The organism is Methylomonas sp. Kb3, assembly GCF_002834115.1.
Classification (GTDB): domain Bacteria; phylum Pseudomonadota; class Gammaproteobacteria; order Methylococcales; family Methylomonadaceae; genus Methylomonas; species Methylomonas defluvii.
In genome coordinates, this window is sequence record NZ_PIZT01000003.1 from 57672 (window position 1) to 115342 (window position 57671).

Genomic DNA, 57671 nt, shown 5'->3' on the forward strand with positions numbered 1-57671 from the left:
GGCAAGTTGTTGAATTGCCGCGTCGCGCCCGCCGGGTTTTCCCAATATCTCTTGGTCCAGCACGGCAACCTGATCGGAACCGATGATTAAATGATTAGGGTATATTTTGCCGACTTCTTCAGCCTTCGCCAGCGATAATCTGCGCACCAAAGCATAGGGCGATTCGCCGGCTTGCGGGCTCTCATCGACGTCACTGCTGCAACTTAAAAAAGCAAGACCCAGTTTTTCCAACAACTGGCAACGGTATTTCGAACTCGAAGCAAGGACTATGGCGGTCATCGGTTAGGTAGTGATTTGAGTCGGTGTGCGTTTGACGCAACAGTTAGTTATCTGTATCATTGTACAGTTATGTCAGACAAGTTTCCCGACCTTATCGATCCCTTATTATTCGCCGAAAGACGCGGCGCGTTTTCCGGGGATATAAAAATCGCTGCGCTCGAGCGCTTGTCTGGTAGCGTGATCGATCATGGTGGCAGTGTTAGCGCCAAGGTCGAATTTGGTAAGGAAGGTAAACGCATTGTCGTTGCCGGCCATATCGAGGGTGTTGTGGAATTGGCGTGTCAGTCTTGTTTACAAGCACTGGCTTGGCCGTTGGATATCGATTTTAAATTGGCTGTTGTTGCTTCGCTACAGGAAGCAAAGCAACTGGACGATTGCGAACCGCTATTGCTGGACGGCGACACCGTATCGTTGAACACGGTGATCGAAGACGAAATCCTGCTGGCTTTGCCCGACTACCCTCGGCATGAACACAATTGTCTCGCCCACAACCGTTCGGAAGATGCCGATTACAGCGCAACAGATAGTCAGACTAAGGCTAACAACCCTTTTTCTGTTTTAGCAAAACTTAAAAAAACTGGAGATTGAAATGGCAGTACAAAAGAGCAAAGTATCGCGTTCCAGACGCGGTCAACGTCGTTCACACGATGCATTAGTCGGTAAAACCCTGTCTCAGGATCCGTTGACCGGCGAAACCCATCTGCGTCACCACATGACGCCGGACGGTTTCTTCAAAGGCCGTCAAATCATTGCCGGCAACGACGAAGATTAATCGTTTTAAACTGCCATAGGCCGACTCGTAATTTATTCGCAAATCGAGTCGAGCAGCCCTTAGTCCAAGACGGGCCGCAAACATCGCGTTTTACCGCGCAATCGTCAGCATGACGGGCAGTAATATTTGATTTATTGATAGTCTCTGAGTAAGCCAACACGTCGCTGGACAGCTGTTGGCTCCTTTCAACTTCTGGAGTTAGTCCTAAGCGTGAGCTCAACTCTCTCAATTGATGCCATGGGCGGGGATTTCGGTCCTCAAGTTACCGTACCTGCTTCACTGGCCTGTTTACGAAAAAATCCGGACTTAAATCTGATCATGGTGGGCGATGAAGCGGTTCTTGGTAACCTGCTATCCCAAGCGCTGGTCGAGTTCAAAGGTCGGATCAGTATTCAACACGCCTCGCAAGTGGTCGAAATGGACGAAGCGCCGCAAAAAGCCTTGAAGAACAAAAAAGATTCTTCCATGCGCGTGGCGATTAATCTGGTCCAGGAAGGCAAGGCCGACGCCTGCGTCAGCGCCGGTAACACCGGAGCGCTGATGGCGACAGCCCGTTTCGTGCTGAAAATGATTCCCGGCATCGAACGCCCGGCGATTATTTCCACATTGCCGTCTACTTTCGGCCACACCCACATGCTCGATTTAGGCGCCAATGTCGATTCCAGCGCCGAACAACTCTACCAATTTGCCGTGATGGGCGAAGAAGTGGTCAAGGCCGTGGAAAAAATCGAGCGTCCGCGTATCGGCTTGTTAAACATCGGCGAAGAAGACATGAAAGGCAACGAACAAGTCAAAGCCGCCGCTAAATTGCTGGAAAGCTCCGGACTGAATTACATCGGTTACGTGGAAGGCAATTCGATTAACGCCGGCAGCGTCAAAGTCGATTTAATCGTCTCGGACGGTTTCGTCGGCAACATCGCCCTAAAATCTATCGAAGGCGCGGCGAAAATGATAGGCAGCAAACTGAAAGACAGTTTTTCGCAAAACTGGCTGACCAAATTAGCCGGATTGATCGCGTATCCTGTTCTGAAACGCTTCAAAGACAGTATAGACCCGCGCCTCTACAACGGCGCCAGTTTCATCGGCCTACGCGGCTTGGTGATCAAAAGCCACGGCGGCGCCGACGCTCTGGCTTTCGAAACCGCCATTCATCTGGCGGAAGTCGAAGTCGCACAGGGCCTTATTCGTAAAATCAGCGAAAAACTAGAACTCGCGCTGGCCCAAAAGGTTGATGAATGACACGCTGGACTCATGTTATCGGTACGGGCGGCTATCTGCCCGAAACCATCCGCACCAATGACGATATATCCGCCACGGTGGACACATCCGACAGCTGGATCTACGAAAGAACCGGCATCAAAAGCCGCCGCATAGCCGGTCCCGACGAAACCGCTTCCAGCATGGCGGAAATCGCCGCCAGACAAGCCATTGACGCAGCCGGAATTGCCGCTGACGAAATCGACATGATCATCGTCGCCACCGGCACACCGGATCGCGTCTATCCCAGTACGGCCTGCCTGTTGCAGGAGCGCCTGGGCATCAAGCAATGCGTCGGCTTCGATATTCAGGCCGCCTGCTCGGGTTCCGTTTACGGACTCAGCATCGCCGACCAATACCTGAAAACCGGTTTTGCCAAAAACGTACTGGTAGTAGGCACGGAGATTTGCTCACGCATCGTCGATTGGACCGACCGCGGCACCTGCATCCTGTTCGGCGACGGTGCCGGCGCGATTTTGCTGACCTCCAGCGATAAGCCTGGCATCTTGTCCACGCATATCCACTCCGATGGCGGCTACGAAGATTTATTGTATTGCCCCAATCCGCAAGTAGCGGCAGTCGCTAAGCAAAACGAGCCAGCTTACATCAGCATGCGCGGCAACGAAGTTTTCAAGGTGGCAGTCAACACCTTGGGCAGGATTGTCGATGAAACCCTGGAAGCCAACGGCTTACGGCAAAGCGACATCGATTGGCTGGTGCCGCATCAGGCCAATACGCGCATCATCGCCGCCACCGCCAAGAAGCTGGGCATGTCGATGGACCAAGTGATTCTAACCCTGGAAAACCAAGGTAACACGTCCTCCGCCTCCGTGTTATTGGCGTTTAACGAAGGCGTGCGCGACGGCCGTATTCAACGCGGACAAACCGTATTAATGGAAGCTTTTGGAGCCGGTTTTACCTGGGGTTCCGCATTAATCAGGTACTAATCATGACGACGATAGAACAAAGTTACAATCTGGCATTCGTATTTCCCGGACAAGGCTCGCAAGCCGTCGGTATGCTGGGCACCCTGGCCGCCGCCAACCCATTGGTCAAGCAAACTTTCGAACAAGCTTCAGACGTACTCGGTTTCGATCTGTGGAACATGGTCGCCAACGGCCCGGACACCGACTTGAACCAAACCCATAACACCCAGCCGGCGATGCTGGCGGCCGGCGTTGCGGTGTGGCGGGCCTGGTGCGAAAAAACCGACATCAAACCCGCCTGGATGGCCGGCCATAGCTTGGGTGAATACACCGCCCTGGTCTGTTCCGGTGCGCTGGGTTATGAAGACGCCATTCGCCTGGTCGCCGAGCGCGGCCGCCTGATGCAGGAAGCGGTACCGGCCGGAAAAGGCGCGATGGCGGCTATTCTGGGCCTGGAAGATCATCAAGTCGTTAACACCTGCGCTGAAGTCGCCAATGGCGAAATCGTCGCTGCCGCCAATTTCAATGCCCCAGGCCAAGTGGTGATTGCGGGCGAAACCGCCGCAGTGGAAAGAGCGATGGAAGCCTTAAAAGCGCTGGGCGCCAAACGTGCATTAAAACTACCGGTTAGCGTGCCGTCCCACTGCGCATTGATGGAAGCGGCTTCCGACAAATTAAACGAAATATTGCAAAGCCTTAACGTCGAGATGCCCAATAGCACGCTGATCCACAACGCCGACGTCAAATCGCACGGCTCGCCGGAAGTGATTCGCTATGCATTGAAAGAACAATTGTTCAAACCGGTGCGGTGGGTGGAAAGCGTCAAATTCATGCACGAACAAGGCGTCACCGCTTTTGTTGAATGCGGGCCCGGCAAAGTATTAGTCGGTTTAAACAAACGCATAGCGCCTGATGCAACGCATTACACCATTTACGACCCCGAAACCATTGACAACGTTGTGGAGCAACTCCGTGGATAAAAAACTCGCCATTGTTACCGGCGCCAGCCGCGGCATAGGCCGGGCCATTGCCGAAAAATTGGTCGCCGACGGCTTTTTTGTGGTCGGCACCGCCACCTCCGATAGCGGCGCTGAGGCGATTTCAGCTTATCTGGGCGACAACGGTAAAGGTTATAAACTCAATGTCGCCGATTCCGCTGACATCGACAGCTTTATCAAAGCCACCGGCGACGAATACGGCACACCGGCGGTTCTGGTCAATAACGCCGGCATCACCCGCGACAACCTGCTGATGCGAATGAAAGACGAGGAATGGGACGACATCATCAACACCAATCTGACCTCAATCTTCAGAATGAGCAAAGCCGTATTGCGCGGCATGATGAAAGTCCGTTACGGCCGCATCGTCAATATTTCCTCGGTGGTCGGTTCCACCGGCAACGCCGGCCAAACCAACTACGCAGCGGCCAAGGCCGGCATGGTCGGCTTTGCCAAATCCATGGCCAAAGAAGTGGGTTCACGCGGCATTACCGTTAATACGGTATCACCCGGCTTTATCGATACCGATATGACCAAGGAACTGTCGGAAGACATCAAAAATGCCCTGCTGGGCTCGATTGCTTTGGGCCGTTTGGGACAGCCGGAAGAAATCGCCCACGCTGTATCTTTCCTGGCCTCCGAGCAAGCCTCGTACATCACCGGCGAGACCTTGCATGTGAATGGTGGCATGTACATGCCGTAAAGCCGGCACATTGCTTCAAACAAAAAAGGCCGGCAACTCAATGGGTTGCCGGCCTTTTTTGTTGCTTGATCACCCCCGCTGCAACACCATCGCCACTGCCGCAGCCCGTGTCGACACACCGAGCTTTTCAAAGATATGCTCCAGATGTTTGTTCACGGTCCTGGGACTGGTGGTAAGGATGATGCCGATTTCCTTATTAGTCTTGCCGCGGGCAATCCACATTAAAATCTCGGCCTCACGAAAGGTCAGCTTCAGCTTGTCGCGCAGGGTTTCCGGCGTCCATTGCGCGTCTTCGCGCTGTAATAACAGCAGATATTCATCCGGATTCTGGCAGGCGCCGACCCGCAACGCAAAGCCTGGCGCCAGACGATGCGCTTCCGTTTCGGCTGCCACCTCGCTGCGCCCGCTTTGCCGCAACCAGCGTTGAAACCAGCCACGCATGCTTTCCGGCAACAGCTTATCCGCAGTCTGCTGCGCCCCTCCTTCTTGTAATTCGGCAAAATCGTCCAACCATTCGCGAGCCGCCGGCGTCAGCCAGACAATGCCGCCCGCCGCATCCACCGCCACGGCGGCGAAATCGTGATGATCTAGTAAACTCTCGGCCCGCCGTAAATTGCGCGATTGGGTCAGATGCACTTCAATTCGCGCCAGCACCTCGGCCGGCCGAATCGGCTTGACGATGTAATCCAACGCCCCCTCGCCGAAGCCGCGCAGCAAATCGTCCAATTCGCTAAGCCCAGTCATGAACAACACTGGAATCGGCGCGGTGGCCGGATCGGCTTTCAAACGGCTACAGGTCTCGAAACCATCTATGCCCGGCATCATCACGTCCAGCAAAATGATGTCGGGTTTGACATATTGAATCTGCTCGATGGCCGAACAACCGTCGGTCGCCACCAACACCCGATAATTGGCCTCGGAAAGCGTATCGGATAGCAGAGCCAGATTGCCGGGCGTATCGTCGACTATCAACACCGTGCCATTGCTGGCGGATACTTCCATCATCGGGACACCTCCTGTTTGTGCATCTGCAATAGTTTTCGGATTTCGCCTACCCTAAATTCATTTGCCAAGGCTGTCAGCTTGGCAAAAAAAGCGTTGTAACGCGGCTCGGCTTGCCTGAGCTGTTCCAACACTTTCTTCAATCCCAACAAGTCGCCGATCCGCACGCATTCCACACAGGCTTGCAATAATTCCGGCGGCGGCATCAGCATAGGCTCGGCCGCTTTTTCGGGAACCGTTTGCCCTGGGTCGTCCCGATAGATCCAGTGCAGCGATAAATATAACTTCAGCTTGCTCATCAACTGCGTTACCTGAATCGGCTTGGACAGAAAATCGTTACAGCCGGCATTCAACACTGCCAGCCGATCACCAGGATAGGCGTTGGCGCTCAGCACCAGAATCGGCATCTGCAAACCACGTTCGCGTAAACGCATCGCGGTTTCGATACCATCGATGCCGCTCATCGAAATATCCAGCAGAATCAGATCCGGCTGCTGTACCGCCACTTTGTCCAAACAAGCCTCGCCGGAATCGGCCTCCTCCAGATAAAACCCCAGCGGCTCCAGCAAAGACAACAGCAATTCGCGATGTTCGCGCTGGTCGTCCACCACCATGATCCGCCGGCGCGCGCCTTGATAGCCGATGATAGGTGCCAGAGGTTCGGCTTCATTTTCTACGCCCAAGCTCGGCAACAACAACCGCACACTAAACGTCGAGCCCTCGCCAACCTTGCTTTGCACCGTCAACTCGCCGCCCATCACCTCCGTGAGAATTTTGCAGATCGTCAATCCCAGGCCGCTACCTGACACCGCATTGCCTGTCGGGGTATCCAGCCGGGTGAAGGGTTGAAAGATGTTTTGCAATTGCTGTTCATCAATACCGCTGCCGGTATCGGACACCTGAAAGCTGGCTACACCGCTGCTGTAACCGATCCGAAACACCACACAGCCCTGGCTGGTAAATTTGATGGCATTGCCAAGCAGGTTCATCAAAATCTGCCCTACCCGCTTTTCGTCGCCGCGTATGCGCTGCGGCAGCACTGTGGTCAATTGGCAATTAAAACTCAAGCCCTTGTCTTCTGCTTGCGCTTTGAAAACATGTACCAAATGCTCGATAAACCCGGGGAAATCGATAGGCTGATACTTAAAATCGAATTTGCGCGCCTCGATACGGGCGATGTCTAAAATATCTTCGATCAACGCACTCAAATGCTCGCCGCTGCGCTTCAAGGTATCCACCGCCTGCCTACGGTTTTCGGGGATATTGGGGTCCTGGTGCAAAATGTGGGCATAGCCGACGATGCTGTTTAGCGGCGATCTAATCTCGTGGCTCATATTGCTCAAAAACCGACTCTTGGCCTGATTGGCGGCATCCGCCATACGCCGGGCCTGCTGCAACTTCAGATCGGTTTGTTTGTGTTGTTCGATTTCCTGCAACAGCAACTGGGTCTGCTTGGCGGTTTCCTCATGCGCCACCCGCCGGCTCTCGGCATTCAAAATCAGCCACCAGGTACACAACCCAATAAACACCAACAACGAGGCGTAAATCTTCAGGAAATTGTTGATCAACAAACCAAAAGCCGGCTGATTGTGCTGAACACTAATTAAATCCTGATAATAAATAATGCTGATAAAAATCCCGGTCAGGATGGTCAGAAACCCAAACAACAAACCAAAGCGCAACAACCGCAAACGCGCGGTAATCCCAATAAAATCCGGCATCAGGCGCTTGGCCAGGCTTTCCAGATAATCGTCGAAGCGAAATCCCGGCTTGCAGGCATCCAGGCAACGGGCGTCCAGTGTGCAGCACAGGGAACAGATACTGCCTGCGTAAGCAGGGCAATAGGCCATGTCGTCGTGTTCAAAGTCGTTCTCGCAGATCGAACACTTGGCATGCGAATGGCGATTATGCTGCTTGCGGTCGCGGGCGAGATAGTGCTTGCCCTTGCTCAAACAAGCGATAGTCGGCACCAGCAAAAACGCCAGACTCAGCGCGATAAACGCCGAAAAAGCCTTGGGCCATTCGCCGAACAGGCCGACATAGGCCAGAATCGACACCACCGACGCCACAAAAGTAGCAGCCATTCCCACCGGATTAAGATCGGACAAATACGCACGCTTGAATTCGATTTCCTTCGGGCTGAGCCCCAAAGGTTTATTAATCATCAACTCCGCCGCCACCGCGCTGATCCAGGCTATCGACATATTCGAGAACAAACCCAACACCTTTTCCAGCGCGCCGAATACGCCGAACTCCATCAGCAACAAGGCAATGAGGACGTTAAACAGCAACCACACCACCCGGCCCGGATGGCTATGCGTCAAGCGTGAAAAAAAGTTCGACCAAGCCAGCGAGCCGGCATAAGCATTGGTAACGTTGATCTTGATCTGACTCAACACCACGAACAAGGTCGTGGTCGCCAAGGCCCATTGCGGATTCTCGAATAGCTCGTTATAGGCTACCAGATACATTTGCGTCGGTTCGTGGGCATGCTGGGGACTGATGCCGTGGCGTATCGCCAAATGCGCCAGCAAGGCACCCGCTATTTGCCTAATCACCCCAAACACGACCCAGCCCGGCCCAGCCGCCAGCATCGCTGCCCACCACTTAAACCGGTTAGCCTTGGTTTTATCCGGCATAAAACGTAGAAAATCCACCTGCTCGCCGATTTGCGCCACCATCGAAAATGCCACGGTAGTCGCGGTGCCGAACAACAGCCAATCGAAGCCTTCCCCACTGCCGGCGATCCAGAAATACGCCTGCAAAGTCATCAGCGCTTCCGGCTCGGCATGCGCCACGGCGATATACGGCGCTATCAACAGCGCCAACCACACCGGCTGCGTCCATAACTGCATTCGGCTGATGGTGGTAATCCCAAACGTCACCAAGGGCACCACGATTACCGCGCTGACCACATGCGCAAGCGCGAGCGGAATCTGAAAATATAATTCAATCGCCAGCGACATGATCGAGGCCTCCAGCGCAAACAGCGTGAAGGTAAACGAGGCATAAATCAGGGAAGTGACGGTAGAGCCGATGTAGCCGAAGCCGGCGGCGCGGGTCAGTAAATCGATGTCGATATGGTAGCGGGCGGCGTAATAACTGATCGGCAGACTGGTGATAAAAATCACGATGCCGACGATCAAAATCGCCCAGCAGGCGTTGGTAAAGCCGTAGTTGATAGACAAAAACCCACCGATGGCTTCCAGCACCAGAAACGAGGTCGAGCCGAAGGCGGTGTTGGCGACCTGGAATTCGCTCCATTTCCGGAAGCTGCGCGGCGCGTACCTGAGCGCGTAGTCTTCCAGGGTTTCGTTGGCGACCAGGGCGTTGTAGTCGCGGCGGATTTTGGTGATGTTTTGGTGAATTGGCTTCATAGTTGTGTCGCTGCCGCGACGGGTGTTTTTAAAGTCGGGTCTCGGCCCGACGGCCGAGTGACTTTTCTTTGTTTGGCCAAAGAAAAGTCACCAAAAGAAAAGCCACCCGGATGCCGCTGATACCCTGCGCTCCGAAACTTTTGAACGGGGTTGCCGAAAGGGGCTTCCTGCCCCTTCGGCAACGCGATGCATCCCTGCATCGCCCCTACGGGCTATTCCGTTCAAAAGCTCCGGTGCTCGGCGCGGCATACGGGACAAAACCATCGCACTATCAAAAAGGATTGGGTCCAATCAAGGAAACCAATTCGTAGGCCAGAATAAGCCGCTAGGCGTTTCTGGCGTTCAACGTTTGCCGGAAACGCTAACGCTTATTCCGGCCTACATGGCTGAAATGGCTAAATGTACGGATTTCGTAGGGTGGGCACGGTTTATGTGCCCACGCGGACAAACCCTTCATTCCCCCGCAACCGTAATATCAACGCCATCACCCCAATCCATCGAATAAACACCCTCCTTAACATAACGATGAAACGTCGAATAAGGCCACTCGCTGACTTGCCGACAATATCCGTGTTTCACCGGGTTGAAATGGACGTAATCCATATGCCGGGCAAAATCGATTTCATCGCGAATTTGATGCTCCCAAAACCGGCGTTGCCATATCGTCGATTCCCGATGCTTTTGTTTCGACGTATTGATCCATTCGGCCCGCCGATACGCTTCGCCACAAGCCATGCTCACCTGCCGTTTGATCACGCTCCAACGGGTTGCATAATCCCCATCTTCAACCGGGCAATGTCCAAATGCAGTGCAAATGGTCCGGCAACAACACCCAGGCGTCTATGGTAAACGGCCGTTTGGCGCGGGTGATTGAAATCGCCTTGCGCAAAGCCTCCCGCACCGGTTCATCGCACAAAATCGCTTGCCGCCGATACGCCACCACCGTGAAAAAATACGTTGCACCGGGATTTTGCGGGCTGCGGTAACGGGACATTAATTTGAGGCGTTAATTTTTGGCGTTTAATTCGGGTTTGTGGTGTTCTCGCGTGGGCACGAAAAGCGTGTGCCCACCCTACGTTACTGCGTTCCTAAAACGATAGTTTCTAGCTCTTTAACTAAAATTAGTTTTTTATTGGATATTGATTCATTTTCTTGTTCCAAATGATTTAACTCATTTGAATAAGTCATTCTTATAGCCTCTGTAGTTATTCCTGACAATAACTGCTGATTTAGCCTCATTATTTTTTCTTTATTAAAATCATGTTTTGAATCATATTCAGCAATCAGTATTGTAATTGCCGTCAGGCGAACTGTTTTTTCTTGAGCAGATGCGGTTCTTTCAAATTCATATCTATTTTGTTGAATTTCTTGTCTCTGAAGCCTTAACTCTTCATTTTGCATTTGAATCGTTCTTAAAGTACCCGCGAAAGCCAATCCAGTAAAAAGAGCGGTAAGAGCACCAAAGCTATCTCCAAAAACTCCAGACTTACCAATTGACAACTCAGATATGGGCCATGTCAATAAAATTAAAACAGCCAGATACATTAAGAAAATTAAAAATACAATTAAAAATGAGTACTTTAAGAGTCTATCTTGCATATTCAGTCGCGATTGATGAAAACGTAAAGATTAAGTAATTTTTTTCCACCATCCTACATCACTACACACTATCAAACATACAAAATCATCCAATCACTCCCAATCCCGTTCCGGGTTTTCTCCCGTTATTCCGCCCCGAGCATCGCAGCTTTTGGCGAGAATAGCCCGCAGGGGAGCGGCAAGGATGCCGCTCGTTTTCGGAGGGCCAGGGATGGCCCTTCCGAAAACCCTCGCCAAAAGCGAGACGCGCAGGATTAAGGCGGAATTCCGGGTGGCCTTTTCTTTGGATACTTTCTTTTGGCCAAGCAAAAGAAAGTATCTCGGCTGTCGGGCCGAGACCCGACTTCAAATCAGCCGTCGCGCCAGCGACACCCTCTCACCCCCCAATCCTAACCTTCTCCTTTATGCCCTGTAGGTACTGAAGGAGAAGGAACCTACCCCGAATATCGCTTAGCAACTCCTTTAACACAAATGCCCCATCCACCATCCCTGGCTCCTGGATGCCCGCATCCCTGCGAGCATGACAATCCATCACTTCCTCTCATACCCAAACTGAAATATCACCGGCGTCCCCTGGTTATGAATAATAATCTCCTTCTTCGGCTCGTCACCGACAGCGGCAGGCTGCGCCACGCCGTTCGCATCAACAGCACCCGGCACCTCCCTAACCTCCACCCGCACATCCGGCATCCACTTCGGTTTGAATAACTCGGTTTTCACTCGACCAGCTTGCTTCGGCTGCGGTGCATGTTCCAACACATCCAAACAAGCCGTACCAATCTGATCGACCAGTTTATCGACGATGCGCGCCGGCAGAACATCCTTATCCAAAGCATGCGCGCTAAACGTCGTCGCGTTCCACCAACACCGCTTGATTGCCGGCATCGCGCAATGTGCAGGTAATCGGCAACACGTCGGCTTTTTGGAAATCGGTCGCGCGCGGGTCGGAATTGCCAGACGAAAACGAAAAACCCACCGGCGTTTCCCGGCGGGCTATCTTGCCGAGCTTGGCCTGCAAACTATGGCTGTAAGGGCCTTTGCCGGCGAGTGGAAATTCCCACTCGGTTAAATTGGCGCGGACACGTTCGGCGATTGCCGCAACGTCAATCGGCGTGGCGAACTGCTGCAAATTGTCTGGCGCCAATCCAAACTCAATAGCCTGCAGCGGTTTAACGGCGTCGGCCGTCGGCGCTGCCAGCGTCGGCTGGCATGGCACGAAACCCAATAGACCCAGCAGCAAAAAAAGACCTCTAGCGGATGTTATTTTCATCATCGTCAATCTCCCAAGTTAAGCTGCACTCTACGGAAACCCTTATTTGCCAGCCATACGTCAAATGACTGATGAGTCATTTACCCGATTGTGGCGCTGCCGGCAAAATTCAACAATCTCCCCGACGTTTTCAATCGCCATGGCCAGCGGCAATGGCTTGTTTAATCCAGATAGAGGGGAATGCAAATGACTGGTTTTAACCCACAAAAACTAAGCGGCCGGGCCATCGGCTTGCTAAGCGGGGCAGCCCTGGGCGCCATCGCCCTGGGACAGGCGCCCGAAGCGCAGGCAGGCGCGACGTTTAAAATCGACGACACCAAATGGGTCAGCGTCGGTGCCGGTTTAAGAACCAGCTTTCGCGCCCAAGAAGGCTCGTTCGGCGCGAACGCCGACAAATGGAGCAACGATTTCAATCTGGACAACATCCGTTTATACATCAACGGCCAGATTCATAAATATCTGAAAGTCGAGTTCAACACCGACTGCCAAACCTGCGGCAACGGCGGCGAAGTGCGGGTGCTGGACGCCATCGGCAAATTCGAAGTCACGCCCTACGCCAATTTATGGGTAGGCCGGATGCTGGTCCCTGCGGAACGCCGCGAGATGAACGGTCCATTCTACAGCGCGGTGTATAACATCTTCTCCGCCGGCACGCCGTTCGAGCCGTCCGACTATAACTTGGTCATCAAATCCGACGGCACATCCGCCGGCTCTTTTGGCCGCGACGACGGTGCCACCTTCTGGGGCGCGGTATTCGACGGCCGCTTCCAATATGCAGCCGGTTTCTTCCGCGGCCTGCGTGGCGGCGCCAACGTCGACGACAACATTCTGTATGCGCAACGCTTTGCCTACAACTTCTGGGACGTCGAGAAGAACCCCGGCTACTACACCTCCGGCACTTACTACGGCAAGGGCGGCGACATTCTGACTGTCGGCGTAGCCAACCAATACCAGGAAGACGGCGCCGGTGCGCTGGGTTCGCCCGGCAGCTTCCGCGGCACCACCGCCGACGTGTTGATGGAAAAAGTATTGCCGGGCGGCGGCGTGGTTACCCTCAACGGCGAGTACAAAAACTACGGCATCACCGGCCCGTATAGCCAAACTATCCGCGACGCGGAAGGCAGTGTCGGCGCGCCGGCTCAATTCTCGATGTTCGAAGGCAACGCCTATGATGTCAGCGGCATGTATCTATTCCCGCAAAAAATCGGCATCGGCCAATTCCAACCGTATTTGCGTTACGTCAACGTGTCGCCGGATAACAGCCCCAACCGCGAGGTTTACGAAGGCGGCGTCAATTACATCATCGACGGCCACAACGCCAAGATTTTCGCCAGCTACCAATACGGCGATTTGTTGACCAAAGGCTTGAACTACAAATCCACCGCCAGCGGCGAGAACGCCAGCCAGGTCATGGTCGGCTTTCAATGGCAAATTTAACGACGGTTGGGTACGCAAATTTACGCCAACGTGACAAACCGTAGGGTGGGCACCGAATAGGTGCCCACGCGGAGCCTTCAAGCGTGGGCATTGCATGCCCTCCCTACGAAAAACGGGCTGTTGATTCACCCACGATTTATTCTCGACATAGGATTATAACGATGAAACTACTGAGCAATTCCTTCCGTAAACTGGCGACTGTCACGGCCTTGTCCGCCGCGCTATTCGGCGCCGCCACCTCTGCCCGCGCCGAAGACACCATTAAAGTCGGCGTGCTGCACTCCCTGTCCGGCACGATGGCCATCAGCGAAACCACGCTGAAAGACACCATGCTGATGCTGATCGACGAGCAAAACAAAAAAGGCGGTTTGCTGGGCAAAAAGCTGGAAGCGGTGGTGGTTGACCCGGCCTCTAACTGGCCGCTGTTTGCGGAAAAAGCCCGCGAGCTGATCACCAAGGACAAAGTCGCGTCCATCTTCGGTTGCTGGACGTCCGTTTCCAGAAAATCGGTGTTACCGGTCATTGAAGAGTTGAACAGCATCCTGTTTTACCCAGTGCAATACGAAGGCGAAGAGTCTTCCAAAAACGTGTTTTACACCGGCGCCGCGCCTAACCAGCAAGCGATCCCAGCGGTCGACTACCTAATGAACGACCTGAAAGTACAACGTTGGGTGTTGGCCGGTACCGATTACGTCTATCCGCGCACCACCAACAAAATCCTGGAAGCGTATCTGAAATCCAAAGGCGTTAAACCGGCGGACATCATGATCAACTACACCCCATTCGGCCATTCCGATTGGCAAAGCATCGTCGCCGACATCAAGAAATTCGGCTCGGCCGGCAAGAAAACCGCTGTCGTTTCCACCATCAACGGCGACGCCAACATCCCGTTCTATAAAGAACTGGGCAACCAAGGCATTTCCGCCGAAAAAATCCCGGTCATCGCCTTCTCGGTGGGCGAGGAAGAACTCTCCGGCATGGACACCAAACCGCTGGTCGGTCATTTGGCGGCCTGGAACTACTTCATGAGCGTTGATACCACCAAAAACGCGGCCTTCATCCAACAGTGGAAGGACTACATCAAGAACCCGAAACGGGTGACCAATGACCCGATGGAAGCGCACTACATCGGTTTCAACATGTGGGTGAAAGCAGTCGAGAAAGCCGGCACCACGGATTCCGACGCGGTACAAAAAGCGCTGATTGGCGTCGAGTACCCCAATCTGACCGGCGGCATGTCGAAAATGCTGCCTAACCATCACATCAGCAAACCGGTATTGATCGGCGAAATTCAAGACGACGGCCAATTCGTCACCGTCTGGCAAACCAACAAACTGGTGGATGGCGACGCCTGGTCGGACTTCCTGCCTGACAGCAAACCGATCATCGCCGACTGGACCGCACCGATCAACTGCGGCAACTACAACACCAAAACCAAAAAGTGTTCAGGACAGAACTACTAACAGCGGATGTTACCCGCGAGGCTCACGGCAGGATGCCGTGGGCCTCGCCCCCAAAAGAGGACAGACGATGCACACACTCCGTTTCAGAACCCGTTTAAAAACGCCGCCCGGCTCGCGCCCGGCCAACCGTTCCCCCAAGGACAGCTTAATGAGCATAATGACTAAACATTCTACTCAGGCCGGATTGACAGTCGGCGGCGTTTTTAAACGGCTTCTAAAACTTGCCAGCTATTTGCTGGCGATGATATTCCTCGCCGCGCAACCCGCCATGGCCCAAGACGCCGGCAGCGCCTTGGAGCAACTGCGCACCGGCAGCATGGCCGAGCGCGAACAAGCCATCGCAACTCTGGGCAGCGACAGCAATAACCTGAAACTGCTGCAAGCCCTGCAAGACGGCAAACTGTTCGACTTCAAAGCCGAAGGCAAATTGGTGCTTGCGCAGGAAAGCCCGGCCGGTTACCAACTCAGTGATCCGCTCAGCGGCTCGGTATTAGCAGAAGTTGAGCGCGGCGCGATAGGCAAAATCAATTTAAATAACAAACTGCGCGGCGTGCTGCGCAAAACCATCGCCCAATTGCAATTAAACGATACCGACCCGGTGCTGCGCCTGATCGCGGTACAAGCATTGGCCAATGATATAGACGACAAAGCGGTAATTTTGCTGCGCGATCATCTGGCAACCGAAACCGACGCCGAGATCAAAACCGCCATCAACAAAATGCTGTTATTGCAAGACATTAACAGCCCGGAAAAAGACCAACGCATCGCCGCTATCGGCGCGTTAAAAGATTTGGACAGCCAGGATGTCGTCAACAAGTTGCAAGCCATTATCGATAAGGATGCCGACGGCAATTTCCTGGAAACCGACAGCGACGTGCGCAACCTGGCCGAAGCGGCCCTGATTAAAATCCGCGAACGCATGCAAGCCTACGCTGCCGCCGAAACCGTGTTCTTTGGCTTGAGCTTGGGCGCGGTGCTGGTGTTGTCTGCGATTGGTTTGGCGATTACGTTTGGCGTGATGGGCGTCATCAACATGGCCCATGGCGAACTGATGATGCTGGGGGCGTATACCACTTACGTGATGCAACAAATCATGCCCAACAACCTGGGCACCGCGTTGATTCTGTCGATACCGATGGCCTTCTTGGTCGCCGCCTTGGTCGGCATCGCCATCGAACGAGGCATCATCCGCTTCCTGTACGGACGGCCGCTGGAGACTTTGTTGGCGACTTTTGGTGTGAGTTTATTCCTGCAACAAGCCGTGCGTTCGATCTTCTCGCCGCTGAACCGCAGCGTCGCCACGCCGGACTGGATGAGCGGCTCCTGGCAAATCAACGACTTTTTATCGCTGACCTGGAACCGCTTTTACATCCTGATCTTCTGCCTGCTGGTGTTTACCGCGCTGCTGCAAATTTTGAAACGTACCAAACTGGGTTTGGAAGTTCGTGCCGTCGCCCAAAATCGCGGTATGGCCAGGGCAATGGGTATTCCTACTGCTAGAGTCGATGCGATGACGTTTGGCTTGGGTTCCGGCATTGCTGGCGTAGCCGGCGTGGCCTTGAGCCAGATCACCAATGTTGGGCCTAACTTGGGCCAGGCCTATATTGTGGATTCGTTCATGGTGGTGGTGTTCGGCGGGGTCGGTAATTTGTTCGGAACGTTGGTCGCCGGGTTCTCGTTGGGGATTGCCAATAAGGTGTTAGAACCTTATGCCGGGGCGGTGTTGGCGAAGATTTTGGTGTTGGTGTTTATTATTTTGTTTATTCAGAAGAAACCGAGGGGGTTGTTTCCGCAGAAAGGAAGGGCAGCGGAATCTTGATTTTTGTGTCACTGCCGACCGGGTTTGCTGGTTCCCATGCGCTGCGTGGGAACCCAAACCTGCCGCGCTGCGGCGATTGGGGCTTGGATTTGGTTGGTGTCGCTAACGCGACGGTGGTTTTTGAAGTCGGGTCTCGGCCCGACAGCCGAGATACTTTCTTTTGCTTGGCCAAAAGAAAGTATCCAAAGAAAAGGCCACCCCGCCGCCGCTTGCTTCCTGCGCTCCTCGGGTTTGAACGGGGTTGCCTGAAGGGGCTTCCCAGCCCCTGCATGCAACGCGCCGCATCCATGCGACGCCCCTATCGGGCTATTCCGTTCAAACCCTCCGGTGCTCGGCGCGGCAGAGGGGGACAAAAACGTCCCACCGTTACCGTCTGACGGAAATGGCAGGTTTGTACACTTACTGAAAATAAAGATTGTCATTTTGTTTAACCCATAAATGTATGGATAGCTTTCAACAATTCAGTAATTGCATGAATAACTGGTGGAGCCACTATTAACAATTTAAGTATGAAGTTTTTTGACATGATCAAATTCCTACAATTTTTCAAAGAATCCGTTGGCAGTTTGCGAGGCTAGGCGTTAACAAGCAATTTATCTCAGCGACCTCTCATGCGGGATTAAAGCCGTTTAATACCGATACAAAGAATGCTTTTAATTATCACGACAGCGTATGTGAAGAGCTTCGCATTGAATTTGTAAAAATTATGAAGGCAGTGACTAATACAAAACAGGCTGGAAATGTTTCCACCCTTGACTTTTTTACGTTTTATCTTTTCGGTAGTCGTAGGGTGGGCACGATTGAGTGCCCACGCGGAACCAACCGCCAACGGTGGGCAAAGTTGCCCACCCTACGCTATTTCTGGAGGCTGATGGTTTCAACCCCGTATGCCGCGCCGAGCACCGGAGTTTTTATCGAGAATTGCCCGAAGGGGTGCGGCATGGATGCCGCACGTCGGCGGAGGGGCTGGGAAGCCCCTTCTGCCGACCCTCGATAAAAACTTCGGCGCGCAGGATATAAGCGGCATCCGGGTGTCGTTTCTTTTGGATACTTTTCTTTGGACAAGCAAAGAAAAGTATCGCGGTCGCCGGTCCGCGAACCGGCATTAAAAAAACCGTCGCGATAGCGACACACTAAAACGGAAGACGGTATGAAACTAATCAACCTAAGCCAAGACAAAACCTACACCACCGTCCTAACCACGTTAGCCTCGGTAACCCTCTTAATCCCCCTGTGTAATCTAATCTTCCCCGAAGACTCTGCCCTGCACTTCTCCGCCTACTCAGTCTCCCTAATCGGCAAATACCTGACCTTTGCCCTGCTCGGCCTGTCGCTGGACATGGTCTGGGGCTACGCCGGGATTCTGGTCCTCGGCCAAGGCGCATTCTTCGCCTTGGGCGGCTATGCGATGGGTATGTATCTGATGCGGCAGATCGGCACGCGCGGCGTGTACGGCAACGCCGAGCTGCCGGACTTCATGGTGTTCCTGAACTGGACCGAGCTGCCCTGGTATTGGTACGGCTTCGAGAATTTCGGTTTCGCGATGTTGATGGTGCTGCTGGCGCCGGGCTTGCTGGCCTTCGTATTCGGCTGGCTAGCGTTTCGTTCGCGAGTCACTGGTGTGTATTTGTCCATCATTACCCAAGCCCTGACCTACGCTTTGTTGTTGGCCTTCTTCCGCAACGAAATGGGCTTCGGCGGCAACAACGGCCTCACCGATTTCAAGGATATTCTCGGCTTCAACATCCAATCCGAAGCGGTCCGCTCCGTCTTATTATTAATGACCGGCCTCAGCCTGATCGGCGCTCTGTTGCTGTGCCGCTGGATCGTGAATAGCAAGTTGGGCCGGGTGGTCACGGCGGTTCGCGACCAAGAATCGCGGGTGCGTTTTCTCGGTTACCGGGTGGAATTGTTCAAACTATGGGTATTCGTGTTCGCGGCCATGCTCGCTGGACTGGCGGGCGCCCTGTACGTGCCGCAGGTCGGCATCATCAACCCTAGCGAATTCTCGCCGCTCAATTCGTTGGAAATCGTCATCTGGGTCGCGGTCGGCGGTCGCGGCACCCTGTACGGCCCCATAATCGGCGCGGTGCTGGTCAACTATGCCAAAACCGTATTGACCGGGCTGATGCCGGACGCCTGGCTGTTTTGCCTGGGCGGCGCCTTTATTCTGGTGACCTTGTTAATGCCCGACGGCATCGTCGGCCTGCTGCGCCGCCGCGCCAAACCTAAACCCGAATCCACCCTTAACACTACCGGAGGACAACCGGCATGATGATCTCGGCTGCAACTACCACTGAAGGCGGCGCCAGCCTGCCGCTGGACGGCGAAGTCGACGCCCGCCACGGCCCGATTCTATACATGGAAGACGTCAGCGTCAGCTTCGACGGATTCCGGGCGCTGAACCACCTATCGCTGTACATCGACGACGGCGAATTGCGCTGCCTGATCGGGCCCAACGGCGCCGGCAAAACCACGCTGATGGACGTCATCACCGGCAAAACCAAGCCCGACAGCGGCTCGGTATTCTTCGGGCAGACCATCGATTTGCTGGAATTGGACGAACCGGCCATCGCCCAGGCCGGCATCTGCCGCAAGTTTCAAAAGCCCAGCGTGTTTGACGCCTTGACCGTGTTCGAAAACCTGGAACTGGCCTTAAAAACCGATAAACGCACCTGGTCGACTCTATTTCATAAACTCAACAGCGAGCAACGCGACCGCATTCATGATGTGCTGCAAACCATCGCCCTGCCCGCTCAGCAACGGCAACTGGCCGGCGCCTTATCGCACGGTCAGAAGCAGTGGTTGGAGATCGGCATGCTGCTGATGCAGGACCCAAAAGTGATGCTCGTCGACGAACCCATCGCCGGCATGACTCATCAGGAAGTCGAGCGCACCGCCGAGCTGCTGTTGTCGTTGCAAGGCAAACACTCCATCGTTGTTGTCGAACATGACATGGAATTTGTCCGCAGTATTGCCCGTAAAGTCACGGTGCTGCACGAGGGCTCGGTGCTCACTGAAGGCACGATGGACGAAGTGCAAAACGATCCGCGCGTCATACAAGTTTACCTGGGGGGATGATGTTAAATATCAGCGCATTGCAACAATACTACGGCGCCAGCCACACTCTGTGGGACCTGGATTTGCGCGTACCGGCCGGCGCCTGCGTCTGCCTGATGGGCCGCAACGGTGTCGGCAAAACCACGCTGCTGAAAGCCATCATGGGCCTGCTGCCGGTGGCCGACGGCAGCATTCAATTCGACGGCGTGGAACTGGCCAAAGCCAAGGCCGAATCCCGCGCCGAACTGGGCATCGGCTACGTGCCGCAGGGCCGGGAAATCTTTCCGCTGCTGACCGTGGAAGAAAACCTGAAAACCGGCCTGCGCGCCGCCCACAAACACGGCATCAAAAAAGTCCCGGACAGCATTTTCGAAATCTTCCCGGTACTGAAACAAATGCTGAAACGCCGCGGCGGCGACTTGTCCGGCGGCCAGCAACAACAATTGGCCATCGGCCGGGCCTTGGTATTGAATCCACGGCTATTGATTCTGGACGAACCCACCGAAGGCATCCAGCCCAACATCGTCAGCGAAATCGGCGACGTGATTATTCGCCTGAACAAGTCGCGCGGCGTGCCCACGCCAAGCCCCAAACCGGAAACCGGCGAGATTCACCAAGCCATCGACCGTATCCATAAAGAACTGGGCGTGACGGTGTTGCTGGTCGAACAAAAACTGCCGTTTGCTCGCAAGGTGGCCAATCAGTTTTGCATCATGGACCGGGGTAGGCATGTGGCGGTGGGGGCAATGGAGGAATTGGCGGACGATATGGTGAAACGATATTTGACGGTGTAACCCAATTCCCCCTTTTAAAAAGGGGGTCAGGGGGATTTTCAAAGCGGGCGCAGCCCATCAAGTTAATTCAACGCAGGATCAGGGAGAATCGAAGATGAAATCCGAACAACTTTTACTGGCCGCGGGTGCTTTATTATTGGTGTGGTCAGTGCGCAGCGAGGCACATAGCAGTTACGAAGCCATGCTGGACGGCGGCAACCTGCCGCAATTGACCCGCGCCGCCTTGCATCCTTTGTTTGAAGTACCGGATCTACCGACCCTACTGATCAGCGTTTTAATTTTGGGATTCGTGTTCGGCCCGGTTATATTGCACATCGCCCGGCAGCGGCACGCTAACAAAGCGCAGCATCCGCCTTTGTCGGAGAAATCTGCCATCGCGCCTAAGACCAAACACTTGTAACCCAAGAGCACCATGCCCGCCAATTGCGCTGCTTCAGCCCATCCCGCTGCCTCAACCGATACCACGGCGTGGGAAGCCGAATTAACGCTGGGCTTTAGCCAACGCGGCGACAAAACCGCCCTGGTCAACCGCAGCCATCGCGGCCCGTTGACCGTGCAGCGACCGTTTTATCCGGAAGGCGAAATCTGCCATGTCTACCTGCTGCACCCGCCCGGCGGCGTGGTGGCCGGCGACCGTTTGACGATCAACACCAATGCCAACACCGCCGCCCAGGCCCTGATCACCACGCCCGCCGCCGGTAAGTTTTACCGCAGCGGCGGCGGCGAAGGCCGGCAAACGGTGAATTTAACCGTCGCTAACGGCGCCAGCCTGGAATGGCTGCCGCAGGAAACCATCGTCTACGACGGAGCCCGCCTAAGTGCCAATATGCATATCGAGCTAGCCGAACAGTCTCGCTTCGTCGGCTGGGAAATCACCGCCCTCGGCCGCCCCGCCGCCGGCGAAGGCTTCAGTGACGGCCACGCCGAACTGAACTGGCGCATCCAACGCGACGGCCGCTTGTTCTACCTGGAACGCCAGCATCTGGACGCGCAAGCCTTTCAAGCTCGTTGGGGTCTGGCCGGGCATTCGGCGTGCGGGACGATGTTTGTGTATCCGGCAACACCTTTGCATTTGGAGGCGGTACAAGCATTGATTGGCGAGAAGCCGAATCGCGGGGTCACTTTGATTGAGGGTTTGTTGATTTGTCGAGGCTTGGATCGTAGGGCGGATTTGTTGAAGGGGTTTTTTGAGAGGGTTTGGGGGTTGGTGAGAGGGGATGTTGTTGGGAAGGAGGTTTGTGCGCCGAGGATTTGGGCGACATGAGATTTTGATTTTGCTCGGGGGCTTAACTCCCTCGCCCTCCGGGAGAGGGTTGGGGTGAGGGGCTTAGTGTCGCTAACGCGACGGTTGTTTTAAAGTCGGGTCTCGGCCCGACAGCCGCGATACTTTCTTTTGCTTGGCCAAAAGAAAATATCCAAAGAAAAGGCCACCCCATGCCGCTTGTATCCTGCGCTCCGAAGGGTTTGAACGGGGTTTTCGGAAGGGCTATCCATAGCCCTCCGAAAACGAGCGGCATCCCTACCGCTCCCCTGCGGGCTGATCCGTCCAAACCCTTCGGTGCTCGGCGCGGCATACGGTGTTAAACCCGTGGCGCGAACAAAGGTTTTTGGATGATTTTGTAGTTTGAGTTTCATGCTCTATTGTAGGATGCTGCCGACGATAGGAGGCGCATCTGTCGCGAACGATACGTTTCGCTTCGTTGATTACATCCTAAGGACCTAGATGAAACAATAGTTATGTCAAAAATTAATGGAACGATTATTGGTTATGACCCAGGCGGAAATAATTCGAATGGTTTTGCTTTATTAAGAATACAAGACAATGTCGCAACAGAGATCGAAATAAAAACATTAGATACGGCCGAATCTATTTTGTCCCAAATTTCCAATGAGGACGTTATTGGCCTTGGAGTAGATACATTGTCCTGCTGGTGTACCGGCGATAGCGGGTGGAGGCCAGCAGATATCTGGCTTCGTAAAAAATATCCCGAGGTAAGAAATAGTGTAATGTCGCCAAACACTCTATCTGGATCAATGGGTATAAATGGTATGTCGGTCCTTATTGAAGTTTTGAAAAACAAAAGGAACTTAATCTTATCGGAAACCCATCCAAAAGTTCTTTATTACGCTTTAACCAAAATAAAATATGATTATAAATCCAATTATTTAAACATGGATTTATTCTTGTCAAAAGAAATTGGCATACCTATTAAAACAAATAACGATCATGAATGGGATGCTGTTATTTCCGCATACGCATTGCTAAATGGAATTTCAGGTAAATGGACAAGAGATTTACATCAATTACCAGTAATTAATGGTCGAATTGTAAATCCTTGTGGAAAAACCGCATATTACTGGCCTGATGACTCATTTTATAACCCGTGATTTGTATTTCACGGACGGTTTTCTCCCCTAATGCCGCGCCGAGCACCGGAGGGTTTGAGCGGATTTGCCCGCAGGGGAGCGGCAGGGATGCCGCTCGTTTTCGGAGGGCTAGGGATAGCCCTTCCGAAAACCCCGTTCAAACCCTTCGGAGCGCGGGATAAAAGCGGCATGGGGCGGCCTTTCTTTTGGGTACTTTTCTTTGGCCGTCCAAAGAAGCGTACCTCGGCTGTCGGGCCGAGACCCGACATTAAAAACAACCGTCGCGGCAGCGACACAAAACAAGACAAACGCCATGCAATTAACTCCAAGAGAAAAAGACAAACTCCTCCTCTTCACTGCCGCCCTCCTCGCCGAGCGCCGCAAAGCCAGAGGTTTGAAACTTAACTACCCGGAAGCCGTGGCCTATATCTCTGCCGCCATTATGGAAGGCGCCCGCGACGGCCAGACCGTGGCCGAGTTGATGGCTTATGGTCGAACGTTATTAAGCATCGACGATGTGATGGACGGCATCGCCGAGATTTTGACCGAGGTGCAGGTGGAGGCGACCTTCCCGGATGGCACCAAATTAGTCACCGTACACGACCCCATCGTATAGGAGCAAAGCATGATTCCTGGAGAAATCTTCCCTGCCGACGGCGACATCGAACTCAACGCCGGCCGCGCCACCGTCAAAGTCCTTGTCGCCAACAGCGGCGATCGGCCAATACAAGTTGGATCGCACTATCATTTTTACGAAACCAACCCGGCCTTGCATTTCGACCGAGAAGCGGCGCGCGGCTTTAGGTTGGACATCCCGGCCGGCACGGCGGTGCGGTTCGAGCCGGGCCAGCAGCGCGAGGTGCAATTGGTCGAGTTTGCCGGCAAGCGCGAGGTCTACGGCTTTCGCGGCGAGGTGATGGGCGCATTGGAGACAAACGCATGAGCAAAATCAGCAGATCCGCTTACGCCGACATGTTCGGCCCCACCACTGGCGACCGCTTACGGTTGGCCGATACCGATTTGATTTTAGAGGTGGAAGCCGATTACACCATCTACGGCGACGAGGTGAAATTCGGCGGCGGCAAGGTGATCCGCGACGGCATGGGCCAAAGCCAGTTCGGCAACGACCACGCGGTGGATTTGGTGATTACCAACGCATTGATCATCGATTATTGGGGCATCGTCAAGGCCGACGTCGGCGTCAAGGACGGCCGCATCTTCAAAATCGGCAAGGCCGGCAACCCGGATGTGCAGCCGGGCGTGGACATCATCGTCGGCCCCGGCACCGAAGTCATCGCCGGCGAAGGCCAGATTCTGACTGCCGGTGGCATCGACGCCCACATCCATTTCATTTGTCCGCAGCAGATCGAGGAAGCGCTGTGTTCCGGCGTTACCACCATGATCGGCGGCGGCACCGGCCCCGCCACCGGCACCAACGCCACCACCTGCACGCCGGGGCCGTGGCATATCCAGCAAATGCTGAAAGCGCTGGACGGTTTGCCGATGAACTTTGGCTTGCTCGGCAAGGGCAACGCCAGCCTGCCTAGCGCTTTGGCAGAACAAATCAAAGCAGGGGCCATGGGCCTGAAACTGCACGAAGACTGGGGCACCACGCCGGCATCGATTGATTGCTGCCTGGGCGTGGCCGAGGATTACGACGTGCAGGTCGCGATCCATACCGACACCTTGAACGAATCGGGCTTTGTCGAAGACACTTTCGCCGCCTTCAAGGGCCGCACTATCCATACCTACCACACCGAAGGTGCCGGCGGCGGCCATGCCCCGGACATCATCAAGGCTTGCGGCTTGGGCAATGTGCTGCCGTCGTCCACCAACCCGACTCGGCCGTACACGGTCAACACCGTCGACGAACATCTGGATATGTTGATGGTCTGCCATCATCTTGATCCGAGCATCCCGGAAGACGTGGCTTTCGCCGAATCGCGCATCCGCCGCGAAACCATTGCTGCCGAAGACATCCTGCACGACCTGGGCGCGTTTTCGATGATTTCCTCGGACTCGCAAGCCATGGGTCGAGTCGGCGAAGTGGTGATCCGCACCTGGCAGACCGCGCACAAAATGAAGGCACAACGCGGCGCACTGACCGGCGACCCGGCCAGCAGCGACAACCTGCGCATCAAACGCTACATTGCCAAATACACCATCAATCCGGCCATCAGCCACGGCATCAGCCACGAAGTGGGCTCCATCGAAGCCGGCAAACTGGCTGACCTGGTGTTGTGGCAACCGGCCTTCTTCGGCGTCAAACCCAGCCTGGTGATCAAAGGCGGCCTGATCGCCGCCGCGCCGATGGGCGACGCCAACGCCTCCATCCCCACCCCTCAGCCAGTGCATTACCGGCCGATGTTCGGCAGCTTCGGCCGCACCGCCGCCAACACCTCGATGATCTTTTTGCCGCAAGCGGCGGTATCGGCGGGTGTTGCCGGGCAATTGGGCTTGCAGAAACGGGTCGGCACGGTGCGCAATACTCGCAACATCGGTAAGGCGGATATGAAATTGAACGACTACAAGCCGGTGATGGAGGTGTGCCCGCAGACTTATCAGGTCAAGGCGGATGGGGTGTTGTTGACTTGCGAACCGGCGGTGGTGTTGCCGATGGCGCAGCGGTATTTCCTGTTTTGAGAAGGGTCAGGGTTTTCGGTAGAGCCATCCGTGGCCCTGCCGAAAACAAACTGTATGCAACTGAAGCGATGGCAGTGTTTGCCATCCGTTAAAACTAGGAACCTGGGATATGGTTTTTGTGCGGTAGAACCGGTTCGTCCGTGGTGGTTGCGCCGGCTTCGAGTGGCTGAGCCATGGCATTGATGATTTCCGGCGGAGCACCGGATTGCTTTAGGCTTTCGCGTAGCTCGGCGCTCAATTCCGCGTTGGTTCGTTCGGATACCGGCTCTTCAGGCTGAACGGGCGTGGCGGACTCTTGATCTTTCAGAGTCTGCTCCAATTGAGCGACCTGCTCTTCCGGTAAGTGGTTGGCTCGCATCGACGCAATCAAGTCGGCATTGGCTTCGCTACGCGCAACCTCATCTTCGGGAGACAAGCCATTAGCGAGCGCCTGCCGTTGCTGTTCGTGAGGGGGCAACCGAATTTCCTTAGAGACCGGGACGTTTGTCCGCGACATATCCAGCTTTCTGTTAGCGCCGACCGCGATAACTGGCGCGGAAACTGAAGCGGTATTCTCCGGCAGCGCCGCTGAATGGCTGTCGCCGCGACCGGGGAATTGCTGACCGGCAAAATATCCGCTCGCAAAAACGCTAGCCACACCCAGTATTGAGACAAGTTTGTTCATGATCTTGACCTAGGTTGATGTTACTCAGAGCGGAATCTCGGTCGGATGGGCCAGACCAAAGATTCCGCATGATCGGATGCCGCGATTAGTACTCGTACAGATAGGATAAAGTACCCAAGTAGCGATAAGAGCCGGAGGTTGGGCAGGCAGCAGTGCCTGAGTCACCATACAAATAGTAAGTTTGATGGTTTTGCAGCGCCATTTTGGCCTGAATCAAAGCCTCTTTGTTATAGGTGACGAAATAGTTGGTATAGGCTGGCAGTACGTTGTGTTCCGGCACGGTGTAGATATAACCGTATGTCGTACCGTTAACGTTATATTCGTAAACACCGGTGACATTCACCCAACCGGCGGAACAAGTCGCCGCATTGGCCGCACTGGCACCAAACATGGAAGCAGTAATGACAGACAGCATTAGAAACAGATTTTTGATAGTTTTCATGACCTTCACCTTTTGTAAATTAAACACGAGAGTGGATGAGTTAACGCTGTACTTGCTTCTCGGGTAAAAAATTGGCCTACCTGAAAATTCAAGGGCAGCGTGTCCTTAGGCATTTACGCTGTGGTTTTACTGGCGGCGTAATTAGCGGGGACGGTGATAATTTAGGGAAACTGAAGGGTTTTCTCTGTTAACTTTCTGGCTGAAGAAGTGTGAGGTTTTTCACAGTTTTATGAGGATATAGCTTTGCTGGGGTTTTGTGTCGCTGTCGCGACGGATGTTTTATATGTCGGTTCGCGGACCGACAACCGCGATACTTTCTTTTGCGTGGCCAAAAGAAAGTATCCAAAGAAAAGGCCACCCGACATTCCGCCTTAATCCTGCGCGTCTTGCTTTCGGCGAGGGTTTTCGGAAGGGGCTTCCCAGCCCCTCCGAAAACGAGCGGCATCCCTGCCGCTCCCCTACGGGCTAATCTCACCAAATACCCACGGGGCACAAGAGCTGCGATGCTCGGGGCGGAATAACGGGAGTAAACCCATCGTTGTATGAATGGTTATTGAATAATTTGTAGGATTTAAATGTTTGCTAAACCACCACTTCTTACTATTCAGCAAGGCTCGAAAGGTACGTTTGTATCCTGGTTAGAAGACCTAGGTCTTAAAGATTTTCTGAAAAACCATCCATTGTCAAAGCTAGAAGAGTGGGGATGGCTTGTACCCCAACACCGAGTTGTTTTTCCAGTTGGGTATTTTTTAGCTTGGCAAAATTTCCCTTTATGTCCTGCTGAAATAGATTCTACGAAACCTGCATTTGATACTGAAGATTGCTTGTGGGCTTCGGAATGGTGCGTTGAAAAAGATCAAAGCCCGCTTTGGTTTTTGCATCCTTTTTTCCAAGCTACCGCTTCGAGTTATGATTTGCTTCGTAAAAATAATTACCGAACCACACCAATACCAGACGCATTTGTTCATCCCTATCGTTCGATCTCAATAACTCCCTATGCTGACTATTTTTTTCATTGGCAAGCCTATGCACTGATTGACGTTGTATGTAGAGCCGATTATTTTCAGCCTATTCTCAATACACCAGATATTGAAGAACGTGCCGAATCCGTTATACGGTACGCTACACAACTTAAGCAAAACGATATAAAGCCTACTGATGTACTCAGTGAGTCTAATCACTGGGGTGGATTGGCTGAGCCGATGACATGGCTCTCTCATTACCGCGCGTTTCGCGACGCTTTGTGTGGCAATGACGATCAAAATCTACAAATAAAAGGTGCGAAACAATTAGCTGAGCATTTAGGTATCAATGCAGAAATACTTGAAGAAGCTATCGAAACAAAATTACTTAGGTTGGCACAACGTTGGTTGTGGGCTAACGAAAAGCACAGTAAATGGACTCTCCAAGCTTGGCCTTATCTTCAGAAAGACATTAGGCTTGCTTTGGAATGGCTTTACATTCTGAACGATAATGACCTCGCCTTCTATTTGGATAAATGGGCCTATTCGTCTTTTGGTGAACGAGAATGGGCAGAGTTAAGTAGAGTTTTACCCTATGAGTTTTTTGAAGATAAACGATATTTTTTACGTTATTTGCCTTTTTATAAAAAACATTATGAATATGTACTTCCAACAGATCAAATACTCAAGAATTTGGTAGATAGGTTGCAATCGGCTAATTATCTTTTTGGTAGTTTTTTAAATGCATTTCGTCAGCTTCACGAAAACTTAGAACGTAACCCAAAACAAAAAGGTAATTTGGAATTTAGAACATTACGTCCACTTGATTATTACTCGTTACTGGCGATACGAGCCGAAAGTTGTCTTCGTTACGCGCTGGGTTATGACCGAGAGGAAAATATTTCGGAAGAGAATGATAAAAAAGGGTTGACTGATTACATAAGAGAACTTGCTAGACAAAGAAATATATCTGATAGCGTCGTTGATTATTTCGAGCAGAAAACAAATGATAACCGGCGAAAATATACAAAAGCCGGCCAATATACTCAACCAAAAAAATCGAACGACCCTATCGGTGAAATCATGAACATTGAATGCGCCGATGAAAGGAGCAATTGTTTGTTGAAAGCATTCTTATCCTGTCTTTTAGCAAGAAACTATTTTGCTCACCATACCTATTTAGACAAGGAATTGATACGAACTGAAAAATCAGCTTTTATGTTAACCGGTATTTTAACTACGGTTTTAGTTCTGTTGGATGACTCGGTCGATTATAGTTAAGTCGATGCGAGTTCCGGCCTCTACGTTTTTACGATCTACTTATGAATTTGGGATGGTTTTGGTCCCGTTATTCCGCCCCGAGCATCGCAGCTTTTGGCGAGAATAGCCCGCAGGGGAGCGGCAGGGATGCCGCTCGTTTTCGGAGGGCCAGGGATGGCCCTTCCGAAAACCCTCGGCAAAAGCGAGAAGCGCAGGATAAAGGCGGAATTCCGGGTGGCCTTTCTTTTGGTGACTTTTCTTTGGCCAAGCAAAGAAAAGTTACTCGGCTGTCGGGCCGAGACCCGACGCCCAAACACCCGTCGCGACAGCGACACACATTATTCAAAGAAAGCTAAAGCTTTCAAGACATCGTTCCCAAGCTGGAGCTTGGGAACCAGAATGACAAGTAAAATCCAACCAAACACAAATGCTAAAACTTACCGAAACCACCCAAACCTCAGAATCCCCCGATGACACTCTCACCCTCCCCTTCGAGGCCCGGCAGAAATCCCGGCAACCCGCCACCACCCAAGGTGGTATTCAAGTCGGCGTGTTCCTGCCAAGGGGCCAAACCCTGAGACACGGCGCAATTCTCACCAACGGCCAGGGCTTCAAAGTGCGAATCAACGCCGCGCCGGAACCACTGTCGGTAGTGAAATGCACCGATCCCTTGCTGTTTGCCCGCGCTTGTTATCACTTGGGCAATCGTCACGTGGCCTTGCAAATCCTACCCGGCGAGCTGCGGTTTTTGACCGACTATGTACTGGATCAGATGCTGATCGGATTGGGTTTGGCCGTCGAGCACGACACCCTGCCGTTCGAGCCGGAAGCCGGCGCTTACCATAGTCATGGTCACTAATTTAAGCCTGCTGCGGCTGCTGCAACTGGTCAGCCCCAGTTTGCCGATTGGGATGTACAGCTATTCCCAGGGACTGGAGACTGCTGTGCACGACGGCTGGGTAACCAATGCCGAGCAAACCGGCGATTGGCTGCGTGGTTTATTGCACAACGGTTTAGGCAAGGTCGACGCACCGTTGTTGGCACGGCTGTACGACGCTTGGCAGACTAATGACATCGAGGCTGTCACGCATTGGAGTCAAACCCTGACCGCTTACCGCGAAACTGCCGAATTGCGCGCCGAAGACAGGCAAACCGGTCAGGCCCTGGCGCGCTTGTTGGTCAAGTTAGAGATGCCGGAAGCGCAGATTTGGCAAAAACGGCCCGATGCTACGTTGGCGACCTTGTTTGCGTTGGCGGCGACACGCTGGCAAATCGATAAAGCCGATGCGATAGCCGGTTATTTATGGGGCTGGCTGGAAAATCAGGTGTTGGGCGCGATTAAATTGGTACCACTGGGCCAGGTGGCCGGGCAGCAGTTGTTACAAGGTCTGGCCGCCGAGTTGCCGGGCTTGGTCGAGAGCGCATCGCAATTGAAAGACGATGAGATCGGCGGCAGTTGTTTTGGTTTGGCCTTGGCCAGCAGCCGGCACGAAATCCAGTATTCACGGCTGTTTCGGTCGTGATGCCATGAGGTTTCGCGTGGGCACTTATCGTACCCACCCTACGCTCTTTATCGCAGATATTCCGTTCGGGCTGAGCTTGTCAAAGCCCTAGGTGGCAGGCCCTTCGACAGGTTAAGGGCGAACGGTTTTTAAAGGCTGGAATAATTCGCACCAACCGATAAACGCTGCCTCAACGCCGCGCAGTGGAATCGAGGTTTGGCATTTTTAAATCCCGGATAGTGTCGGGGCAACTGGAGACAATATGAACGACAAACAAATTTTAAGAGTAGGCATCGGCGGCCCGGTCGGCTCCGGCAAGACTGCGCTGGTGGATGCCTTGTGCAAGAAGATGCGCGACGATTACGAAATCGGGGTGGTCACCAACGATATTTACACCCGCGAGGACCAGCAGTTTTTGATTCGCAGCCAGGCTCTGCCGGAAGAGCGCATCCTGGGCGTGGAAACCGGCGGCTGTCCGCATACCGCCATCCGCGAGGATGCCTCAATGAATCTGGCGGCGGTGGACGAGTTGTGCGAACGCTGGCCGGAGCTGGATTTTGTGATGGTGGAAAGCGGCGGGGATAATCTCAGCGCGACCTTCAGCCCGGAATTGGCTGACCTGACGATTTACGTGATCGATGTCTCTGCCGGCGACAAGATACCGCGTAAAGGCGGCCCCGGCATCACCCGTTCGGATTTATTGGTCATCAATAAAATCGATCTGGCGCCTTATGTCGGCGCGTCTCTGGAAGTGATGGACCGGGATGCCAAAAAAATGCGCGGCGAGCGGCCTTTTGTGTTTACCAACATCAAAACCGGCAATGGCTTGGAAGCGGTCGCTGACTTTATTGTCAAGCAAGGCATGCTGCAAACGCATTAATGGCGATAGTCAGCCAAGGTTGACTTTTAACCAGTACTGGTATGCTCAAGAATAACGAATCAGGAGGAACCATGATGAAAACCGCGTTTTTAGTCGCCAGCCTCTGGGCGTGCTCCGTGTCGGTAGCCGACGCCGAGCCTTGCCCGGAATTGCTGAATTACAAGATGACCAAGCTTCGTTCCAGCGAGCAAATCGATTTTTGCCAGGCGTTTCAAGGCAAGGTGATCCTGGCCGTCAATACCGCCAGCAACTGCGGCTACACTCCGCAATTCAAGGGTCTGGAAGCCTTGTACCAAAAGTATAAGGATCAGGGCTTGGTGGTAGTTGGTTTTCCTTCCAATGATTTTAATCAGGAGTTCAGCGAAGCGGAAAAAACTGCCAACGTCTGTTACATCAATTACGGCGTCACGTTCCCCATGCTGGAAAAAAGTCAGGTGAAAGGCGCGGCAGCGAACAGTTTCTTCCAAAAACTGATTAAAGCCACAGGTCAGGCGCCGGCCTGGAATTTTCACAAATATTTGATTGATCGCAGCGGCAACAGCGTGGCGGCCTTCCCCAGCGCTGTGACGCCGGAACAGCTGGATTCTAAGATCAGCGCCTTGTTATCAGCTAAATAGGGTTGTAAACCTCAGCTCTCGCCGGCGGCATGCCGGCATTTTTTATCAGGACGAGACGGCAATGCGCAGAATTGGACTTTACTGGTTTGGTAATGATTTGCGGGTGCATGATAACGCCAACCTGCAACAAGCCAGCGCAGTAGTAGATCAGTTGCTTTGCGTGTATTGTCTGGACCCTGCCTGGTTGGCGCCCAACCCATACGGGATGGCTAATTTGTCGGAGCAGCGTTGGCGATTTTTGAAAGAAGCCTTACAGGATCTGGATAGAAATCTTCAGCAAGTTGGACAACATCTGCTGGTTTGTTACGAAACACCGCTTGCGGCCATCGGCGAGCTAGTCGCCAAACATGGCGTATCGGTGATTTATCGCAGCCGCCATGCTGGTTTTCAGGAGCGGCAACAATGGCTGGCACTGCAAAAACATTTGCCGGGCTTACGTTTTGTCGAATCGGATACGCAAACCTTGTTCAATCTGCGCGAATTGCCTTTTACCCAATTGCCGAAGTCTTTCACGCCATTCAAGGATAGCGTCGAACATTTGCGGGTCGATCACCCTTTGCTGCCGCCCGATGCGCTGCCTCCCAGCCCTGAATCCAAATCGGATTGGTTATTGAATTTTCCCGTGTATTTGCCGGCCATCTCAGCGCTCGATGCGGAGTTGGCGTTTCATGGCGGCGAGACCGCCGGTAAAAAACAGCTTAAAGCGTATTTTCGCAGCAGCTACCCCAGCCGTTACAAAGACTTGCGTAACGAACTGGACGGCTGGGAAAACTCCAGCAAGTTTTCGCCTTGGCTGGCCCATGGCAATCTGTCGGTACGAAAAATCTATTCCAGTTTGCGCCGTTACGAAGAGGAGAATGGCGCCAATGAATCCACCTATTGGCTGTATTTTGAATTGCTCTGGCGAGAGTATTTTCAATGGTACGCCCTCCAGCACGGCAAGCGGCTGTTTGCGTTTCGCGGCATTAAACCACGCAAACCTTTAACCTGCTTTTATCCGGAACGTTTTCAAAAATGGTGTCACGGTTACACGCCTTATCCATTAGTAAACGCTTGCATGAAACAACTGAACGCGACAGGTTATATGTCCAATCGCGGCCGGCAAATCGTCGCCAGTTGTTTGGTCAATGAATTGGCGGTGGATTGGCGTTTCGGCGCAGCTTATTTTGAACAACAGTTGCTGGATTACGATGTGGCCAGCAATTGGGGAAATTGGCAATATCTAGCCGGGGTGGGCGCTGATCCGCGCGGCCAGCGGCATTTTGACCTGGAAAAACAAACCCGGCTTTACGATCCGGACGGCCAGTTTATCCGCAAGTGGCAGGCTGAAGTCCGCAATTTGCCATTGGATTCTGTTGATGCCGCAGATTGGCCCGTGGACCCGGCTAACGCGAAATTGGCATCCATATTGTCGGCTTAGGCTAGCGATTAAACACCTCCGTTTGCTGAAGGTGCTAACGGCCTGTGCCAAAACTTTTCGCGCAGGATTTGCACCCCAAATAAAATTCCACCCCATCGTCTTGGGTGACGGAAATATTACCGCCGGCAAGGATCGTCCATTTACTGGGGCGTCCGTGAAATTTAGCGGTTCCTTGCACATAACAAGGTAGATAGGGATAGCTTTCCAGATATTCCGCCGATGTTATCGAGCTGGCTTTACGCAAAACGCTTTTGGCTTGCGGCGTGGAAAGCTTAAAGTCCTCGCAGAACGCCCCGGGCAGGTCGGAACCTGCCATCGCCACCCGCACCTGCGTAAACCCATCAATCGCAAAAGCATTTAACGGGAACATGACCGCGTAAAACCAAAAAGCGGAGTGTATTTTGTTTGCCAAAACCGAGCGCATCAAATTTACCACTTTACCCTTCCGCTAGCGCTTTATACCCCCATCAGACCGCCACTTACCTAGCGTTGATGCAACAAGCGAAACAACCAAAACCCGGCAAACATCGCCACAACAAACGCATAATTACCCAACACGCCCGCACTCAATCCCAATAAAGCCGGCCCCGGACAAAAGCCGGATAAGCCCCAACCGACACCAAATATCGCCGCTCCGGCAATCAGTTTGGCATCAATCCCGGCCGGCACAATAGCCGAAGGTTCTTGCTCGCGATCCGCAGCGTCGTTATTGCGATGCATCAAATAACGCGCCAGCCCCAGCGTCAATAAGGCACTTGCCATGACCAGGGCCAAGCTCGGGTCCCACGCCCCGGCCACATCCAGAAACGCCAATACTTTGGCTGGGTTGCTCATACCAGCCACGATCAAGCCCAGCCCAAACAACAGCCCGTAGGCAAATAAATAAACAGTATTTTTCATCGAGAGTTTCCGGTTTAGAACAGGTGCCGAACAATAAACACCGTAATCCCGGCAGTCAGCATGAAGGTTAGCGTCGCGACGATGGATCGCACGGACAAGCGGGCGATACCGCAAACGCCGTGCCCACTAGTGCAGCCGCCACCTAGCCGGGTGCCGTAACCCACCAGCAGGCCGGCAATTGCCAGCAAACCAGGCGAGGCTGCCAAATCCAACGTAATGTCTGCACCGCTTAAGCGATAAAGAGGCCCACTCGCCAGCAGTCCGGCCAGAAACCAGCCACGCCAGACACTGCTCTCGTTCCAAGGCGGTAGCATGCCCGCCGCGATGCCGGAAATCCCGGCGGTATGCTTATGGGTAAACAACAGCAAAGCGGCGGCCAGCCCAATCATGGCTCCCCCGGCCAGCGCGGATAAAATCGTCAAATAGTTCATGCGTCATTCTTGCCAAAAATGGGCTATTGAAGCAGAAACCGCAACACCAAACCAGATTTACTAGCTTTAACGCCCGATTTAAGTTGGCCAATCTGGCCACTCTTAGCGCCCCTCTTATTCGCATAGACAGCGGGCTCTCGTTATTCACCAAACAACGGCGAGCTCAAATAGCGCTCACCGGAATCCGGCAACACGGCGACGATGATTTTACCTGCGTGTTCCGAACGCTTGGCCAGCCGCACAGCAACCGCAAGCGCCGCACCGCTCGAAATACCGGCCATAATCCCTTCCTCCTTGGCGAGGCGCCGCGTATAGGCGATGGCTTCAGCGTCTTCTACCGGCTCGATCAAGTCAATCAACGACAAATCCAAATTCTGCGGCACAAAGCCGGCACCTATGCCTTGAATACCATGCGGCGCGGCTTGCAAAGGCAGCCCGGCGCGAGTCTGGCTTAATACAGGGCTGCCAGCCGGCTCGACTGCGACACTGAGTACCGGTCTGCCACAATGCTTTTTGAGATAACGCGACACACCGGTAATCGTGCCGCCGGTGCCGACGCCGGCTACGAAAATATCGACCTGACCGCCGCTATCGCGCCAAATTTCCGGGCCGGTGGTTTGTTCGTGTATCGCCGGATTGGCCGGGTTTTTAAACTGTTCAAGCAATAGATAATACTCAGGGTCGGCCGCGGCAATCGCCTACGCCTGCTCCACCGCCGCGCGCATGCCGAGCGCACCATCGGTCAACCGCAGGTTCGCGCCATACGCCAACAACAACGTGCGGCGCTCCTGGCTCATGTTGTCCGGCATCGTCAATGTGATAGGGATGCCACGCGCGGCGGCCACCGCAGCCAACGCAATACCGGAATTACCGCTGGTGGCTTCCAATAAAGTCTTGCCCGGCGTTAATAGGCCTTGACGCTCCGCAGCCCAGACCATCGCCGCACCGACCCGGCATTTCACCGAATAAGACGGATTACGGCCTTCAATTTTCACCAGCAAGGTCGCGTTCAATCCTTGGCTAATATGATTGATCCGTACTAAAGGTGTCCGGCCTATCGATTGGGAATTATCTGCGTACCAAGCAGGCATTGAGGGTTTCCTGTGGGATAAGGGTTTTACTTTGCATGAAAAAAATGATCCGGGCTTATTGTGAGGGATTCTAAAATCATTCGCTGAGCCCCTCCCTGTAATAGAATCGTTATTTGAATTGACTACCAAAAACAGGTATATACTTTTCCCGGGGGAAGGTGTTTTTTATTTTTTGAGGTGGTACAAACATGAATATTTTCACAAATCGATTAAAACAGACCCTGCTTCTAGCTGCGGGATTGAGTATGGCGGCTCCTGTTTCAATGGCTAGCACATGGGCTGGAACGGCAAATTATACGGCCGCACCTGGTGCCACTGGCGACGAAGCGATAGTAGGTCCGTTTGATACTTACGATTTCGGCTCAGGCGTTACCTTGGTGCAATTTACCAGCGCATCCACCTTTACTGCTTATTTCCAAACTATGGTGGATGGGCACTTCCTGAACAACGCCGGCATCAACGTTCCGGAGTTGAATATCTCAGGCGCGGGCTCGGGTTTTGAATTGACTGTGGCTGCAACCCTAAATGGCACCTACAGTAATTTCTCCGGTTTCCAGTCCTTCAGCTTCACTGGCGGAGCTGTCAACCTGTATTTTGACACGACACCCGATTACAGCTTTACGGGCGATAGCGGCTTCAACAACGGTGCTGCCATTTTATCCGGTACCGTAACCGGCGGTTCCGGGGTCATATCGCCAGCAGGCATAGGCGCCGAGCAGTTGGATTTAAATTTTTCCGGTATTTTTGGTAGTTACGACTCCAACGTCTACGCCCCAGGCATAACCGGCGGGCATTCAGTTTTTTCGATAAACTTGAACAATTCATCTTTACTGTCGGGAATTAATAGCGTTTTGGGCCAAAACACAAACGCTGGAGTACTTGCTGCTGTAGATGGCTCTATCCAATTGACATCCGTACCGGTACCTGCTGCTGCGTGGCTATTTGCCACTGGTGTGATCGGCTTAATGACTGCCGGCAAACGTAAAAATTTCGCTGCTTAAGCTCTAAATCTAAAGCATTTCGACTTCGTCGCCCAAGCCATGATAGCGGCTGGGGCGACGAAGTCATTCTGGACCGGCTTCTAAAGCTGTAATCCTTTCGAAAACAACAAACAAATCCTAAACAAGCCCTCCCATTCGTCGCCGTTAATCTGGCCTTTGATTTGGCAATCCACATTGGCGCTGGCTTGCAAAACACCCTGTAGCTCCTTGGTCTTCAACCTCTGCAAGGCCTCATGCACCAACTGCTTGCGCTTGTCCCATATCTGATATTTTTTGTAGAGAACGTCCGGGTTACCACCGCGTTTCAATTCAGTCTTGATACTGACCAGGGTTCGGGCTTCGCGGCTGATAGCCCACAACACCACCGGCGCTGCGACGCCTTCCGCTTTGAGCCCGGCAAGAATTTTAACGGATCGATTCACCTTGCCCGACAACAAAGCATCCATCAACTTAAACACGTCGAACCTAGCGCTGTCAGCCACATCGCCCTCAACCATGGCTTTGTTGATACGGTTAGCCCCGTGCAAGATATATAGTTTTTCAAGCTCCTGAGCCGCGGCCAGCAAGTTGCCTTCGACTCGCACGGCCAGGCTTTTCAACGCCTCCGCGTCAAGATGCATGCCCTTCCGCTCCGCGCGGCGCTGCAACCATTGCAACAACTCCGGCCCTTGTAATGGCCAGACCTGCACGGTGATCGCAATTTTATCCAAGGTCTGAAACCATTGCGACTTCTGCGCCGCGCTATCCAGCTTGCCGGCGGTGATCAGCAAAACGGTATCTTCGGGGGGACGCTGACAATACGCGCTTAGGGCTTTGCCGCCTTCTAACCCAGGCTTGCCGGAAGGCAAGCGTAAATCGATGAGTTTTTTGTCGGAAAAGATGGAAAGGGATTCGGCTTCGAGCGTCAATTGCGGCCACTCGTTACCGGTATCGATGGCAATCACTTCGCGGGTGAGATAACCTGCAGTACGAGCCGCACGCCGAATGTCGTCCGCCGCTTCGCCAAGTTGTAGAGGCTCGTCACCGCTCACCAGATAAACCGGTGCCAGCTCTTTCTGCAAGGCGCCGGTTAACTGGTCAAGCTTCAGACGCATAGCTATTTTTTCTGCGTATCGACGGCGATCCTGGCTCTGGCCAATATCATCCGCGCCACTTGTTTATAGATTTCGTTGCGAATCAATTGTTCTTCGTTGCCTTTCGCCAGTACCGCCGTTTGGTCGTTGAAAAACTCCCGGGAAATTTCGATCACTTGCTCGTCCATCAGCGCATTTTCCTTGCTGTCGAAAAACTGAAAGCGCAGATAATATTCCAGCTCGGACTCACTGGACTTACCGGTTGAACCGATGGTCAGTACCCGGTTACGCATGTCTTCCCTAAGCACCTTGACCACCACGCCGGCATCATTGGGAGAACCCACTATTTTGCCTTTCGAGGCTTTCATGATGGCTTGCAGTTCGCCTTGTAAAGGCACGGAAGCACCAAACACATACATGTTTTTCAGCACTTCCGGCATCTCTATCGAACCGCGCAGATGATATCCGCAGCCAAGCAGCAGCGCCAAAGTTCCAAACAAAACCATTCGGCTCAAGTGATTTATCATTTGCTTCTCGAAAACCCAGCGTTTAAACAACGATATTCACCAGTTTCTGCGGCACCACAATCAGCTTTTTCACCGGTTTACCTTCCAGATAACGCTGCACATTGTCGTCGGCCAGGGCCAAGGCTTCGACTTGCTCCTTGGACGCCGTTGCCGCAACGGATAATTTACCGCGCAGCTTACCGTTCACTTGCACGACCATTTCGATGGCGTCCTGTTGCAATGCGGATTCGTCGATCAGTGGCCAAGCGGCAAGCACGATGTCATCGTTATGCCCCAACTGATTCCACAATGCTTGAGCCGCATGCGGAATAATGGGCGCCAGCATCAAGACGATGGCTTCCAGCACTTCCTGACGGATTGCCCTGCCATTGGCACTATCGTCTTCAAATTTATTCAGCGCGTTGACCAGCTCCATGTTGGCCGCAATCGCGGTATTAAAGGTATGGCGACGGGCCATATCGTCGGTGACTTTTTGCAACGCCTGATGCAACTGGCGGCGCAACACTTTTTGATCATCGCTCAAGGCCGCCTTGTCCAGCGCTTGCTGAGGCAATCCGGCTTCGACATGCAAATAGACTTGCCGCCACAAACGTTTCAGGAAGCGGAATGCACCTTCCACACCGGCGTCATTCCATTCCAACGACTGGTCGGGCGGCGAAGTGAACATGGTGTAGAGACGCACCGTGTCCGCGCCGTATTTGTCGATCAACACCTGCGGATCGACACCGTTGTTTTTCGACTTCGACATTTTTTCGACCGCGCCCACCGTGACCGGTGATCCATCTTCGAGTAACTTGGCACCGATGATCTTGCCCTTGGCGTCACGTTCGACATCGATTTGGGTCAGATTGAAATAGCGTTTGTGGCCGTGATCGTCGATTTGATAGAAGGTTTCGGCGATCACCATGCCTTGCGTCAGCAAGTTTTTGAACGGCTCGTCGCACACCACCAAACCTTCGTCGCGCAACAATTTGGTGAAAAAACGCGCATACAATAAGTGCAAAATCGCATGCTCGATACCGCCGATGTAATGATCGACCGGCAACCAGTAATTGGCGCGTTGGTCCAGCATCGCGCTATCGCAATCCTGGCTGGCATAACGCGCGAAATACCAGGACGACTCCATGAAGGTATCGAAGGTATCGGTCTCGCGGCGGGCCGGTTTGCCGCATTTCGGGCAATCGGTATGCGGAAAAGTAGGATGCGCGGCCAAGGGCGATTGCGAACCGTCCAACACCACGTCGCGCGGTAAGGTCACCGGCAATTGCTCGTCCGGAACGGGGACGGTGCCGCAGTCGCCGCAATAAATCACCGGTATCGGCGCACCCCAGTAACGCTGGCGGGAGACACCCCAGTCGCGCAATCTGAAATTGGTTTTGCGTTCGCCCTTGCCGATACCGGCGAGTTTGGTGGCGATGGCGTCGAAGGCTTGTTTAAAATTCAAGCCATCGAATTCTCCGGAGTTTTTCAACACACCTTTATCGGTAAAGGCTTTTTCGGCAACGCTGTCGTCAGAGCCATCCGCAGCGGCAATCACTTCCTTGATGGCAATACCATATCTCTTAGCGAATTCGTAATCGCGCTGATCGTGTGCAGGCACGGACATGACCGCGCCAGTGCCGTAATTCATCAACACGAAGTTGGCGATCCATACCGGTACGGATTCGCCGGTCAAAGGATGAATGGCGTGAAAACCGGAAGCGATACCGCGCTTTTCCATGGTTTCCATCGCCGCTTCGGAGGTTTCCATCTGCTTGCAGGATTCTATGAAGGCGGCGATGTCGGCATTGGCTTGGGCGGCTTTCAAGGCCAAGGGATGTTCGGCGGCGACGGCGACGTAAGTCACGCCCATCACGGTGTCGGGGCGGGTGGTATAGATACGGATCGGCGCTTCAAAACCATCGACCGCAAAGTCCATTTCCACGCCTTCGGAACGGCCGATCCAGTTGGCTTGCATGGTACGGACCTGTTCGGGCCAACCGGGAAGTTTGTCCAGCGAGGTCAGCAACTCGTCGGCATAAGCGGTGATTTTTAAAAACCACTGCGAAATTTCTTTTTTCTCGACCTGCGTATCGCAACGCCAGCAGCAACCGTCGATGACTTGTTCGTTGGCCAGCACGGTTTGGTCGTGCGGACACCAATTGACTGGCGCGGTTTTTTTATAAACCAGACCTTTTTCCAGCAAGCGGATGAAAAACCATTGCTCCCAACGGTAATAACTCGGATCGCAGGTCGCCAGTTCGCGGCTCCAGTCGTAACCAAAACCCAGACGTTTCAACTGGTCACGCATGTAATCGATATTCGAATAGGTCCAGTCGGCCGGGTGCACCTTGTTTTGCATAGCCGCATTCTCGGCCGGCAAACCAAAGGCGTCCCACCCCATCGGTTGCAACACATGCTTGCCCTGCATCCTTTGAAAACGGCTGATCACGTCGCCAATAGTGTAGTTGCGGACGTGGCCCATGTGCAGCTTGCCGCTGGGATAAGGAAACATCGACAGGCAATAGTATTTTTCTTTGCCGGTGTCTTCAGAAGCGGTAAACACTCCGGATTTTTCCCAGTCGGCCTGTACTTTTTGCTCTATTTCCGACGGCTTGTAATGCTCTTCCATCCTATTCGTCTTTTGCTGTAAAAAGGCGCTAGAATACCTTAGAGACGCTTAAAGCTAAAGCGTGAAAATTAAAACAACACAAGGAGCAGCCATGGGCGAAAACAAACTGATCAAAGCGTATGACGATCTGATGGGCCATCTTTACGAAGCCCTGGACGATACCTTACACACCGTCGCCGACGCATTGGAAATAGCCAAGGAAAAAACCAGCGCGCTGGGCGGCCACACGCAAGAAGAAATCAATAAAATCGCCGACTATGTGATGCGCGATGTAGAACACGTCGCCACCGCGCCGTCGCAACAAAACGACAGCAATTCGTTGTCCGAATGGTTGAAGTTTGACATCGATTTGATCGAAAACTTTGCCCTGGATGCCTTCATGGACATCGCCGACAAAACCAAGGTCAAGCTGGCCGCGTTGGAGATGGAAGCCAAGCTCTATCATCCTTATAAAAGCGGTGAGGTAGCCGGCCCCGGCACTTTTGTCTGCGATGCCTGCGGTAAACAAATCGCCTTCAAATCCACCAGCGTGATACCGGCCTGCCCGGAATGCAAGGGCGGCAGTTTCTCGCGCGTTTGATATTGCAGGCTTTAACCTTATAATGCGGGCTTTTATTTTTTAGCAATCGAGGGCGATTATGCGCAGGGTGATCTTCAATCAGAAAGGCGGCGTGGGTAAATCTACCATTACCTGTAACCTAGCAGCCATCAGCGCCGTAGAGGGTAAAAAAACCCTGGTGATCGATCTCGATGTGCAAGGCAATTCCACCCAGTATTTGCTGGGCAATAAAGTCGCCGATTCCGACAAGACCATCGCCCATTTTTTCAAAGACAGCCTGGGATTGGGCTTATTCGGCGGCGGGAAGGAAGGCTTGGACGGTCTGATTCATGAAACCCCCTTCCCCAACCTTTTCGTATTGCCATCTCATAGCGATTTGGAAGGTTTGCAAAGCCGGTTGGAATCGCGGCATAAAATCTACAAATTAAAAGAAGCGTTGGAAAAACTGGAAGGCTTCGAGCAAATCTATATCGACACCCCGCCGATTTTAAATTTTTATAGCCTATCAGCGTTAATCGCCGCCGAAAAATGCCTGATTCCGTTCGACTGCGACACCTTCGCTCGTGAAGCCCTGTACACATTGATGCGCGCCATCGCCGAAGTCAAAGCCGATCATAACGACAGACTGGAAGTGGAAGGCGTCATCGTCAACCAATATCAAAAGCAGGCCAACCTGCCGCGGCAGTTGGTGGAAGACCTGATCGCCGAGGGTTTGCCGGTCCTGGAGACCAAAATCTCCACCTCGGTGAAAGTCCGCGAATCGCATAGCGACGCCCAGCCTTTGATCCACTACGCGCCAACCCACAAATTGACCGAAGAATACCGGGCCTTGCATTTGGAAATCCACAAATAACGGTTTGGCATTTACCCACATTAAAAAGCCGGCAATGCCGGCTTTTTTGTTTTTAACTGACGGCAAATACCGAAGAGGCAGCCGCGCGCAAATGCTTAACCAGCAAGACTCGCCTGAGTCGCCAGCCCACCATGCCGCACATCGATACCGTCCAACATAAAAATGGCGTGCTCGGCAATGTTCCGGCAATGCTCGCCGCAACGCTCCATGGCTTTCATCATTTGCATCACATCCAAGGCTCTGCGAATCATTCGGGCGTCGTGCAATACCAAAGTCAATTGGTGCTTGATACCCTCCTGCAATTCCGACTCGCAATCCCTATCGCATTCCAACAAGGCGTATGCCTGCTTGGTATCCCGGCTTTCGAAAACCACCATCAACTTGTCCAAAATCAGCTTGATTAAACCGCCGATTTTCACGATGTCAGCCAACAGCTTTTGATTGGGGTCGCTGGTGTTCGGGTCGAACAACACCGTAATCAGTTTGGCGAACTCGACAATCTCAACACCGATTTTTTCCAGCTCTACGGCGATTTTCGACGTCGATAACACATAGCGCAGATCGTTTGCCACCGGACTATGCCGGGCAATGATGTTCAATACCTCGCCGTCAATCTTGCTTTCGAAGCGCTTGACCTTCTTATGCCGTGATACGACTTTTTGCGCCAGTTCGGCATCGCCGTAGTCCAGCGCCTGCATCGCCTGTTCCAATTGGTAAACCAAAAGGTCCGTCATATCCAGCATCAAACTGTGCATATGCCCTAAATCGGTGTCATACGCATGCAAGGTATGCACATTATTGGGAGTGTCTGTTTGCTTCGTCATCGGCAGTTCTCTTGCTTGTTTGGCCAGGGTCTCGGTAATAAGCGAACCTTAGAACAAGCAGATTACAAGAATGTGACACAACCCGATAGACACGCAAAACCCGGCGCGTTAGCCATTGTTTTTAAACAACATATTTATAGAGCCGACGATCTAAAGTCTGCACAAAACGCCAAAAATAATCCGTTGCCCGCATTACTCGGCAAAGAAGCGACAAGCCTGCTCTGTCATGCTGCTGTCATAAATGCAGACAAAAATAGCCCTCGTCCGATACCAATATTTGGCGTTTGCTTATGAATACCTCTTTCTATCGCACCATCTGGATTTCCGACCTACACATTGGCTCGACCCAATGCCAGGCCGATGCCCTGCTGGATTTTTTAAAACATAACGACAGCGAAAAACTCTATCTGGTCGGCGACATCATTGACTTTTGGGCCTTGTCCAAAAAAATGTACTGGCCGCGTGATCACAACACCATCATTCAAAAAATCCTGCGTAAAGCCAGACACGGCACGCAAATTATCTACGTCCCCGGCAACCACGACGAAAACGTCCGCGATTACGACGATTACGTGTTCGGCGACATCGTCGTCAAAAACTCGGATATTCACACCACGGTAAACGGCAAACGCTTCCTGATCGTCCACGGCGACGAATACGATACCATCGCCAAACACCACCAATGGCTGGCAAAAATCGGCAGCCTGGGTTACGACTGGCTGATCGAAATCAACCGCTTCCTGCGCTTGTTCAGACGCCTATTCGGCAGGCAATCGCATTTCTCCTTGGCGGCGTTTGTGAAATTCAAAGTCAAGAATGTGGTGCAATTTATTTCCGATTACGAAGAAAGCATTGTCCGCACCCTGAAAAACGAAGGCCTGGACGGCGTGATTTGCGGGCACATTCATCATGCCGAAATCAAGGAAATAGAAGGCTTCTTATACGTCAATACCGGCGATTTCGTGGAGAGTTGCACGGCCATTGTCGAACATCAAGACGGCAGACTGGAGTTAATCCGCTGGCTGGCCCAGGAAGCGCCGCAATTGACGCAGCAGCACGATGGAGAATTGCCGCATCCTGGCTAACTCCAAAGCTTGCCGGAACCGGCCTACTTAGCTTTGTATTACATGTCACAAAAACTTCGCCAAACCGTCACGGTTTCTTAACCCTCCTCCAAGCGTAATCCCGGAAAATGTGAGCGGGCTTGCAGAATTTTGGGAAGTCACCCAATGACGCGCTCGTCGCCTATCCCCTTAGGCCGGCGAGTGCGTCTCTCTGCGAGTCAGCTCAGGCTCATCCAAGCCTGCTTACTGATTTTTAAGCACAGAGACCATCCGACCATGATCGCAAAGCACATCCGCAGCTACCCGCTGCTGGCCGCAGTGAGCGCCCTCAGCTGCTTCGGCAACGCCCAGGCAGCCACGCCGGTATTTATCAACGAAATTCACTACGACAATGCCGGCACCGATAGCGGCGAGGCCATCGAAATCGCCGGCCCGGCCGGCACCAACCTCAGCGGCTGGTCGTTGGTGCTTTATAACGGCAACGGTGGCGCCAGCTATAACAGCAAAGCCTTAAGCGGCGTAATAGCCGATCAAACCGGCACCGGCTTCGGCACGCTGAGCTTCAGCTATCCGGCAGACGGCATACAAAACGGTGGGCCAGACGGCATTGCCTTGGTCAACGGCAGCACGGTGGTGCAGTTTTTAAGTTACGAGCCCTCACCTTTTACAGCGGTAGGCGGCCCGGCCAACGGCATGACCAGCTTGGATATTGGCGTAGCGGAAACTAACTCAACTCCCGTCGGCCAATCCTTACAACTGAAAGGCACCGGCAACAGCTACGAAAACTTTACCTGGAACGCCCCAGCCACAAATTCATTTGGCGCGGTCAACAACAGCCAAAACTTCGGCGGCGTCACCCCGCCTCCCCCGGTATCCCAATGCGGCCAAGCGGCAACCCTAATTCAGCGCCATCCAAGGCAGCAGCGGCGTCAGTCCGTTGAGCGGCAGCGTGCAACATGTTGAAGCCGTGGTCAGCGCCGACTTCCAAGGCAGCGGTAATTTGAACGGCTTTTTCGTGCAGCAAATCGATGGTGCCGACGCCAATCCGGCTACGTCCGAAGGCTTGTTCGTCGCCTCCAGCTTGCCGGTCAATGTCGGCGATAAAATCCACATCGTCGGCACCGTCACCGAAACCTTCAATATGACCCGCCTGGAAAGCGTCAGCTCAGTGGACATTTGCGCCACCGGTAACGCCTTACCGACAGCGGTTGAAGTAAATTTACCCTTCGACAACGCCGACAATAACGCTGAACGCTGGGAAGGCATGTTGATCCGTCTGCCGCAAACCCTGACGGTCAGCGAAAACTTCAATCTAGGCCGCTTCGGTGAATTTTTACTCTCGTCCGGCGGCCGCTTGATGACGCCTACCCAGGTCGCCATGCCCGGCCAAGCCGCTATCGATGCTGCCGCGCAAAATAGCTTGAATCAGCTCACCGTAGACGATGGCTCAAACATCCAAAACCCAGACCCGGTAATTTATCCGCAACCGACCGGTCTCAGCGCCGCCACGCCTTTACGTAGTGGCGATGCGGTGGTGGGCGCTACCGGCGTGTTGGCTTACGATTTTGGCGTGTACCGCCTGCAACCGACTCAGCCGCTAACCTTTGTCGCCGACAATTCCCGCGGCCCGGTTCCGGCCCTGTCCGCCTTGGGCTCGTTAAAAGTCGCCAGCTTCAACGTGTTGAATTACTTCAACGGTAACGGTGTCGGCGGCGGTTTCCCAACCGCTCGCGGCGCTAATACCCTGGTCGAATTCAACCGCCAGCGCGACAAAATCATTCCGGCCATCCATGCCTTAAATGCCGATGTGGTAGGTTTGATGGAAATCGAAAACGACGGCTACGGCAGCAGCAGCGCCATCGCCGATCTGGTGAATGGTTTGAATCAACTGGCCGGCGCCGGCACGTATGCCTATATCAATCCGGGCTTGAGCAAAGTCGGCACCGATGAGATCGCGGTTGGCATCATCTACAAACCGGCTAAAATCACGCCGGTTGGCGCGGTGGCAATATTGGATTCTTCGGTAAACCCCTTATTTATCGACACCAAAAACCGCCCTGCCCTGGCCCAAACTTTCTTGGATAAGGCTTCCAACAAGTTGCTGACCGTGGCAGTCAACCATCTTAAATCCAAAGGTTCGGCTTGCGACGATGTCAATGATCCCGACACCGGCGACGGCCAAGGCAATTGCAACCAAACCCGCACCAATGCTGCGCAAGCCCTGGCCACCTGGTTGGCTGGCGATCCTACCCACAACGGCGCCAACAATGCCCTGATCATCGGTGACCTGAACAGCTATGCCCAGGAAGACCCGATCACAGCCTTGAAAAACGCCGGTTACCAGAACCTGCTGGAAACTTTCGTCGGCAATCAGGCCGCTTACAGTTACGTATTCGATGGCGCGGCCGGTTATCTGGATCATGGCCTAGCGAATGCCGCACTCGCGCCGCAAGTTAAAAGTGCCGGCGAATGGCATATCAACGCCGACGAACCACGCTCTCTGGATTACAACACCGAGTTCAAAACAGCCAATCAAATCAGCAGCTTCTACGCGGCCGATGCTTATCGCTCATCCGACCACGACCCACTGTTAATCAAATTGTTCGTGCCGGGCGACCTGGATAACGACGGCGATGTCGATGGTAGCGACGCCAATTTGATCAAGGCTCAAGTTGGTAAATGCAGCGGCAAAATAGGTTTTAACCGGGAAGCGGATTATGACGCGACCGGCTGTGTCAGCATGGCTGACTACCGGACTTGGTACGGCTATTTCAATAACTACACGGCGAACAGCAAGCCGTAACGGCCGCGAACATCGCCGATTAATTTTTATTTGTTAAAGAAGGTTTTATGAAAAATATGATATGGCGTCATTGCCTGATACTTGCGTTGGCATTTTGGTCTGGTGTCAACCAAGCGAGTACGCTCAGCACATCCGGCGATATTCAAATTAATCCGGGCGGCAATATAGAACTCCAAACGGGTCAAACCCCAGGAAATCTGCAAGCTAAACAACCACCACTTATTACAGGGGGTGACATTCAAATTGTGCCTCGAGGTAGTATTGCAAGCCCAGCGGGACCAACGCCAACCAATTCGGGATCAATTTCACCGTTAACCCTTGTCTCTCCTACTGAACCCACATTTTTGGCGCTACAGCAGACCTCAGGCTTTACCCATATTGGCGATCATTTTGATGTTGAAGTGCTGGCTTTCGCGCCTTTGGCTAACGCCAGCCCGGACGAACTGGTGTTGGGCTTTGGTTTCAACACGCTATTAGGCGGCACGGGCGCTGCGCAGTTTTTGGGTAGCAGCATTAACCCGTTGTTCACCGACATTTCAACACAGGATGGCGTGAATTTAGCCGCTGCCGGCCTGGCCTTTCCGGGCTTGAGTGCAAATGACGTGGGCTCGTTCATTTCTCTGGCGGTTTTGCATTTTCAGGCCGTCGCGTCAGGTGACTTGAATATCGCGATCACCAGCGATTTGCATGATCTCAACCAAGGTTTGATCTTTTTGAATCAAGGGCCGCTGGCGATCAATGCCAGCGTCGGCTTCAACATCACGGCTGTGCCGTTACCGCCCTCTTTGTTGCTGTTTGGGAGTGGCTTGGTGGTAGGTTTTGGGGGGATTCGGAAGCGCGCGGCATATCTGCATCGCCCCTGACGGACTATTCTCGCCAAATACCCACGGGGCACAAGAGCTGCGATGCTCGGCGCGGAATAACGGGAGAAAACCACTACCAAAATCAAGAGAAAACAAAACGCAGGGTGAGCAACGGTTCTCTGCAAACCGATTATCGGTATAGGCTTATGCCAGGTAATGACAAAAACCGTGCCCGCCCGGCATATTGGCTATTGGTGCGGGCGGTTTTGTAGGTCGTTGCCGGCAGGATCGGAACGTTCTTTTGTTTTTGAGGTTCCGTGCAGCGAGTCGGAAAGAGCCACGTCCAAAGAAAACCGCGTAGGTGCGATTAGCGAAGCGTAATCGCACGTATTTGGGCACAAGTTTCAGGATTGCATGCGTCCGATTACGCTGCGCTAATCGGACGAGCTGTAACGCACAGGAACGAGCCCAAAGATATGCGGCCTCCTGGCTTAAAACTCCACCTTTACCGATCCCAGCAGCGTTCTTGGCGTACCGATATTAACCCGCGAGTTCGGCCCCAGACCCGGAATCACGTCTTGCAGATAATTTTTGTCCAACAGATTGTTTACATTCAGCTGGAAAGTGACTTTGGATTGGCTGACTTTCAAATTGTAGGCAGTCATTAAATCAACCGTAATAAACCCCGGCACATTATAGGTATTCGGCACATTGGTAGAGGCATCGCGCATTGTGATGCCGCCGCCGACTTTAAACCCTTTCAATGACTCCTGTTGAAAGTCGTAAGTATTCCAAAACGTGCCGACGTTTCTGGGGATCGCGAACATCCGCCGACCTTCTCGGCCGTCGTTGTCTTTGGTAACGCGGGTGTCCAGATTGGCGTAGGTGGCGATCATATTCCAGCCCGGTAGGATTTCGCCTTTAATGTCCAACTCCGGTCCGCGGCTACGCACCTCTCCGACCGCGATGGAATACAAGGGATTGTTGGGGTCGGTGGTGGCTACGTTTTGTTTGGTCAAATCGAAATAGGCCAGCGTGGCGCTGAGCCGGCCGTCGAAAAACTCGCTCTTGGCGCCCAATTCCCATTGCTGCGCGCTCTCGGGCGGCAGCGGCTTGCCGCCCTGGCCCAAACCATTGGTGGCGCCAAAGTTTTCGACATAATTGCCGTAAAGGCTCAACCAATCTTGGGCTTGCCACAATACCCCGACGCGCGGTGTCACCGCGTCCGCGGAAAGCTTGGATTGCGCCACTTTATCGGCCTGATCTACGACCTGGTAACGCAAACCGCCCATCACGTGAATCCCGTGCGGCAACTGAATCTGATCCTGGGCGTACAAGCCGTAGAAGTCGGTGTCGGTGTCGTAGCGGTCAAATCCGGTCGGAAAGCTATAGCCGGTGTGGATAGGATTATAGATGTCGATGCCGGTCGCGGGATCGCCGTAATAATATTGGCCTGTCGAACGGTTGTTGTAATAATCGCCGCCGACCAGCAATGTGTGCTTTAGCCCAAAGGTATTGAAGTGGCCGGTTAAGTCCAGCGTGGTGTAATAGGTGTTAATGTCGGCCGGGTTAGCAACCACGATTCGATTGAGCTGGCTACCCGTCAGTCCATCTCCCAGCATCGCTACGCTGTTCGGCGTATCCCGGCGCTCGGTGGCGAAGCGATGGCTGATGCTCCAATTGTCGTTAAATTGATGCGACCAATTGAAGCCCAACAAAATGTCGTCGTGATTCTCTGGGGTCTTTTCCATTAAATTGCGCCCGCGCGGCATATCGATAAACCGGCCGTCTACGTAAGGCCAAACCATGGTGTCGTTGACCAAATTGTCGTGTTTGTATTCCATCTCGAAGGTAATTTGCGTTCGAGCGCTGATGTTCCACTTCAGCACCGGCGCCAGAAAGATGCGTTCGCTATCGACCAACTCGCGGTAAGAGCCGCTGTTTTCGTAAGACGCATTCATCCGGTACAACAAGGTATCGTCGTTCGTCAGCGGACCGGTGGCATCCATTGTGGTGCGGTAAAGATCGAACGAACCGAACTGCTGCTGTAAGGCGTAATAAGGGGTATTTAGCGGCTGCTTGGTCACCACGTTGACCATGCCGCCCGGCTCCATCCGCCCGTAAAGAATAGAGGCCGGGCCTTTTACTACCTCAACCCGTTCGACATTGGCCATCTGCCGCTTGCCCCAAGAACTGAACTCGGAGTCGTAGCGGAAGCCGTTGCGAAATAGCGCCGAACTGCGAAAGCCGCGCAGATAGAGATCTTCGGACAGGCCCCCGGAACCCGCGCCCAGGGTTACGCCGCTGACATTTTTTAACGCGGTTTCTATTGTAATCGCTTGCTGATCGTTCAATACTGCTTTCGGCACGATTTGAATATTCACCGGCGTTTCCATCAATGGCGTATCGGTTTTGGTGGCCGTCGCGGAATCGCGCAGCGCATAGTCCTTGTTATACGGATCGTTGGCGTCATAAGCCGCCCTCCCCAGCACCGTTACTGCCGGCATCGTAGCCGCCGACTGTGGCTCGCTGTTATTGACCACCGGCTTAGCTTCGATAATCGCCGTACCGTTGCCCACCAAGCGATAACCCAACCCGCTGTCCTTCAGTAATTTGCTCAGCCCTTGTTCGACGGTGACTGTTTCATGTAAGGCCGGCGCGCTAAGACCGCGGGTCAACTCGGCGTTGAATACCAGTTTTAGATTGGCCTGGTCGGCGAAAGCCGTCAGCGCTTCGGTCAAACCGCCGGCAGTAATGGCATAAGTCCGTGCTTCCTGTTGCATGGGCTCGGCGTAGGCCGTATAGCTGGCAATGCTCAGCGCCAGGGCTGTCACGGCGAATGGCGCACTTAAGGGCGCGAATGCGAGTGTCCTCATAAAATCTCCTGATTGCGTGAATGACGGCGCCGATAACCGGCGTTACTCTTCACAACGTTTCAGGGAAGAAATCATGAACACTACCTTAAAAATTTTTCAACATATGGCCGGTATTGCCGAAGGGCACGCCAGCCTGAGTTTAGACGAACTCAGCCTTTATGCCCCTGAGGGTACGAACGGAATACCGGTAATAAATAGGGCCGGGGAGATTTTCCGAATAAATGCTCGCCGATCCACTTTCCTCTGATGCTTTGAAAAACAACGAGGAGCGTCTTCAGTCCATTGGGTAGAGCAATATTGGACTGCTTGCAGTGTGTCATATCACGCCTTATACGGCATTTCACACAGCTCTGTTAATGCAAATCCAGGCCAACATAGGCATTTGACGTATCCCGGCGGCGGTCAAATGTTGGATTTTTGAAGACGCTAAAGCCGCATTAATAGCGCCTATCACGGCCGTTGCTGCCCGGCAGCGTGCCTAAATTGATACGAAATAAAGGCCATTGGCGCCGATTTTGCTTCGTCAAACGTCTTGATAGATAACCCACTTGTATCGCTTTCAAAAACGACTGATGACTGCTGTTTCGGACACACTGGATCATTTCTTTCGGGAAAATCGGGACGATTTAATCGGTTTTTTTCTGCGCCGCCTGCATTGTCCCGATACCGCCAAGGATTTGGCCCAAGAAACCTTTGTGCGGCTATTGTTCTCCGAACAGCGGACGCCGACTCAGGATAGGCGGGCGTTGGCGTTTTTTATCGCCGGCAATTTGGTGGTCGATCATATCCGCAAGGAATCGGTACGCGCCCGTTATGCGCCAAGCCAGGAGATACCGGCCGAACTACTGGAGGCGGTTGCCGGCAATGATCCGGACGCCGAAAAACAGTTAATGGCCTGGCAGGATCTGGATACGGTCAATACGGCCCTGAATGAATTGCCGGAAGAGTGCCGGGCGGCGTTTTACTTAAGCGCCATCGAAGGCCTGACTTACGCGCAAATTGGCGAATGTTTGGGCGTGTCCGAACGGGCCATCGCCAAACGCATTGCCAAAACTTTGAAGCATTGCCGTGACCGTCGCGAGCAACACTGAATTGGCCTGCGGTTTATTTTCCGGCAACATTGTTTTATCGTTTGCCCACTCCTTCCCCGCTTCAGCAGCCTTGATGAACACCGACCCCGACAACTCCAATGAAAGCTTGGCCGACCAGGCGATAGACTGGCTGGTGCTGATGCGTTCCGGTTCGGTTACAGACGCCGCACGCCACCAATTCGAGGCCTGGTATGGTCAAGACGACGCCAACCGGCAAGCCTACGCCGAGGCCGAAGCGCTGTGGGGTTCGGTCGCGCAAGCCGTTAAAACCACACCGCCCGCCAATTTCCAGCCAAAGCAATTCATGCCGTTCCGCGTTTGCCGCGGCGAGCCGGTTTGGCGCTAGCCGCTTCGCTGGTGTTGGGGTTGTTGCTAGGCCGGGATAGGCTGCACGATTGGTTGTTCAGCGATTACGCAACCGCCGTTGGCGAGCAAAAACAGATTCAATTGGCCGACGGCAGCCGCGTGTTGCTGAATACCGATACCGCGTTGGACATAGACTGGTCGGCGGACAAACGGCGCGTGGTATTGCTCAGAGGCCAAGCCGAGTTCAAGGTTACCAGCGATGCCAATAGACCCTTTGAAGTGGTGGCCGGCGATACGGCGGTTAGGGCCTTGGGGACGGTGTTTGATGTGGCGCGCCCTGGCGCCGATAAGGTCGAAGTCAATGTTACCGAGCATGCGGTAGCCGTGCGCTTGACCGATCAAGCCGATGTCGCCGCGATACGGGTGGAGGAAGGCCAGCGATTGACGTATTCCGCTGGTGGTGGGTTGGATAAACCGGCACCAGCCAATCTCAACCAGTTAAATGCCTGGAAACGCGGCAAGTTGATTTTTCACGATCAGGCGCTGGCCGACGTGGTGGCAGAGTTAAACCGCTATTCCAAAGCCAAAATCATTCTGAACGGGGAGGATGTCAAGCAATTGCGAGTTAGCGGGGTATTTCCAACCGACGGTCTGGCGATGCTGGATGCCTTGCAAAAATCTTTGGCACTGCGTCAGACCGCATTGGGGCCGTGGCTGGTGATTTTGCATTCTTGATGCGAAAACAGAATCGGCCGGGCCGTATAAGGAACCGCCGCTGCGGCAATTGGCCGCATTCCTGGCGGCAAGGCTTTTGTCATAATTAATTGAAAATCGTCTTAACTTGGCGAATTTAGTTGTTTGGAAGAATCACGCCAGCTCAGAGACGCCGCCGCATGTTTAACCGCCAATCCTAAAAACCCGTGCCATTTATTAGAGCGAATCGAATCGGACTTGTTATTGCTCAAAATCCGGCAGCATCTTTTCTTGATGCATCCGTCGGCGTCGAAACCGGCCGCGCGGTGTTGCTAAAACCAACCCGCAACAAAGAACGTTCGCGCAACATCTCCGTGCTATTTTTGATGTTAGTTACCGTTATGTTGCTGCACTTGGCCGGGGTCAGCTGCTTCTTGTGCCCCGACCTGCCGGAGGCAAAGGCCGTTCCGCTTAAAATGGAAGTGTCGACGATCACGATTCCGGCCAGCAAGCCCAGCCTTGAGCGAACCCAACCGCCGCCGCCCAGCGTTGCCCAACCCAAACCTAAAAAGCCGCAACTCAAACCCAGGTTGAAAAAAGTGACGCCGCAGGCGCCGCCGTCCAATTTTTCAATGCAGGAACAAGTTTTTGATCAACAGCCTCGGCTGATCGACGATGCCACTCAGCCGGCGATTGCCGAGAAAGTAAGCGCCGACAATCCAAGTCCGACGTTTACCGAGGCGTATCTGAATGCCGCTTACCAACACAATCCCAAGCCGGAATACCCCGGTATCGCCCGCAGCCGAGGCTGGCAGGGCAAAGTGGTTTTGCGCGTGGAAGTCAGCGAGGATGGTCTGGTAGTGGGCGTTGCCGTCGAACAAAGCTGTGGTCACGAAGCGCTGGACGAATCCGCGGTCGAAGCCGTCAAGCAATGGCGCTTCGTACCGGCCAAACGAGCGGAAATCAATGTCGCCAGCGCGGTATTGGTGCCGATCATTTTTACGCTGCAAGACCAAGCGCCGGCTTTTTAGATTTTCCGCCAGTATTGCAGTACGCTGGAAACAGCAGGCGGTCGCGGGTTTTCCAGTCAAATTGATTAATGTTAAAAACAGCGGATTCAAACCCGAAGGAGTGGACCGCTTAGCAGCGTTTTATCTCAAATCAGGAAATTTTGTTTTACCCACACGTTTACCATTCATTTCGAGAACACACGTGTCATTCAAAAAAATATTTATCGCGTTCACCCTGCTTTTTAATGGGAGGAGAAAAACCACTCACAAAATATATTGAAAAATCAAAATACTAGGGCGGACAACTCTTTCTGCCCAAAGTGAGCTGTATATGATTAATGCCGCGTGGGCACAAAAACCGTGCCCACCCACCAGACTGCCGCAAACTACGGACTGTTACCCGGCCTACAGAACTTTTTCAATGACAGGTTGTGTTTCATATAATATTACTTTAAATTCTTCACCATACATTGACTTATATTTGAATTCGAAATTCAACGCCGTCCGCATTAATCTATCGACATTTTGATGCCACAAGGGATTGTCTGTAGGGCTCGTAAAATTCATTAAATCGTATTTCTTATTTATAGGTAAATTACTGTTCTTTAGCAGAAAAAAAGGAGTATATGTAACGCCGCTTTCTCTGCACAGTCTTTTTAATTCGGATTGCATTTCATTATTCGCAAAAAGTCCTTTTTGGCTATGAATGGTCAATATTATTTCATCTAATATAGCGGGACCAAGGCCATGATTAACTATTCCAAAACAGATTGAACCATTATCGGGATCTATTGTTTTCTCGAATTGAACTTTTGGCCTTACTGACAACATATTATGTTCTCGGCTTATTTTTGCTTGCCAGTAAGTAGCAAGAAATGCACAAAATCCTACAGCTGCTGCGGATGCCGCCGCCGCATCGAAAAATGCAAAACATAACAACAAAATAAATGTTACTGTTATTGATAATTCTGAATTGTTAGTGAACCATTCTTGCGCTTTTAAGAATGAGTTTTTAATCATAATTGATATCCCTTTATTGGTGACTGTTTTCTGGATGGAAGGCCGTAAGGCGCAATTCGTAGGGCGTCAATAGGCGCAGTCGTATTGCGCCGCATGTTGGCCTTAAAGCATTCGGCGCATTACGCTATCGCTAATGCGCCCTACCAAACTGCGCGAATATTAGCTGGGTTTCAAACTTCACGGCGGGGTTTTCTCCCGTATGTCGCGCCGAGCACCGGAGGGTTTGAACGGATCAAGGCCGTAAGGCGCAATTCGTAGGGCGTCAATAGGCGCAGCCGTATTGCGCCGTATGTTGGCCTTAAATCATTCGGCGCATGACGCTATCGCTAATGCGCCCTACAAAACTGCGCAAATATTAGCTGGATTTCAAACTTCGCGGCGGGGTTTTCTCCCGTATGCCGCGCCGAGCACCGAAGGGTTTGAACGGATTCGCCCGTCAGGGGCGCCGCAGGGATGCGGCGCGTTGCATGCAGGGGCTGGGAAGCCCCTTCAGGCAACCCCGTTCAAACCCGAGGAGCACAGGGAAAAAGCGGCATCCGGGCCGCCTTTCTTTTGGATACTTTTCTTTGGCGGAGCAAAGAAAAGTATCTCGCCTGTCGGTGCGAGAACCGACTTTAAAACAATCGACGCGATAGCGACACGAATCCTACTAATCCAGCTTCGAACCGTAACTTCGGAGTTATTTTGTCCAACAGCCGAGCTCTGAGCTCAAACAGTCGAAAACCAAGCCGGACTAACGACATCCCGAAATACCTCATTCCGCGAATTTCATCGATTGCCTTCTAGCCACCCAAGCTAGAGTCAGCGCCCGAATAAAACCCGCAACACCCGTGTATTACATTTCACGAAATCTTCATTTAGCAATCACAAGTTCATCACAAAATTTCCTTAGGCTGTACTTGCTTTACCCATAGCGATGGAAATTTCTCAACCCCAAATGAACGAGCAGCCAGTGACTTATAACAAAAACCCACTCGCTGTCTTTATCGGAGCGCTCTAAATGATTAAACAATCTGTTCTTGCCGTGGCCTTGCTGTCGGCAATTTCTACGCAAGCCGAGGCGATTACCCTTAATGCCGACGGCGCTTGGCATGCGTTCGACGTAGACAATTCTGTGTCTAATTCCGGTGGTCTGGAATGGATAGACCTGGATAACAATGCGTTGAGCTTTGACTTTACCTTAACCGGATCGGCTATTTTGCGCGTAGTCGATGCCGGCTTTGCGGGTGACAGATTCAGAATTTTTAACACTAGCAGCGTACTTGGTGAGACCTCGGCTGCCGTTAACAATTACCCCACTTCTGTATACAGCGATTTTGATTTGGCTTACGCCAACTCAGCCTACAGCCGCGGCGAATTTTTGCTGGGTGCCGGTAGTTATCAAATCAGCGGTCTGCTGATCCAATCCGCTCTGGACGATACCTCCACCGAGCTTAACGCCACCGTAGGCGCAGTCAGCCTGACCGCAGTGCCGCTGCCTGCCGCCGCAGGCCTGTATGCCGCCGGCGCCGGCCTGCTGGGCCTGGTCTCTCGTCGCCGCCAATCCACTAAATAAGGATTAAACCAATGAAATTAAACAAACTTGCCATAGGCATTGCCTTGGGTTTGGGCACATTGGGCGCGGCCAACGCCGTGACCACCATCCCCACCACCACGATTAAAATCGTCGCGTTCAACGACTTTCACGGCCAACTGGAATCCCCAGGCACGTTCCGGCAAACGCCCAGCAGCGCGGCATCCACCAATATTCCGGTCGGCGGCGTCGATTGGATGGCCGGCTATATTAATGATATGAAAAACCAAAACCCCAGCACGGTAGTTGTTTCGGCCGGCGACATCATCGGCGCCACACCGCTGGTGTCCGCGCTATTTCATGACGAACCGACCATCGAAACCATGAACCGCCTAGGTCTGGAATTTAACGCGGTTGGCAATCACGAGTTCGACGAAGGCAAGGACGAGCTGAAACGCATGCAAAACGGCGGCTGCCATCCGACCGATCCGAACTCCTGCCAAGGCGCATCTGTCGGCACACCGGTGCCTTTTGAAGGCGCTGATTTTAAATTCTTGGCCGCGAACGTAGTCGAAACCGCTACCGGCAAAACCTTGTTTCCGCAATACGCGATCAAAGTGGTCGGCGGCGTGCGGGTCGGCTTTATCGGCATGACCTTGAAAGAAACCCCCACCATCGTCACCCCCACCGGTGTGGCCGGCCTGGAATTCAAAGACGAAGCAGCGACAGTGAATGCCTTGATCCCCAAATTGCGGGCGCGCGGTGTGGAAGCGGTGGTGGTGTTGATTCACCAAGGCGGCACGATACCGGTCACCCAAAGCAAATCTACCATCAACAACTGCGATGGCGGTTTGGACGGTTCGCCGATTAAAACCATCGTCAACCAATTGGACGACGAAGTGGATTTGGTGATTTCCGGCCACACTCATCAAGCCTATAACTGCCAAATCGCCAACAAGGCCGGCCGCTTGATTTCGGTGACCAGCGCCAATTCGCAAGGCCGGGTCTTGACCGACATTGACGTGGCCATCAATACCGCCAACGGTGAAGTCAGCAGCGTCAGCGCCGAAAATATCGTCGTTGATCGGAGCAACACCGCCATCACCCCG

The 57671-nt window shown here is 53.1% G+C and carries 59 protein-coding genes and 1 pseudogene (2 of these 60 cut by a window edge); 38 read left to right on the plus strand and 22 right to left on the minus strand.

Annotation, left to right across the window (positions count from 1 at the left end):
- Positions 1–279 carry the 5' portion of a nucleoside triphosphate pyrophosphatase gene (locus CWO84_RS02340; RefSeq protein WP_033158928.1) on the minus strand. It extends 300 nt beyond the left edge of the window, so 279 of the gene's 579 nt are visible here — the first part of the coding sequence; the start codon lies at positions 277–279; the stop codon falls past the left edge of the window.
- A gap of 69 nt (positions 280–348) precedes the next feature.
- On the opposite strand from CWO84_RS02340, the gene CWO84_RS02345 reads away from it, so the two are divergent.
- The 6 genes from CWO84_RS02345 (at position 349) to fabG (ending at position 4935) form a co-directional block, all read left to right on the plus strand.
- Complete coding sequence (locus CWO84_RS02345; RefSeq protein WP_033158927.1) at positions 349–867, plus strand: YceD family protein; 519 nt, start codon at positions 349–351, stop codon at positions 865–867.
- Between the two features lies 1 nt (position 868).
- Positions 869–1051, plus strand: a complete 183-nt coding sequence (rpmF, locus tag CWO84_RS02350) for a 50S ribosomal protein L32 (RefSeq protein WP_033158926.1) — start codon at positions 869–871, stop codon at positions 1049–1051.
- 210 nt (positions 1052–1261) lie between these two features.
- Positions 1262–2290 carry a phosphate acyltransferase PlsX gene (gene plsX, locus CWO84_RS02355; protein ID WP_101051676.1) on the plus strand — a complete coding sequence of 343 codons (1029 nt, stop codon included), beginning with the start codon at positions 1262–1264 and terminating at the stop codon, positions 2288–2290.
- Positions 2287–3255: a beta-ketoacyl-ACP synthase III gene (locus tag CWO84_RS02360; RefSeq protein WP_101051677.1), complete on the plus strand. Its 969-nt coding sequence runs from the start codon at positions 2287–2289 to the stop codon at positions 3253–3255. The genes plsX and CWO84_RS02360 overlap by 4 nt, the downstream gene beginning before the upstream one ends.
- A 2-nt stretch (positions 3256–3257) precedes the next feature.
- The gene (gene fabD, locus CWO84_RS02365) at positions 3258–4214 is read left to right on the plus strand and encodes an ACP S-malonyltransferase (RefSeq protein WP_101051678.1); all 957 of its coding nucleotides are present in this window, start codon (positions 3258–3260) and stop codon (positions 4212–4214) included.
- On the plus strand, positions 4147–4935 hold the full coding sequence (gene fabG, locus CWO84_RS02370; RefSeq protein WP_205453687.1) for a 3-oxoacyl-ACP reductase FabG: 789 nt from the start codon (positions 4147–4149) through the stop codon (positions 4933–4935). The genes fabD and fabG overlap by 68 nt, the downstream gene beginning before the upstream one ends.
- 69 nt (positions 4936–5004) lie before the next feature.
- Here fabG and CWO84_RS02375 read toward each other — a convergent pair whose 3' ends face one another.
- The 7 genes from CWO84_RS02375 to CWO84_RS02410 form a co-directional block, all read right to left on the minus strand.
- Positions 5005–5940, minus strand: coding sequence for a response regulator transcription factor (locus tag CWO84_RS02375; RefSeq protein WP_101051682.1), 936 nt, complete (start codon positions 5938–5940; stop codon positions 5005–5007).
- Positions 5937–9314, minus strand: a complete 3378-nt coding sequence (locus CWO84_RS02380; RefSeq protein WP_101051684.1) for a response regulator — start codon at positions 9312–9314, stop codon at positions 5937–5939. Before CWO84_RS02380 ends, CWO84_RS02375 begins: the two co-directional genes overlap by 4 nt.
- A gap of 453 nt (positions 9315–9767) precedes the next feature.
- Complete coding sequence (locus CWO84_RS25220; RefSeq protein WP_346426957.1) at positions 9768–10049, minus strand: hypothetical protein; 282 nt, start codon at positions 10047–10049, stop codon at positions 9768–9770.
- A gap of 49 nt (positions 10050–10098) precedes the next feature.
- A complete protein-coding gene (locus CWO84_RS25225; protein WP_343221768.1) occupies positions 10099–10308 on the minus strand; it encodes a transposase in 210 nt (69 codons plus the stop codon).
- Between the two features lie 83 nt (positions 10309–10391).
- Positions 10392–10913, minus strand: coding sequence for a hypothetical protein (locus tag CWO84_RS02395; protein ID WP_033158918.1), 522 nt, complete (start codon positions 10911–10913; stop codon positions 10392–10394).
- A 531-nt stretch (positions 10914–11444) separates the two neighbouring features.
- Positions 11445–11798, minus strand: coding sequence for a hypothetical protein (locus CWO84_RS02405; protein WP_133120634.1), 354 nt, complete (start codon positions 11796–11798; stop codon positions 11445–11447).
- Complete coding sequence (locus CWO84_RS02410; protein WP_101051687.1) at positions 11755–12186, minus strand: hypothetical protein; 432 nt, start codon at positions 12184–12186, stop codon at positions 11755–11757. The genes CWO84_RS02405 and CWO84_RS02410 overlap by 44 nt, the downstream gene beginning before the upstream one ends.
- 183 nt (positions 12187–12369) lie before the next feature.
- Here CWO84_RS02410 and CWO84_RS02415 point away from each other — a divergent pair, with 183 nt between their 5' ends.
- The 8 genes from CWO84_RS02415 (at position 12370) to CWO84_RS02460 (ending at position 22020) form a co-directional block, all read left to right on the plus strand.
- Entirely contained in the window at positions 12370–13620 is a 1251-nt protein-coding gene (locus CWO84_RS02415) for a hypothetical protein (protein ID WP_240617940.1), read from the plus strand.
- Between the two features lie 161 nt (positions 13621–13781).
- Positions 13782–15083 (plus strand): urea ABC transporter substrate-binding protein, encoded by a 1302-nt coding sequence (urtA, locus tag CWO84_RS02420; protein ID WP_101051691.1) that lies wholly within the window; start codon positions 13782–13784, stop codon positions 15081–15083.
- 241 nt (positions 15084–15324) lie between these two features.
- Positions 15325–16902 carry an urea ABC transporter permease subunit UrtB gene (gene urtB / locus CWO84_RS02425; RefSeq protein WP_240617945.1) on the plus strand — a complete coding sequence of 526 codons (1578 nt, stop codon included), beginning with the start codon at positions 15325–15327 and terminating at the stop codon, positions 16900–16902.
- A gap of 1150 nt (positions 16903–18052) precedes the next feature.
- A complete protein-coding gene (gene urtC, locus CWO84_RS02440; protein WP_051670428.1) occupies positions 18053–19177 on the plus strand; it encodes an urea ABC transporter permease subunit UrtC in 1125 nt (374 codons plus the stop codon).
- Positions 19178–19263: 86 nt separating this feature from the next.
- On the plus strand, positions 19264–19983 hold the full coding sequence (urtD, locus tag CWO84_RS02445) for an urea ABC transporter ATP-binding protein UrtD (RefSeq protein ID WP_323131741.1): 720 nt from the start codon (positions 19264–19266) through the stop codon (positions 19981–19983).
- Complete coding sequence (locus CWO84_RS02450; protein WP_033158972.1) at positions 19983–20756, plus strand: ABC transporter ATP-binding protein; 774 nt, start codon at positions 19983–19985, stop codon at positions 20754–20756. Before urtD ends, CWO84_RS02450 begins: the two co-directional genes overlap by 1 nt.
- A gap of 94 nt (positions 20757–20850) precedes the next feature.
- A complete protein-coding gene (locus CWO84_RS02455; RefSeq protein ID WP_033158915.1) occupies positions 20851–21156 on the plus strand; it encodes a hypothetical protein in 306 nt (101 codons plus the stop codon).
- Positions 21157–21168: 12 nt separating this feature from the next.
- Positions 21169–22020, plus strand: coding sequence for an urease accessory protein UreD (locus CWO84_RS02460; protein ID WP_033158914.1), 852 nt, complete (start codon positions 21169–21171; stop codon positions 22018–22020).
- Between the two features lie 89 nt (positions 22021–22109).
- Here CWO84_RS02460 and CWO84_RS24585 read toward each other — a convergent pair whose 3' ends face one another.
- The gene (locus CWO84_RS24585; RefSeq protein WP_165385933.1) at positions 22110–22391 is read right to left on the minus strand and encodes a hypothetical protein; all 282 of its coding nucleotides are present in this window, start codon (positions 22389–22391) and stop codon (positions 22110–22112) included.
- 102 nt (positions 22392–22493) lie between these two features.
- Between CWO84_RS24585 and CWO84_RS24100 the strand changes: the two genes are divergently transcribed.
- The 4 genes from CWO84_RS24100 to ureC all read left to right on the plus strand — a co-directional run bounded on the left by CWO84_RS24100 (position 22494) and on the right by ureC (position 25766).
- The gene (locus CWO84_RS24100) at positions 22494–23144 is read left to right on the plus strand and encodes a hypothetical protein (protein ID WP_133120635.1); all 651 of its coding nucleotides are present in this window, start codon (positions 22494–22496) and stop codon (positions 23142–23144) included.
- A gap of 292 nt (positions 23145–23436) precedes the next feature.
- Positions 23437–23739, plus strand: coding sequence for an urease subunit gamma (ureA, locus tag CWO84_RS02475; RefSeq protein WP_033158912.1), 303 nt, complete (start codon positions 23437–23439; stop codon positions 23737–23739).
- A 9-nt stretch (positions 23740–23748) separates the two neighbouring features.
- Positions 23749–24066 carry an urease subunit beta gene (locus CWO84_RS02480; protein ID WP_033158911.1) on the plus strand — a complete coding sequence of 106 codons (318 nt, stop codon included), beginning with the start codon at positions 23749–23751 and terminating at the stop codon, positions 24064–24066.
- Entirely contained in the window at positions 24063–25766 is a 1704-nt protein-coding gene (gene ureC / locus CWO84_RS02485) for an urease subunit alpha (protein WP_033158910.1), read from the plus strand. The genes CWO84_RS02480 and ureC overlap by 4 nt, the downstream gene beginning before the upstream one ends.
- A gap of 94 nt (positions 25767–25860) precedes the next feature.
- On the opposite strand, the gene CWO84_RS02490 is transcribed toward ureC, so the two are convergent.
- On the minus strand, positions 25861–26430 hold the full coding sequence (locus CWO84_RS02490; RefSeq protein ID WP_033158909.1) for a hypothetical protein: 570 nt from the start codon (positions 26428–26430) through the stop codon (positions 25861–25863).
- Positions 26431–26515: 85 nt separating this feature from the next.
- A complete protein-coding gene (locus CWO84_RS02495; protein WP_129871365.1) occupies positions 26516–26872 on the minus strand; it encodes a hypothetical protein in 357 nt (118 codons plus the stop codon).
- A gap of 575 nt (positions 26873–27447) precedes the next feature.
- Here CWO84_RS02495 and CWO84_RS02505 point away from each other — a divergent pair.
- The 6 genes from CWO84_RS02505 (at position 27448) to CWO84_RS02535 (ending at position 33513) form a co-directional block, all read left to right on the plus strand.
- A complete protein-coding gene (locus tag CWO84_RS02505; RefSeq protein ID WP_101051695.1) occupies positions 27448–29115 on the plus strand; it encodes a hypothetical protein in 1668 nt (555 codons plus the stop codon).
- 406 nt (positions 29116–29521) lie between these two features.
- Complete coding sequence (gene ureE / locus CWO84_RS02515) at positions 29522–29953, plus strand: urease accessory protein UreE (protein WP_101051699.1); 432 nt, start codon at positions 29522–29524, stop codon at positions 29951–29953.
- Positions 29943–30617 (plus strand): urease accessory protein UreF, encoded by a 675-nt coding sequence (locus tag CWO84_RS02520; protein WP_101051701.1) that lies wholly within the window; start codon positions 29943–29945, stop codon positions 30615–30617. The genes ureE and CWO84_RS02520 overlap by 11 nt, the downstream gene beginning before the upstream one ends.
- Before the next feature lie 241 nt (positions 30618–30858).
- Positions 30859–31476, plus strand: a complete 618-nt coding sequence (gene ureG / locus CWO84_RS02525; RefSeq protein WP_033157882.1) for an urease accessory protein UreG — start codon at positions 30859–30861, stop codon at positions 31474–31476.
- 74 nt (positions 31477–31550) lie between these two features.
- Positions 31551–32093, plus strand: coding sequence for a glutathione peroxidase (locus CWO84_RS02530; RefSeq protein WP_033157883.1), 543 nt, complete (start codon positions 31551–31553; stop codon positions 32091–32093).
- A gap of 61 nt (positions 32094–32154) precedes the next feature.
- A complete protein-coding gene (locus CWO84_RS02535) occupies positions 32155–33513 on the plus strand; it encodes a DASH family cryptochrome (protein ID WP_051670191.1) in 1359 nt (452 codons plus the stop codon).
- A 34-nt stretch (positions 33514–33547) separates the two neighbouring features.
- Here CWO84_RS02535 and CWO84_RS02540 read toward each other — a convergent pair whose 3' ends face one another.
- From CWO84_RS02540 to cysK, 4 genes and pseudogenes are all read right to left on the minus strand, one after another.
- Complete coding sequence (locus CWO84_RS02540; RefSeq protein ID WP_129871364.1) at positions 33548–33883, minus strand: hypothetical protein; 336 nt, start codon at positions 33881–33883, stop codon at positions 33548–33550.
- 113 nt (positions 33884–33996) lie between these two features.
- Entirely contained in the window at positions 33997–34413 is a 417-nt protein-coding gene (locus tag CWO84_RS02545; protein WP_033157885.1) for a DUF6691 family protein, read from the minus strand.
- 14 nt (positions 34414–34427) lie between these two features.
- Positions 34428–34844: a YeeE/YedE family protein gene (locus tag CWO84_RS02550; protein ID WP_033157886.1), complete on the minus strand. Its 417-nt coding sequence runs from the start codon at positions 34842–34844 to the stop codon at positions 34428–34430.
- Between the two features lie 140 nt (positions 34845–34984).
- Positions 34985–35935 (minus strand): annotated as a pseudogene (gene cysK, locus CWO84_RS02555) (cysteine synthase A).
- 188 nt (positions 35936–36123) lie between these two features.
- On the opposite strand from cysK, the gene pepA reads away from it, so the two are divergent.
- Entirely contained in the window at positions 36124–36936 is an 813-nt protein-coding gene (gene pepA / locus CWO84_RS02560) for a flocculation-associated PEP-CTERM protein PepA (protein WP_117433611.1), read from the plus strand.
- Positions 36937–37016: 80 nt separating this feature from the next.
- Here the strand turns inward: pepA and holA are convergent, their stop codons facing one another.
- From holA to leuS, 3 genes are read right to left on the minus strand one after another with little or no spacing between them, the layout of a single operon-like run.
- On the minus strand, positions 37017–38030 hold the full coding sequence (gene holA / locus CWO84_RS02565) for a DNA polymerase III subunit delta (protein WP_033157889.1): 1014 nt from the start codon (positions 38028–38030) through the stop codon (positions 37017–37019).
- A 2-nt stretch (positions 38031–38032) separates the two neighbouring features.
- Entirely contained in the window at positions 38033–38515 is a 483-nt protein-coding gene (gene lptE / locus CWO84_RS02570; RefSeq protein ID WP_240617946.1) for an LPS assembly lipoprotein LptE, read from the minus strand.
- A 43-nt stretch (positions 38516–38558) separates the two neighbouring features.
- Entirely contained in the window at positions 38559–41147 is a 2589-nt protein-coding gene (leuS, locus tag CWO84_RS02575; RefSeq protein ID WP_033157890.1) for a leucine--tRNA ligase, read from the minus strand.
- Between the two features lie 91 nt (positions 41148–41238).
- Here leuS and CWO84_RS02580 point away from each other — a divergent pair, with 91 nt between their 5' ends.
- Together CWO84_RS02580 and CWO84_RS02585 are read left to right on the plus strand one after the other, a co-directional pair.
- The gene (locus CWO84_RS02580; RefSeq protein ID WP_033157891.1) at positions 41239–41727 is read left to right on the plus strand and encodes a zinc ribbon-containing protein; all 489 of its coding nucleotides are present in this window, start codon (positions 41239–41241) and stop codon (positions 41725–41727) included.
- A gap of 58 nt (positions 41728–41785) precedes the next feature.
- On the plus strand, positions 41786–42559 hold the full coding sequence (locus CWO84_RS02585; protein WP_033157892.1) for a ParA family protein: 774 nt from the start codon (positions 41786–41788) through the stop codon (positions 42557–42559).
- 95 nt (positions 42560–42654) lie between these two features.
- Here CWO84_RS02585 and phoU read toward each other — a convergent pair whose 3' ends face one another.
- Positions 42655–43383, minus strand: a complete 729-nt coding sequence (gene phoU, locus CWO84_RS02590; RefSeq protein WP_033157893.1) for a phosphate signaling complex protein PhoU — start codon at positions 43381–43383, stop codon at positions 42655–42657.
- A 290-nt stretch (positions 43384–43673) separates the two neighbouring features.
- Between phoU and CWO84_RS02595 the strand changes: the two genes are divergently transcribed.
- The 4 genes from CWO84_RS02595 to CWO84_RS02605 all read left to right on the plus strand — a co-directional run bounded on the left by CWO84_RS02595 (position 43674) and on the right by CWO84_RS02605 (position 48113).
- Positions 43674–44468 carry a UDP-2,3-diacylglucosamine diphosphatase gene (locus CWO84_RS02595; protein WP_033157894.1) on the plus strand — a complete coding sequence of 265 codons (795 nt, stop codon included), beginning with the start codon at positions 43674–43676 and terminating at the stop codon, positions 44466–44468.
- Between the two features lie 255 nt (positions 44469–44723).
- Positions 44724–45410, plus strand: a complete 687-nt coding sequence (locus CWO84_RS24780; protein ID WP_240617941.1) for a hypothetical protein — start codon at positions 44724–44726, stop codon at positions 45408–45410.
- Complete coding sequence (locus CWO84_RS02600) at positions 45397–47250, plus strand: ExeM/NucH family extracellular endonuclease (protein WP_240617942.1); 1854 nt, start codon at positions 45397–45399, stop codon at positions 47248–47250. Before CWO84_RS24780 ends, CWO84_RS02600 begins: the two co-directional genes overlap by 14 nt.
- Positions 47251–47594: 344 nt before the next feature.
- Positions 47595–48113 (plus strand): hypothetical protein, encoded by a 519-nt coding sequence (locus tag CWO84_RS02605; RefSeq protein ID WP_101051707.1) that lies wholly within the window; start codon positions 47595–47597, stop codon positions 48111–48113.
- A 431-nt stretch (positions 48114–48544) separates the two neighbouring features.
- Here the strand turns inward: CWO84_RS02605 and CWO84_RS02610 are convergent, their stop codons facing one another.
- Positions 48545–50929 carry a TonB-dependent receptor gene (locus CWO84_RS02610; protein WP_101051709.1) on the minus strand — a complete coding sequence of 795 codons (2385 nt, stop codon included), beginning with the start codon at positions 50927–50929 and terminating at the stop codon, positions 48545–48547.
- A gap of 73 nt (positions 50930–51002) precedes the next feature.
- On the opposite strand from CWO84_RS02610, the gene CWO84_RS24265 reads away from it, so the two are divergent.
- The 4 genes from CWO84_RS24265 (at position 51003) to CWO84_RS02620 (ending at position 53061) form a co-directional block, all read left to right on the plus strand.
- Positions 51003–51176, plus strand: a complete 174-nt coding sequence (locus CWO84_RS24265) for a hypothetical protein (protein WP_165786257.1) — start codon at positions 51003–51005, stop codon at positions 51174–51176.
- A gap of 325 nt (positions 51177–51501) precedes the next feature.
- A complete protein-coding gene (locus tag CWO84_RS02615; protein WP_033157978.1) occupies positions 51502–52020 on the plus strand; it encodes an RNA polymerase sigma factor in 519 nt (172 codons plus the stop codon).
- 73 nt (positions 52021–52093) lie between these two features.
- Complete coding sequence (locus CWO84_RS24785) at positions 52094–52366, plus strand: FecR/PupR family sigma factor regulator (protein WP_240617943.1); 273 nt, start codon at positions 52094–52096, stop codon at positions 52364–52366.
- The gene (locus tag CWO84_RS02620; RefSeq protein ID WP_240617944.1) at positions 52357–53061 is read left to right on the plus strand and encodes a FecR domain-containing protein; all 705 of its coding nucleotides are present in this window, start codon (positions 52357–52359) and stop codon (positions 53059–53061) included. The genes CWO84_RS24785 and CWO84_RS02620 overlap by 10 nt, the downstream gene beginning before the upstream one ends.
- A gap of 226 nt (positions 53062–53287) precedes the next feature.
- Here the strand turns inward: CWO84_RS02620 and CWO84_RS24270 are convergent, their stop codons facing one another.
- Positions 53288–53644 (minus strand): hypothetical protein, encoded by a 357-nt coding sequence (locus CWO84_RS24270; protein ID WP_165786258.1) that lies wholly within the window; start codon positions 53642–53644, stop codon positions 53288–53290.
- Positions 53645–53651: 7 nt separating this feature from the next.
- Between CWO84_RS24270 and CWO84_RS24275 the strand changes: the two genes are divergently transcribed.
- Positions 53652–54050, plus strand: coding sequence for an energy transducer TonB (locus CWO84_RS24275; RefSeq protein WP_165786259.1), 399 nt, complete (start codon positions 53652–53654; stop codon positions 54048–54050).
- A 384-nt stretch (positions 54051–54434) separates the two neighbouring features.
- Here the strand turns inward: CWO84_RS24275 and CWO84_RS02630 are convergent, their stop codons facing one another.
- Entirely contained in the window at positions 54435–55049 is a 615-nt protein-coding gene (locus CWO84_RS02630; RefSeq protein WP_033157898.1) for a hypothetical protein, read from the minus strand.
- A gap of 1000 nt (positions 55050–56049) precedes the next feature.
- On the opposite strand from CWO84_RS02630, the gene CWO84_RS02640 reads away from it, so the two are divergent.
- Positions 56050–56604, plus strand: a complete 555-nt coding sequence (locus CWO84_RS02640; RefSeq protein ID WP_101051713.1) for a hypothetical protein — start codon at positions 56050–56052, stop codon at positions 56602–56604.
- A gap of 11 nt (positions 56605–56615) precedes the next feature.
- On the plus strand, positions 56616–57671 hold the 5' portion of the coding sequence (locus CWO84_RS02645; RefSeq protein ID WP_101051715.1) for a bifunctional metallophosphatase/5'-nucleotidase. Its footprint extends 720 nt past the window's final position; 1056 of the gene's 1776 nt are visible here — the first part of the coding sequence; its start codon is at positions 56616–56618; its stop codon lies off the right edge, out of view.

Coding starts and splice junctions, on each gene's coding strand:
- CWO84_RS24585 (WP_165385933.1), bottom strand. CDS start 22,391: ATGAAACTCAAACTACAAAATCATCCAAAAACCTTTGTTCGCGCCACG.
- pepA (WP_117433611.1), top strand. CDS start 36,124: ATGAATATTTTCACAAATCGATTAAAACAGACCCTGCTTCTAGCTGCG.
- CWO84_RS24275 (WP_165786259.1), top strand. CDS start 53,652: ATGCAGGAACAAGTTTTTGATCAACAGCCTCGGCTGATCGACGATGCC.
- CWO84_RS02630 (WP_033157898.1), bottom strand. CDS start 55,049: ATGATTAAAAACTCATTCTTAAAAGCGCAAGAATGGTTCACTAACAAT.
- CWO84_RS02535 (WP_051670191.1), top strand. CDS start 32,155: ATGCGCAGAATTGGACTTTACTGGTTTGGTAATGATTTGCGGGTGCAT.
- CWO84_RS02550 (WP_033157886.1), bottom strand. CDS start 34,844: ATGAACTATTTGACGATTTTATCCGCGCTGGCCGGGGGAGCCATGATT.
- CWO84_RS24265 (WP_165786257.1), top strand. CDS start 51,003: ATGAACACTACCTTAAAAATTTTTCAACATATGGCCGGTATTGCCGAA.
- CWO84_RS02395 (WP_033158918.1), bottom strand. CDS start 10,913: ATGCAAGATAGACTCTTAAAGTACTCATTTTTAATTGTATTTTTAATT.
- urtA (WP_101051691.1), top strand. CDS start 13,782: ATGAAACTACTGAGCAATTCCTTCCGTAAACTGGCGACTGTCACGGCC.
- CWO84_RS02585 (WP_033157892.1), top strand. CDS start 41,786: ATGCGCAGGGTGATCTTCAATCAGAAAGGCGGCGTGGGTAAATCTACC.
- CWO84_RS02540 (WP_129871364.1), bottom strand. CDS start 33,883: ATGTTCCCGTTAAATGCTTTTGCGATTGATGGGTTTACGCAGGTGCGG.
- CWO84_RS02375 (WP_101051682.1), bottom strand. CDS start 5,940: ATGATGGAAGTATCCGCCAGCAATGGCACGGTGTTGATAGTCGACGAT.
- CWO84_RS02640 (WP_101051713.1), top strand. CDS start 56,050: ATGATTAAACAATCTGTTCTTGCCGTGGCCTTGCTGTCGGCAATTTCT.
- CWO84_RS02580 (WP_033157891.1), top strand. CDS start 41,239: ATGGGCGAAAACAAACTGATCAAAGCGTATGACGATCTGATGGGCCAT.
- CWO84_RS02405 (WP_133120634.1), bottom strand. CDS start 11,798: ATGCCGGCAATCAAGCGGTGTTGGTGGAACGCGACGACGTTTAGCGCG.
- CWO84_RS02545 (WP_033157885.1), bottom strand. CDS start 34,413: ATGAAAAATACTGTTTATTTATTTGCCTACGGGCTGTTGTTTGGGCTG.
- CWO84_RS02530 (WP_033157883.1), top strand. CDS start 31,551: ATGAAAACCGCGTTTTTAGTCGCCAGCCTCTGGGCGTGCTCCGTGTCG.
- ureG (WP_033157882.1), top strand. CDS start 30,859: ATGAACGACAAACAAATTTTAAGAGTAGGCATCGGCGGCCCGGTCGGC.
- fabD (WP_101051678.1), top strand. CDS start 3,258: ATGACGACGATAGAACAAAGTTACAATCTGGCATTCGTATTTCCCGGA.
- CWO84_RS02455 (WP_033158915.1), top strand. CDS start 20,851: ATGAAATCCGAACAACTTTTACTGGCCGCGGGTGCTTTATTATTGGTG.
- leuS (WP_033157890.1), bottom strand. CDS start 41,147: ATGGAAGAGCATTACAAGCCGTCGGAAATAGAGCAAAAAGTACAGGCC.
- CWO84_RS02410 (WP_101051687.1), bottom strand. CDS start 12,186: ATGATGAAAATAACATCCGCTAGAGGTCTTTTTTTGCTGCTGGGTCTA.
- CWO84_RS02610 (WP_101051709.1), bottom strand. CDS start 50,929: ATGAGGACACTCGCATTCGCGCCCTTAAGTGCGCCATTCGCCGTGACA.
- urtC (WP_051670428.1), top strand. CDS start 18,053: ATGAAACTAATCAACCTAAGCCAAGACAAAACCTACACCACCGTCCTA.
- CWO84_RS02490 (WP_033158909.1), bottom strand. CDS start 26,430: ATGAACAAACTTGTCTCAATACTGGGTGTGGCTAGCGTTTTTGCGAGC.
- CWO84_RS02460 (WP_033158914.1), top strand. CDS start 21,169: ATGCCCGCCAATTGCGCTGCTTCAGCCCATCCCGCTGCCTCAACCGAT.
- CWO84_RS02595 (WP_033157894.1), top strand. CDS start 43,674: ATGAATACCTCTTTCTATCGCACCATCTGGATTTCCGACCTACACATT.
- CWO84_RS02360 (WP_101051677.1), top strand. CDS start 2,287: ATGACACGCTGGACTCATGTTATCGGTACGGGCGGCTATCTGCCCGAA.
- rpmF (WP_033158926.1), top strand. CDS start 869: ATGGCAGTACAAAAGAGCAAAGTATCGCGTTCCAGACGCGGTCAACGT.
- CWO84_RS02450 (WP_033158972.1), top strand. CDS start 19,983: ATGTTAAATATCAGCGCATTGCAACAATACTACGGCGCCAGCCACACT.
- holA (WP_033157889.1), bottom strand. CDS start 38,030: ATGCGTCTGAAGCTTGACCAGTTAACCGGCGCCTTGCAGAAAGAGCTG.
- lptE (WP_240617946.1), bottom strand. CDS start 38,515: ATGGTTTTGTTTGGAACTTTGGCGCTGCTGCTTGGCTGCGGATATCAT.
- CWO84_RS25220 (WP_346426957.1), bottom strand. CDS start 10,049: ATGGCTTGTGGCGAAGCGTATCGGCGGGCCGAATGGATCAATACGTCG.
- CWO84_RS02480 (WP_033158911.1), top strand. CDS start 23,749: ATGATTCCTGGAGAAATCTTCCCTGCCGACGGCGACATCGAACTCAAC.
- CWO84_RS24100 (WP_133120635.1), top strand. CDS start 22,494: ATGTCAAAAATTAATGGAACGATTATTGGTTATGACCCAGGCGGAAAT.
- fabG (WP_205453687.1), top strand. CDS start 4,147: ATGCAACGCATTACACCATTTACGACCCCGAAACCATTGACAACGTTG.
- CWO84_RS02520 (WP_101051701.1), top strand. CDS start 29,943: ATGGTCACTAATTTAAGCCTGCTGCGGCTGCTGCAACTGGTCAGCCCC.
- urtD (WP_323131741.1), top strand. CDS start 19,264: ATGGAAGACGTCAGCGTCAGCTTCGACGGATTCCGGGCGCTGAACCAC.
- urtB (WP_240617945.1), top strand. CDS start 15,325: ATGATATTCCTCGCCGCGCAACCCGCCATGGCCCAAGACGCCGGCAGC.
- CWO84_RS25225 (WP_343221768.1), bottom strand. CDS start 10,308: ATGTCCCGTTACCGCAGCCCGCAAAATCCCGGTGCAACGTATTTTTTC.
- phoU (WP_033157893.1), bottom strand. CDS start 43,383: ATGACGAAGCAAACAGACACTCCCAATAATGTGCATACCTTGCATGCG.
- CWO84_RS24780 (WP_240617941.1), top strand. CDS start 44,724: ATGATCGCAAAGCACATCCGCAGCTACCCGCTGCTGGCCGCAGTGAGC.
- CWO84_RS02495 (WP_129871365.1), bottom strand. CDS start 26,872: ATGAAAACTATCAAAAATCTGTTTCTAATGCTGTCTGTCATTACTGCT.
- CWO84_RS02345 (WP_033158927.1), top strand. CDS start 349: ATGTCAGACAAGTTTCCCGACCTTATCGATCCCTTATTATTCGCCGAA.
- CWO84_RS02380 (WP_101051684.1), bottom strand. CDS start 9,314: ATGAAGCCAATTCACCAAAACATCACCAAAATCCGCCGCGACTACAAC.
- ureA (WP_033158912.1), top strand. CDS start 23,437: ATGCAATTAACTCCAAGAGAAAAAGACAAACTCCTCCTCTTCACTGCC.
- CWO84_RS24785 (WP_240617943.1), top strand. CDS start 52,094: ATGAACACCGACCCCGACAACTCCAATGAAAGCTTGGCCGACCAGGCG.
- CWO84_RS02415 (WP_240617940.1), top strand. CDS start 12,370: ATGACTGGTTTTAACCCACAAAAACTAAGCGGCCGGGCCATCGGCTTG.
- CWO84_RS02505 (WP_101051695.1), top strand. CDS start 27,448: ATGTTTGCTAAACCACCACTTCTTACTATTCAGCAAGGCTCGAAAGGT.
- ureE (WP_101051699.1), top strand. CDS start 29,522: ATGCTAAAACTTACCGAAACCACCCAAACCTCAGAATCCCCCGATGAC.
- CWO84_RS02615 (WP_033157978.1), top strand. CDS start 51,502: ATGACTGCTGTTTCGGACACACTGGATCATTTCTTTCGGGAAAATCGG.
- ureC (WP_033158910.1), top strand. CDS start 24,063: ATGAGCAAAATCAGCAGATCCGCTTACGCCGACATGTTCGGCCCCACC.